58 protein-coding genes (1 of these 58 running past the window's edge) are annotated in these 57,671 nt (G+C 43.0%); 14 read left to right on the top strand and 44 right to left on the bottom strand.

What is annotated here, in order from left to right:
- The 17 genes from BLS16_RS24435 to BLS16_RS19385 all read right to left on the bottom strand — a co-directional run.
- Positions 1-1,508 carry the 5' portion of a beta-propeller fold lactonase family protein gene (locus BLS16_RS24435; protein ID WP_092335320.1) on the bottom strand. The gene continues 88 nt to the left of window position 1, outside the view, so the window shows 1,508 of its 1,596 coding nt (coding positions 1-1,508); its start codon is at positions 1,506-1,508; the stop codon falls past the left edge of the window.
- Positions 1,509-2,087: 579 nt separating this feature from the next.
- The gene (locus BLS16_RS19450) at positions 2,088-4,505 is read right to left on the bottom strand and encodes a DUF5301 domain-containing protein (protein ID WP_092335319.1); all 2,418 of its coding nucleotides are present in this window, start codon (positions 4,503-4,505) and stop codon (positions 2,088-2,090) included.
- A gap of 3 nt (positions 4,506-4,508) precedes the next feature.
- Entirely contained in the window at positions 4,509-4,871 is a 363-nt protein-coding gene (locus BLS16_RS19445; RefSeq protein WP_092335318.1) for a BlaI/MecI/CopY family transcriptional regulator, read from the bottom strand.
- A gap of 93 nt (positions 4,872-4,964) precedes the next feature.
- Complete coding sequence (locus BLS16_RS19440) at positions 4,965-5,651, bottom strand: hypothetical protein (protein WP_092335317.1); 687 nt, start codon at positions 5,649-5,651, stop codon at positions 4,965-4,967.
- 131 nt (positions 5,652-5,782) lie between these two features.
- The gene (gene dapF, locus BLS16_RS19435; RefSeq protein ID WP_092335316.1) at positions 5,783-6,634 is read right to left on the bottom strand and encodes a diaminopimelate epimerase; all 852 of its coding nucleotides are present in this window, start codon (positions 6,632-6,634) and stop codon (positions 5,783-5,785) included.
- Between the two features lie 87 nt (positions 6,635-6,721).
- Complete coding sequence (locus tag BLS16_RS19430) at positions 6,722-7,261, bottom strand: nitroreductase family protein (protein WP_092335315.1); 540 nt, start codon at positions 7,259-7,261, stop codon at positions 6,722-6,724.
- Between the two features lie 35 nt (positions 7,262-7,296).
- Complete coding sequence (locus tag BLS16_RS19425) at positions 7,297-8,196, bottom strand: DUF3658 domain-containing protein (RefSeq protein WP_092335314.1); 900 nt, start codon at positions 8,194-8,196, stop codon at positions 7,297-7,299.
- Positions 8,197-8,318: 122 nt separating this feature from the next.
- Positions 8,319-8,621, bottom strand: a complete 303-nt coding sequence (locus BLS16_RS19420) for a DUF2442 domain-containing protein (RefSeq protein ID WP_092335313.1) — start codon at positions 8,619-8,621, stop codon at positions 8,319-8,321.
- A gap of 15 nt (positions 8,622-8,636) precedes the next feature.
- Positions 8,637-8,897 carry a DUF4160 domain-containing protein gene (locus tag BLS16_RS19415; RefSeq protein WP_092335312.1) on the bottom strand — a complete coding sequence of 87 codons (261 nt, stop codon included), beginning with the start codon at positions 8,895-8,897 and terminating at the stop codon, positions 8,637-8,639.
- Positions 8,898-9,380: 483 nt separating this feature from the next.
- Positions 9,381-10,178 carry a lipid II flippase Amj family protein gene (locus BLS16_RS19410; protein WP_092335311.1) on the bottom strand — a complete coding sequence of 266 codons (798 nt, stop codon included), beginning with the start codon at positions 10,176-10,178 and terminating at the stop codon, positions 9,381-9,383.
- 295 nt (positions 10,179-10,473) lie between these two features.
- Positions 10,474-10,818 carry a HepT-like ribonuclease domain-containing protein gene (locus tag BLS16_RS19405; protein ID WP_092335310.1) on the bottom strand — a complete coding sequence of 115 codons (345 nt, stop codon included), beginning with the start codon at positions 10,816-10,818 and terminating at the stop codon, positions 10,474-10,476.
- Complete coding sequence (locus tag BLS16_RS19400) at positions 10,815-11,105, bottom strand: nucleotidyltransferase family protein (protein ID WP_092335309.1); 291 nt, start codon at positions 11,103-11,105, stop codon at positions 10,815-10,817. The genes BLS16_RS19405 and BLS16_RS19400 overlap by 4 nt, the downstream gene beginning before the upstream one ends.
- Before the next feature lie 134 nt (positions 11,106-11,239).
- On the bottom strand, positions 11,240-11,671 hold the full coding sequence (locus BLS16_RS19395) for a DUF4085 family protein (protein ID WP_242876375.1): 432 nt from the start codon (positions 11,669-11,671) through the stop codon (positions 11,240-11,242).
- A gap of 34 nt (positions 11,672-11,705) precedes the next feature.
- Positions 11,706-11,864 (bottom strand): hypothetical protein, encoded by a 159-nt coding sequence (locus BLS16_RS23850; protein ID WP_176786238.1) that lies wholly within the window; start codon positions 11,862-11,864, stop codon positions 11,706-11,708.
- Positions 11,865-11,897: 33 nt separating this feature from the next.
- Positions 11,898-12,242, bottom strand: coding sequence for a PaaI family thioesterase (locus BLS16_RS19390; protein WP_242876379.1), 345 nt, complete (start codon positions 12,240-12,242; stop codon positions 11,898-11,900).
- A gap of 11 nt (positions 12,243-12,253) precedes the next feature.
- Positions 12,254-12,394, bottom strand: a complete 141-nt coding sequence (locus BLS16_RS24430) for a hypothetical protein (protein ID WP_242876374.1) — start codon at positions 12,392-12,394, stop codon at positions 12,254-12,256.
- A gap of 263 nt (positions 12,395-12,657) precedes the next feature.
- Positions 12,658-13,449, bottom strand: a complete 792-nt coding sequence (locus tag BLS16_RS19385) for a DUF3102 domain-containing protein (RefSeq protein WP_092335307.1) — start codon at positions 13,447-13,449, stop codon at positions 12,658-12,660.
- Positions 13,450-13,644: 195 nt separating this feature from the next.
- Here BLS16_RS19385 and BLS16_RS19380 point away from each other — a divergent pair, with 195 nt between their 5' ends.
- Positions 13,645-13,869 carry a DUF1659 domain-containing protein gene (locus BLS16_RS19380; RefSeq protein WP_092335306.1) on the top strand — a complete coding sequence of 75 codons (225 nt, stop codon included), beginning with the start codon at positions 13,645-13,647 and terminating at the stop codon, positions 13,867-13,869.
- A 122-nt stretch (positions 13,870-13,991) separates the two neighbouring features.
- Here BLS16_RS19380 and BLS16_RS19375 read toward each other — a convergent pair whose 3' ends face one another.
- The 5 genes from BLS16_RS19375 to BLS16_RS19355 form a co-directional block, all read right to left on the bottom strand.
- A complete protein-coding gene (locus tag BLS16_RS19375; RefSeq protein WP_092335305.1) occupies positions 13,992-14,771 on the bottom strand; it encodes a formate dehydrogenase accessory protein FdhE domain-containing protein in 780 nt (259 codons plus the stop codon).
- 23 nt (positions 14,772-14,794) lie between these two features.
- Positions 14,795-15,496: a formate dehydrogenase subunit gamma gene (locus tag BLS16_RS19370; RefSeq protein WP_092335304.1), complete on the bottom strand. Its 702-nt coding sequence runs from the start codon at positions 15,494-15,496 to the stop codon at positions 14,795-14,797.
- On the bottom strand, positions 15,496-16,278 hold the full coding sequence (locus tag BLS16_RS19365) for a 4Fe-4S dicluster domain-containing protein (protein ID WP_092335303.1): 783 nt from the start codon (positions 16,276-16,278) through the stop codon (positions 15,496-15,498). The genes BLS16_RS19370 and BLS16_RS19365 overlap by 1 nt, the downstream gene beginning before the upstream one ends.
- 2 nt (positions 16,279-16,280) lie before the next feature.
- On the bottom strand, positions 16,281-19,316 hold the full coding sequence (fdnG, locus tag BLS16_RS19360) for a formate dehydrogenase-N subunit alpha (protein ID WP_092335302.1): 3,036 nt from the start codon (positions 19,314-19,316) through the stop codon (positions 16,281-16,283).
- 262 nt (positions 19,317-19,578) lie between these two features.
- On the bottom strand, positions 19,579-20,727 hold the full coding sequence (locus BLS16_RS19355) for a cache domain-containing protein (protein ID WP_092335301.1): 1,149 nt from the start codon (positions 20,725-20,727) through the stop codon (positions 19,579-19,581).
- A 165-nt stretch (positions 20,728-20,892) separates the two neighbouring features.
- On the opposite strand from BLS16_RS19355, the gene BLS16_RS19350 reads away from it, so the two are divergent.
- Positions 20,893-21,348 (top strand): YbjN domain-containing protein, encoded by a 456-nt coding sequence (locus BLS16_RS19350; protein ID WP_092335300.1) that lies wholly within the window; start codon positions 20,893-20,895, stop codon positions 21,346-21,348.
- Between the two features lie 75 nt (positions 21,349-21,423).
- Here BLS16_RS19350 and trhA read toward each other — a convergent pair whose 3' ends face one another.
- A complete protein-coding gene (gene trhA / locus BLS16_RS19345) occupies positions 21,424-22,074 on the bottom strand; it encodes a PAQR family membrane homeostasis protein TrhA (RefSeq protein WP_176786236.1) in 651 nt (216 codons plus the stop codon).
- Between the two features lie 195 nt (positions 22,075-22,269).
- Here trhA and BLS16_RS19340 point away from each other — a divergent pair, with 195 nt between their 5' ends.
- A complete protein-coding gene (locus BLS16_RS19340; RefSeq protein ID WP_092335299.1) occupies positions 22,270-22,476 on the top strand; it encodes an alpha/beta-type small acid-soluble spore protein in 207 nt (68 codons plus the stop codon).
- A gap of 185 nt (positions 22,477-22,661) precedes the next feature.
- Here the strand turns inward: BLS16_RS19340 and BLS16_RS19335 are convergent, their stop codons facing one another.
- From BLS16_RS19335 to BLS16_RS19280, 12 genes are all read right to left on the bottom strand, one after another.
- Complete coding sequence (locus BLS16_RS19335; protein ID WP_014902443.1) at positions 22,662-22,859, bottom strand: hypothetical protein; 198 nt, start codon at positions 22,857-22,859, stop codon at positions 22,662-22,664.
- A 305-nt stretch (positions 22,860-23,164) separates the two neighbouring features.
- Positions 23,165-23,365, bottom strand: a complete 201-nt coding sequence (locus BLS16_RS19330; RefSeq protein ID WP_092335298.1) for a CopZ family metallochaperone — start codon at positions 23,363-23,365, stop codon at positions 23,165-23,167.
- Between the two features lie 156 nt (positions 23,366-23,521).
- Positions 23,522-26,263, bottom strand: a complete 2,742-nt coding sequence (locus BLS16_RS19325) for a heavy metal translocating P-type ATPase (RefSeq protein ID WP_092335297.1) — start codon at positions 26,261-26,263, stop codon at positions 23,522-23,524.
- Between the two features lie 25 nt (positions 26,264-26,288).
- A complete protein-coding gene (locus BLS16_RS19320) occupies positions 26,289-26,633 on the bottom strand; it encodes a metal-sensitive transcriptional regulator (RefSeq protein WP_092335296.1) in 345 nt (114 codons plus the stop codon).
- 224 nt (positions 26,634-26,857) lie between these two features.
- Complete coding sequence (gene hutH / locus BLS16_RS19315; RefSeq protein ID WP_092335295.1) at positions 26,858-28,426, bottom strand: histidine ammonia-lyase; 1,569 nt, start codon at positions 28,424-28,426, stop codon at positions 26,858-26,860.
- A gap of 278 nt (positions 28,427-28,704) precedes the next feature.
- Complete coding sequence (gene hutP / locus BLS16_RS19310; protein WP_034597985.1) at positions 28,705-29,145, bottom strand: histidine utilization transcription antiterminator HutP; 441 nt, start codon at positions 29,143-29,145, stop codon at positions 28,705-28,707.
- 275 nt (positions 29,146-29,420) lie between these two features.
- Positions 29,421-30,029: a methyltransferase family protein gene (locus tag BLS16_RS19305; protein ID WP_092335294.1), complete on the bottom strand. Its 609-nt coding sequence runs from the start codon at positions 30,027-30,029 to the stop codon at positions 29,421-29,423.
- Between the two features lie 98 nt (positions 30,030-30,127).
- Positions 30,128-32,260 carry a heavy metal translocating P-type ATPase gene (locus BLS16_RS19300; protein ID WP_092335293.1) on the bottom strand — a complete coding sequence of 711 codons (2,133 nt, stop codon included), beginning with the start codon at positions 32,258-32,260 and terminating at the stop codon, positions 30,128-30,130.
- A gap of 94 nt (positions 32,261-32,354) precedes the next feature.
- The gene (locus tag BLS16_RS19295; protein ID WP_092335292.1) at positions 32,355-32,768 is read right to left on the bottom strand and encodes an ArsR/SmtB family transcription factor; all 414 of its coding nucleotides are present in this window, start codon (positions 32,766-32,768) and stop codon (positions 32,355-32,357) included.
- A gap of 278 nt (positions 32,769-33,046) precedes the next feature.
- Positions 33,047-33,544, bottom strand: coding sequence for a spore coat protein (locus BLS16_RS19290; RefSeq protein ID WP_092335291.1), 498 nt, complete (start codon positions 33,542-33,544; stop codon positions 33,047-33,049).
- 127 nt (positions 33,545-33,671) lie between these two features.
- On the bottom strand, positions 33,672-34,964 hold the full coding sequence (locus BLS16_RS19285) for a methyl-accepting chemotaxis protein (protein ID WP_092335290.1): 1,293 nt from the start codon (positions 34,962-34,964) through the stop codon (positions 33,672-33,674).
- Positions 34,965-35,114: 150 nt separating this feature from the next.
- Complete coding sequence (locus tag BLS16_RS19280) at positions 35,115-36,017, bottom strand: MBL fold metallo-hydrolase (RefSeq protein WP_092335289.1); 903 nt, start codon at positions 36,015-36,017, stop codon at positions 35,115-35,117.
- Between the two features lie 159 nt (positions 36,018-36,176).
- Here BLS16_RS19280 and BLS16_RS23840 point away from each other — a divergent pair, with 159 nt between their 5' ends.
- Positions 36,177-36,341, top strand: coding sequence for a hypothetical protein (locus tag BLS16_RS23840; protein ID WP_176786235.1), 165 nt, complete (start codon positions 36,177-36,179; stop codon positions 36,339-36,341).
- A gap of 143 nt (positions 36,342-36,484) precedes the next feature.
- Here the strand turns inward: BLS16_RS23840 and BLS16_RS19275 are convergent, their stop codons facing one another.
- The 4 genes from BLS16_RS19275 to fadR all read right to left on the bottom strand — a co-directional run bounded on the left by BLS16_RS19275 (position 36,485) and on the right by fadR (position 43,126).
- The gene (locus BLS16_RS19275) at positions 36,485-38,257 is read right to left on the bottom strand and encodes an acyl-CoA dehydrogenase family protein (protein ID WP_092335288.1); all 1,773 of its coding nucleotides are present in this window, start codon (positions 38,255-38,257) and stop codon (positions 36,485-36,487) included.
- Between the two features lie 675 nt (positions 38,258-38,932).
- Positions 38,933-40,090: a thiolase family protein gene (locus BLS16_RS19270; protein WP_092335287.1), complete on the bottom strand. Its 1,158-nt coding sequence runs from the start codon at positions 40,088-40,090 to the stop codon at positions 38,933-38,935.
- A gap of 12 nt (positions 40,091-40,102) precedes the next feature.
- The gene (locus BLS16_RS19265) at positions 40,103-42,490 is read right to left on the bottom strand and encodes a 3-hydroxyacyl-CoA dehydrogenase/enoyl-CoA hydratase family protein (protein ID WP_092335286.1); all 2,388 of its coding nucleotides are present in this window, start codon (positions 42,488-42,490) and stop codon (positions 40,103-40,105) included.
- Between the two features lie 36 nt (positions 42,491-42,526).
- Entirely contained in the window at positions 42,527-43,126 is a 600-nt protein-coding gene (gene fadR, locus BLS16_RS19260; protein ID WP_092335285.1) for a fatty acid metabolism transcriptional regulator FadR, read from the bottom strand.
- A 235-nt stretch (positions 43,127-43,361) separates the two neighbouring features.
- Between fadR and BLS16_RS23835 the strand changes: the two genes are divergently transcribed.
- The 5 genes from BLS16_RS23835 (at position 43,362) to BLS16_RS19240 (ending at position 46,925) form a co-directional block, all read left to right on the top strand.
- Entirely contained in the window at positions 43,362-43,532 is a 171-nt protein-coding gene (locus BLS16_RS23835) for a hypothetical protein (protein ID WP_176786234.1), read from the top strand.
- A 160-nt stretch (positions 43,533-43,692) separates the two neighbouring features.
- Positions 43,693-43,896 carry a hypothetical protein gene (locus BLS16_RS19255; protein ID WP_092335284.1) on the top strand — a complete coding sequence of 68 codons (204 nt, stop codon included), beginning with the start codon at positions 43,693-43,695 and terminating at the stop codon, positions 43,894-43,896.
- A gap of 193 nt (positions 43,897-44,089) precedes the next feature.
- Positions 44,090-44,818, top strand: a complete 729-nt coding sequence (locus BLS16_RS19250) for a (Fe-S)-binding protein (protein WP_092335283.1) — start codon at positions 44,090-44,092, stop codon at positions 44,816-44,818.
- A complete protein-coding gene (locus BLS16_RS19245; RefSeq protein ID WP_092335282.1) occupies positions 44,815-46,230 on the top strand; it encodes a LutB/LldF family L-lactate oxidation iron-sulfur protein in 1,416 nt (471 codons plus the stop codon). Before BLS16_RS19250 ends, BLS16_RS19245 begins: the two co-directional genes overlap by 4 nt.
- Positions 46,231-46,235: 5 nt before the next feature.
- Entirely contained in the window at positions 46,236-46,925 is a 690-nt protein-coding gene (locus BLS16_RS19240) for a LutC/YkgG family protein (protein WP_092335281.1), read from the top strand.
- Here the strand turns inward: BLS16_RS19240 and splB are convergent.
- From splB to BLS16_RS19225, 3 genes are all read right to left on the bottom strand, one after another.
- Positions 46,922-47,965 carry a spore photoproduct lyase gene (splB, locus tag BLS16_RS19235; RefSeq protein WP_092335280.1) on the bottom strand — a complete coding sequence of 348 codons (1,044 nt, stop codon included), beginning with the start codon at positions 47,963-47,965 and terminating at the stop codon, positions 46,922-46,924. The two genes, BLS16_RS19240 and splB, sit on opposite strands and share 4 nt — an antisense overlap.
- A gap of 41 nt (positions 47,966-48,006) precedes the next feature.
- Positions 48,007-49,686: an ABC1 kinase family protein gene (locus BLS16_RS19230; RefSeq protein WP_092335279.1), complete on the bottom strand. Its 1,680-nt coding sequence runs from the start codon at positions 49,684-49,686 to the stop codon at positions 48,007-48,009.
- Between the two features lie 123 nt (positions 49,687-49,809).
- Entirely contained in the window at positions 49,810-50,100 is a 291-nt protein-coding gene (locus BLS16_RS19225) for a phasin family protein (protein WP_092335278.1), read from the bottom strand.
- 409 nt (positions 50,101-50,509) lie between these two features.
- Here BLS16_RS19225 and BLS16_RS19220 point away from each other — a divergent pair, with 409 nt between their 5' ends.
- Positions 50,510-51,241, top strand: coding sequence for a C40 family peptidase (locus BLS16_RS19220; RefSeq protein WP_092335277.1), 732 nt, complete (start codon positions 50,510-50,512; stop codon positions 51,239-51,241).
- 113 nt (positions 51,242-51,354) lie between these two features.
- Here the strand turns inward: BLS16_RS19220 and hprK are convergent, their stop codons facing one another.
- The gene (gene hprK, locus BLS16_RS19215; protein ID WP_092335276.1) at positions 51,355-52,245 is read right to left on the bottom strand and encodes an HPr(Ser) kinase/phosphatase; all 891 of its coding nucleotides are present in this window, start codon (positions 52,243-52,245) and stop codon (positions 51,355-51,357) included.
- Positions 52,246-52,450: 205 nt separating this feature from the next.
- Between hprK and BLS16_RS19210 the strand changes: the two genes are divergently transcribed.
- Positions 52,451-52,738: a UxaA family hydrolase gene (locus BLS16_RS19210; protein WP_092335275.1), complete on the top strand. Its 288-nt coding sequence runs from the start codon at positions 52,451-52,453 to the stop codon at positions 52,736-52,738.
- A 58-nt stretch (positions 52,739-52,796) separates the two neighbouring features.
- On the top strand, positions 52,797-53,954 hold the full coding sequence (locus BLS16_RS19205) for a UxaA family hydrolase (RefSeq protein WP_092335274.1): 1,158 nt from the start codon (positions 52,797-52,799) through the stop codon (positions 53,952-53,954).
- A gap of 251 nt (positions 53,955-54,205) precedes the next feature.
- Here the strand turns inward: BLS16_RS19205 and BLS16_RS19200 are convergent, their stop codons facing one another.
- Positions 54,206-55,417, bottom strand: a complete 1,212-nt coding sequence (locus tag BLS16_RS19200) for an NADP-dependent isocitrate dehydrogenase (RefSeq protein ID WP_092335273.1) — start codon at positions 55,415-55,417, stop codon at positions 54,206-54,208.
- 437 nt (positions 55,418-55,854) lie between these two features.
- Here BLS16_RS19200 and BLS16_RS19195 point away from each other — a divergent pair, with 437 nt between their 5' ends.
- Together BLS16_RS19195 and BLS16_RS19190 are read left to right on the top strand one after the other, a co-directional pair.
- Positions 55,855-56,427: a xanthine phosphoribosyltransferase gene (locus tag BLS16_RS19195; RefSeq protein WP_092335272.1), complete on the top strand. Its 573-nt coding sequence runs from the start codon at positions 55,855-55,857 to the stop codon at positions 56,425-56,427.
- A 299-nt stretch (positions 56,428-56,726) separates the two neighbouring features.
- Positions 56,727-57,530: a CAP domain-containing protein gene (locus BLS16_RS19190; RefSeq protein ID WP_092335271.1), complete on the top strand. Its 804-nt coding sequence runs from the start codon at positions 56,727-56,729 to the stop codon at positions 57,528-57,530.
- The last annotated feature ends 141 nt before the right edge of the window (positions 57,531-57,671 follow it).

Below are 57,671 nucleotides of genomic sequence, written 5' to 3'. Positions count from 1 at the left end.
TTGTCACTGCCAGTATTTTCCACGTAAATCTCGTTCGTTAAAGGATTTACACCTACGCCTTGTGGGATAGATCCTACCGTTATGGTGGCTATGACGGTATTGGAAAGCCCGCTAATGACTGAGACATCTTCACTAGAAGCATTTACCACATAAATCTTATTCGTTAAAGAATTTACACCTATGCCTAGTGGGCCAGATCCTACCGCAACCGTGGCTATGACGGTGTTGGACGGTCCATCAATAATCGAGACATTATTGCTGATTTGGTTTACCACATAAATTCCGTTAGTTAAAGGATTTACGCCTACGCCGAATGGGTTAGTACCCACTGGAACAGTTGCTATGACGGTATTGGTAAGCCCATCAATGACCGAGACATTGCTACTGCTACGGTTTGAAACGTATATTCGGTTCGTGATGGGACTCACACCCACACCTTCTGGGTTAGAACCTACTGTAACAGTGGCTATGACGGTATTATTGCCCCCATCAATGACCGAGACATCGCCACTAGAAGTATTTGCTACGTAAATTCTGTTCGTTATAGGGTTTGCATTAATGCCTTGTACGCCTTGTGGGTCAGTACCTACTGGAACAGTCGCTATGACGGTATTGGTTAGCCCATTAATGACTGAAACATTGTCCGAACCTGAGTTTGCTACATAAATTCTGTTCGTTATCCGATTCGCGCTTACACCTATTGGGGCAGCACCTACCATCACGGTAGCTATGACGCCATTGGTGTTTCCGTCAATGACCGAGACATTGTTACTAAATTGGTTTGCCACGTAAATTCGATTAACTGAAGTAGGAAACAGAGAACCAGTAGCCCCGGTTGCCCCAGCAGTTCCCGTTGCGCCAGTAGAGCCGGTTGCGCCGGTTGCCCCAGTAGTTCCTGTTGCGCCACTAGCGCCGGTTGCGCCGGTTGCCCCAGTAGTTCCTGTTGCGCCACTAGCGCCGGTTGCGCCGGTTGCCCCAGCAGTTCCTGTTGCGCTACTAGCGCCGGTTGCACCGGTTGCCCCAGCAGTTCCTGTTGCGCCACTAGAGCCGGTTGTGCCGGTTGCCCCAGCAGTTCCTGTTGCGCCACTAGAGCCGGTTGTGCCGGTTGCCCCGGTTTCACCAGTAGCGCCAGTCGTTCCTGTTGCTCCGGTTATTCCTTGAGAACCAATTGGATTAAGTTCTGCCGGTAACACGCGGTGAGCTGCGGTCAAAACCCCAGCAGCATTTTTCCCCCAAGCGGAGATCTCTACAGCATCCGAGCTGGTTGCAAACTGGAATTCAAACTCATCAAATTGCGCGAAATAGGTTCTTGCTGCTACCTCCCCAGGCACCATGTTTAACGTCTCCAAGACATAAAGTGTCTTCGTAGTCACTGTTACGTAAAACCCTTGAATTTGAATAGAAGCAGCAATAGAGTCATCATTGGTAATTTTCACTGTAAGCGTTATAGTGGGCCTTACCCCGGCAACCGGTGTGTTTTCAATTAATCCGGTAGTTGATGAAGTCATAGACCTGTCTCCTTATATATAATTTTTGTATAGTCTGCTGTTATTTGGCTGACCTTTTACTACATCTCCATGAGCTATATAGAGATTATTACAGCAAGCTTTGAACTAGGAGCAAACACCTCATAGTTATATGCTGCTATATGATACGGAACTAGTACACATCGTGTTACCTTGTTCTTGTAATAATTAGGGAAGTCTAAGGCCTATAGACAAAAAAGGGAGGATGTCTCAAACTATTTTGAGACATCCTCGGATGGGCTTCGCTACTATATACCCCAGCGTTCTTTGGACAGCTGGCGATTCTGTCACTACAGTAATTGCAGGACTCAAAGTTAACTAAGTAAATTATTAATTAAATGAGCTTCCCATTATCCACTTTTATCTTTACCCTCGGTTTATCGATGCTTCCAATTATACTTGTAATCTCTTAGATCAGCTCCACCCTAACATCTTCGCATCTTTTTCCATGAAACACCGTGCGCCATTCATATCCGCCGTCAATATCATAAATTTCATCATAGAGCCACCATGTATGTTCTAATGAAGCATTTTACCCGGAACATTCATCCGTCGTTTCTCTTAAGTGATAGGAATTAATTCCGCCGGTTTTTGATAACGGGACTGATGGAGAAAAACGCCGGAACGGTTATGCCTTTGCAAATGCTCCGTTAAGTTTTCCCGCTGCAGCTTAATGATATCGCTGTAATCCCCGTAGTGAGTGAGTATCTGTTCCGCCAGCCCTTCAATGGGTTTTCCTGAGACGGGCATGACACAATATTCTCTAATGGAAGAGCTATAGTAAGCCCCGTCTTTTGCCTGTTCATAGCTTTCCAGAGTATACCTCCCGTCAGAGCCTTCTCGATAGGTGATGGCCGCCGGAATAATCCCTCCTCCTTCTTCGCTCAGAACATTGTCATACAAGCGATAGCTTTGCGCAAAGGTTGTCACAAAAACCTTGAGTTTGCCGTCTTCCCGATAGCTGGCAAAGATATGGGGGGCCACAACGCAAAATCCGCCTTCTCGTCCCCTATGCTTTTGGACTTCCGTCTGATAGACGAGCTGGGCCACGGGATCATTCCCTTGATAGGCAAAGTCGGGCAAGCTGACTTCCCGACGAACCTGAAGCCGACTGTACCATTCCTGAGGGGATAAGGTTTCATCGCTGACATTATTTCTCACCCCCAACAATTCCTTACCAAGCCTCATCAGGATTTGCCCCCGCAGTCCCTCGGCATTTCCTGCTTCAAACTGGGCTAAAACATAGGGCAAGGCATCCTCACCCCCATATTTGAGGATACTCTCATAAGCCAGATCGTGAGCTTTGATATAATCGTCAGGATTAGAGGACTGCCGGGGGGAGGACATGATAGTCTGCAGATTGTCTTCAATAAGTTGGGCGATTTTCTGAGTCTGGGCTTCTGACGTAGACTCTTTTGCTGATTCCTGACTGCTGCCAGTGGGCTTATGGGCAAAAGTTAGGGCTCCCCTATAGGATTCTTCCGAAATCTCCCTGATAAACAGGTAAGGCTGCTCACAATAAGACTTGCCGTCTTTTTGGTAGAGATAATATACTTCCTTGCCTAGCTCAATAACCCGGTAATCCTTTTCCTCAGGGAAATCCTGAACACTCTGTCGGTTGATTTTCTTTCCTTCCAGCAGGGCTTGGGCAACCACCTCCGGGATTTGGTAGCTGCGGGAAGCCCACAGGCCATAGACCTGCTCGTATTGCTCCGGAGGAATTGTGTAGACGCGATAATCCCCGTCACCGGCCAGCATCGCCAGTCCTTTTTCCGAATCATAAAAATTGAGCAGCTGCGGTTCAGGGCCATCGTTCAGATAGATGGTTAAAGTCGGGCTCAGTTCGTAGGAAGAGCTGACCTGCTTTTCCGTCCAGCTGTGAGAGGCGCCGGTCAGCCATTCTCCAAACTCTTCCCCCGTTATCAGAGAGGCTCCCCGGCCATGAACTCTGATGATGAGCTGCTCCTGTGCCACCGAAAGCTTGGCCGCATTGTTAATAGTTAAATTTGCCATAGCGGATTGAGAATTTTCCGGATTGGAGATTAAACCCAGAGAAAGGATTAAAATCCCTGCCGCCCCGGCGAGGATTCCCCAAAAAGTGGGCCGCTTATAGTTCAGGACATTTTTGATCCGGCTTTTAGCACTGCTTTCGCCAAAGGCCAGAGGGCTGCCAACCGTCATCTTGTGACTGAGAGCCAGGGCTAAAAGGGAGCGGCTGTAGTCCTGCTTGATTCCCTGGCCCATTTCCTTAAGAACCTGCTCGTCACAAGACATTTCCATATCTTTGGTCATCAGGATAAAACTCAGCCAGACCAGGGGATTGAACCAGTGAAGACAGAGCACAAAATAAGCCAAGGGCTTAAGCAGATAATCATAACGTCGAATATGTATTTCCTCATGCTTAAGGATATAGCTTTTTTCCCCTTCGGAAAAGCCCGGTGGCAAATAGATCATAGGCTTAAGAAAGCCTAACACAAACGGAGACCGGATGGAGTGACACTCCCAAATATTATCTCTAACAAGTATCGCCTGGCTGACCTTTCCTTTCAGCAGTCCATAGGAAATCAGGCTATAGGCAAATAAGCTGAGAAAGCCCAACACCCAGACCAGGGAAGCCACAAAAATAATAATCTGCAGAGGGTTGGCACCGGTCATGGGGGTTGCCCCAAGCAGAGAGGATGTAACGACCTGGCTGACATAACCGACTCCTAAATCGACTTGAGGCTGTGCCATCATGCCAATACCGGCCGGAATATGTTCCATGGTATCCTTTTTCATAAAGCTAAAAAAACTCCAGGCAAAGGAGAAGGAAACGGGACTGATTAAGCGAAACAGCACCACTCCCCACAAGCAATAGGAGAAAATTTTGGAGGTTTTCTGTAACAATAACCGGGCCAGCAAAACAAAGAGGATGGCATAGCCGGCGGTAATGCTCATGTTTAGAACAGCCAAGAATGCATCCTGCAGGAATTGCTCCATAGCCTACTCCTCCTTATAGCTGTCGATGAGCTTCTTGAGCTGCTCAGCCTCTTGCCGGCTTAATTTTTTATCATTCATGAATGCTGTGATAAAGCCGGGCAAAGAGCCGCCAAAGGTGCGGTTAATCAACTGTTCGCTTTCAAACTTCTGTACTTGGGCTTGGGGGACAAGGGCGGTCACCAGGGCATTTTCGTTTTTTAGAATCCTCCGCTCACAGAGCTTTTTCAGGACAGTATAGGTGGTGGACTTTTTCCAGCCCAGCTGTTGTTCGCAGAGAGTTACCAACTCGCCGGAGCCAAGGGGTTCATTTTGCCAAACAATGGCAGCAAAACGATATTCACTTTCACAGAGTTTAAGCTGGTTCAAGGTAAACGCCTCCTTCGGGTCTATAGTTATAGACTTTTTAATTAGTCTATAACTATAGACCCGAATTGTCAATGAGAAGGTACTGGTTGAAGGTTAATGTGATTCAAATAGTGAATATCCTTCAATCTTATTATTAGCTTTTATTGTCACACTTAAATCAGACCTCCCCCCAATTTTAGGCGAATTTATAGGTTGAGCAACGGATTCATCATATTTAGTAACGTTAATATATTCATTGTATTTTTTTTCGATATCCTTAATAAATTCCTTGGAGTAGCTGGTTTTTATCCCCCAACCATAATAATCAGCAGCTTCTCCATTTGTATTATAATCTTTTCCAAGTGTTGTAGGTTCTCCAAGAAGGCTGATTATCTTTTCAAGAGAATTACATTCAAACACAGAGTATAATTCTTCTTCACTAAGTTCAAGCGTGTATGGAGACTCGAAACTAACAAGTTTATTCAATACTCTCGATCCCTTGTTTCTATCATGGAAAATGCTTACATAACCGTAAGTATAAGACCATGTTTCAAAAAAATCACCAATATTTTTGCTTTTCTTATTAAGAAGATTGTCTATTTCCTCTACTGTTGTATCATTTTCTATATGGTTATAGGCTTTATAAATGCTCGATCTTTTCATTTCTTCCAAGGAAAGTTTCTGTCTTAACAGTGCTTTTGTACTAATCTTAATTTCAAACAAATCATAATTTAGACCTTTTAAAACCGTTAATAGATATACCATCACTAAACAAACAATTAAGATATCTCTTTTTTTCAAGACTACCTCCCCTTTTAATCACATTAGAATGTCTTGCAACAGGAAGAATGCCCAATATCATTTTATAATCAACTAACCTTTGCAATAGGAATTAAAAATTGATGCTAGCTCTTTTTACAAACGTAACACCTTTACTCCAAACGCTGCCACATTCCGTCTGAAAATGTACCGCTTGCGACACTCGAAACCGTACCGGTCATGTGAACGTGTCCGTCAGTATTAATGTCTATGTCAATGACTCCGCCAGGCATATGTACCTTCACTTGATTATCAACTAAACCTAACTTATAGGCAGCGCTTGCTGCCGCACAGCTACTACTGCCAGATGCCAAAGTATAACCTGCTCCCCGTTCCCAAATCTCAATTCGAATATTATTTCTATCAAGAACCTTTAGAAACTGTACATTTATCCTATTTGGGAACATGGGATGGTTCTCAATAACTGGCCCCCATTGTTTTGCTAGCTCCTCAGAAATTATATCCATGGGTAACACGCAGTGTGGGTTACCTATCGAGAGACAGGTAATTCTGAACGAACCCTTTTCCAAATCTAAGACTTCATCAATAACCTGGCAGGATAGTCCTGCCACAGGGATGGATTCACTCAAAAATGTTACAGTCCCCATGTCAACTCTAATTAATTCACCTTTTCGGTCTAGTATGGTAACAAGCACTTCCCCTCCCAAGGTGTCCAAAGTGAAACTACTCGTATTGATATAACCCTGATCAAAAAGATAACTTGAAAAGATCCGAATTCCGTTTCCGCTTTTCTCGGCTTCACTACCGTCAGGATTTAAAATTCTTAGCTTTATGCAACCGCCATCAAGGATTGGTCCATACAAAATCCCGTCCGATCCTATTCCAAAATTCCGATGACAAATTAATTGGATATTTTCCATTGTTAGATTAAGCCTTGTTTTATTAGGGTCGATAACTATATAGTCGTTACCTAACGCATGATATTTTACATAATCTACTTTCATCTATTAACCCTCCTCAATAGGCTACAATATCTTCTTTTTATTGGGTGCACGTTATAGTTAACACCTGCATAAAACCGTTATTTAAATTCACCAAACCTCCAGGTGTATTATCTCCTCGAGCTTTTTTCTGGGACGTGCCTTGGGAATTTCATTTGCATAACCAAGAGTAACGATACTCACAACGTATTTGTCGGGGGGAATATTTAAAATCGGCCTTATTTCTTCTTGTGTAAACCAGGCAACCCAACATGTACCTAATCCTAAATTTTCAGCTTCGAGCACCATATGCTCTATGGCAATTGAGGTATCCCTTATTATCTGTTTAACTTCCTCCTGTGGACTGGCTTCATCTATTGAAATTGTCACATTATCTTTTATCCTAGAACGAATATCTGCAACACATACGATAAAAACTGGGGCCGAGAGCATCCAGCTCTGATGATGGGAAACTTCAGCTAGTTTTTGTCTGTTATGTTTCGACTTTACTATAACAAAATGCACCGGCTGTGTATTATCTCCGGATGGAGCAAGCCTAGCGCTCTCAAGTATTAGAATTATTTTATCATCTTCAACTGTCTTATCCTTATAGCTTCTTATACTTCTGCGCGTTTTGATCGGCTCAATCATATTTTTTCTCCTTTAAATCTTCTCTCTGGCTTCACCTAAATTGGCGTTGATTTCTCTACTTTTCTTAAAATTTTTCCGTATGGATGAGATGCATCGTTATCTGCAACAATTTCTAATTGATTATTAGCAATCATCATTTCAATGCGCAATGCATACCAACCGTCTCCAACTCCTAACTGATATTTCCCCAAAATAGTCCCAATAAGGTGACCCATAACAAAATTACGATCCGGAACATTTTTTATAATGATATGGTCGTAAAAATCTTCCGGAACAGAAATCAACCTACCGTTGACTAAAGCCCTCAATGGTGTATTTTCAGCTTTTAGATCATTCCAAAGACTGCTTTGCCATTGTTTTTCAATATTGGTCATTTCACGCGCCAAAGGCAAGAAACTATAAAACTGCTCTGGTGAAACTTCTGCCCAATCAGTACAAGACTGTATCGTGTCGTCTGAAACCTCCCAATAATCAGGTAGTGAAATTATACTCATTTTGCATTCTATGTTTCGTAAAGCATCACAGATAAAAGCAAAAGCACAAGCCGAAAATGGTGTATTGCTTTTCCAAACTCGTATGGTTTCTCCGTTTTTTGCGGTGATAATTAATTTCTCAAAATCTTCACGCTGCGAGCTGAAGAATCGTGCTATTTGTTTATTTCCAATTTTTACAGACCCAAACACTCTGATAAATTCATTTTTTCGTTCTTCACTGTCAATTTCGCTGGCAATATCCCCTATATCTAGGTTAAAGCCAATGTAGACGACATCCCTGCCAATGGCTTTACCTTCAAAATATTTCGGGTTTTCTAACTCTTTTTTGGATGGGCTCTTACCTATATATCCCATAGCATTGCTATGCACATTTTCTTGGTTGTAGTGTTTTGCCATTTTCATAGCACCTTTGGCGCTATCGCTAAATACAACTTCGAGCATATATTGACCACCTTGTCTGATAATTTTCCGGGGGAAAGTAGAAGTGATACTTTACTCTTGAACATTTAAATATTTCTCTTACACATGTGCTATGCTAAAAAGAAAGGCTGACAAAAACCTTGTCAACCTTTTACTTGTATCGAGTCGTCTAAATTAGGTTCCATAACTTCGGGACATGTATTATAAAGTTCTTCCGGATCAAGATCTAGGCATTCAGTTGGATCAAACTTCCCCACAAGATCCCAGGCTAATGTATGGTTCAAAACTGTACATGTGCCTTTAAAAACGCTTACATCTTGGAGTTTCTGAAATACTCCCTTGGTTATTAAATTGGATGCATTAAATAGTTTTATCTTCCCATCTTCAAAATAGACATATACTCTAAAATCGTTAGTTGGTACAACCTGTACAACTCTAAGGAACATAATAAAACCTCCTTATTATATAAGAGGATTAATCTTTTGAATGTTTTGATGTTCTTTTGCTGCTTCCCAATTTCTTATCAATTCATCTTTATGAATCTCACACCATGCAAGAACCAGTTTTAGCTGCTTTGATGGGAATATCCCCTTTAATACAGAACCATTGACTATATCTACAAGTATCTTATGATCACCATATTCGGCATGGAAATGTGAAGGCATGTGGTCATTCCAATACATCAATATCTTTATTCCGTAAAATTCTGAAACTATAGGCATTACCGATCACCTCTTCTTAGACTTTCACTATTCATTATAAACGCTCAAAACTCCTTTGCAAATATTTCCACAAAATCAGCCCCGAAAATCCGATTTGATTTAACGTCCCGAGGGTTTGCGACGTCGGGTTACTACCTTCATATTCTCTCCGATGTTGCAAACCCTCGGGTGTACTAAACCGCTGCGCGGTGGCTTTTCTTAAACACCAACTACCTATCTATGATATCATCATTTCTGGATAATTCTACTAAATTCAGGAAGAATGATTTTTTATGTCTCACAACGCCCGACCTCTGTCAACTCATCTACAATAGATGAAATTCAAATGGAACTCCGAGGGTATTCTCCTTAAACTCAGCAGCACTATCTCTCGCAATTGAGAGTTCTCGAAAAGTTCACTTGCAAGTCTGCCCCTCAGATTACCCCTGGCGAGCTTAAACAGTTCCTTCATTTCCGTATTAAATGGCATCAGTTACAGCAATGTCAATATTTCCCGTAAAAACTAGCTATAACTTTTGCAGCTGGCAAAAACATTATCTGTCCAAGTAACGTGCCAATTAGTTTGGTTGCAATGAGTAAAACTACTAGGGCCTTTACATCCTCGTAGGGTCTGTTTCCTCTTAACGCCTGGTCAGTGATCATAGCGGATTTGGGGTCAATGAACAAGGTTAATAAAATTGTAGCTAGTCCATTGATCATTCCCGATGAACCAACAGCTGCTATCCTCTGGTGCTCAGTAACCAATATTGCAGAATAGTTCGCAGCAAGAACCCCTACTGTATAAATTCCTGTAACCAATGCATTGATGATAAGCAGTCTCTTAGGAATTTCGCGATACCTAAGTCGCTGCAACATCGTTTTCGTTGGTCTGGTTGCACTTTTCATCATTCGCTTGATGTTACTTACATGCAATGCTTCGACCACTAAAGACGGAATGGATCCAGTGGTTTCCAGCCGTTTTACTGCAACATCAAATACTCTGAGAAATGTTGGAATCAGAAGAATACCAAATAATGAACCTATTGTTGAAGCTAATATCACCTTACGCATGTCATTAATTGGGTCAATACCATGGAAAATACTTACACCGATAATGCTGCCAATTAATGGGGCCTGAAACGTATTGGCAGTACGTGAGACAAGTACAAATAGGTTGAACAAAGAAAATGACAAGGCAAATTGTCCGTTTTTTACCGAGTTCAGCCTAACCGAGTAAGAAAGGGTATCTATAAGGTGGATTACAAAAGTTAAGACCATTAATTCTAGTAGAACTTTTTCCACTGAACACTTCCCTTCTCCGAAAGGACGATTTCATCGTCACCTCCCGTGAATTTCCCGAAGTCTGGTTATTACTTGCATTTACTCTCAGATTTTAGGAACACTCTGTAAGCGATGAACCATCTCCCATATTCAAAGACAAAGAAATACTTTAAATTCTTTTCGTCCGCGCCAAGGATGGCTCGTCCTTTGCGCGATATGTCGTAGAACGTCCCGAGGGTTTGCGACGTCGGGCAAATACATGCATATTCTCCCCAATGTCGCAAACCCTCTAGAAGTTATGTGAAGTCCCCGTTTCCTATTTTAGCTCATTTAACATCTTGATTATCATTGGCTTTGTTGTAGGCAAATCAGTCTTAATTATCTCCCATACTATCTCTGAATCGACTCCAAAATACTCGTGTATTAAAATGTTCCTCAATCCTATCATGCTCTTCCAAGATACATCTGGATAGTAGCCAGCTATCTCTTCCGGAATACTCTTTGAAGCCTCCCCGATAACCTCCAAATTACGAATAACCGCATCAAAAACTAAGCTATTCTTCGTAAACTCTTGATACGATAATTTCCCAACATATTGTTCAATCTTCCCCATACAATCAATTATATCTTCTAAATACATAACATAATTTCTCTTGTTCATTGGTACGATACCTCTTTAAGGATCTGCTCCTTAATTTGTGGTTTAAGTGCATTTGGAGTAACTAGATCTACTTTTCTGTTAAGGATTTCTTCTAAATAAAGTTTCAGATCAATAAACTTAAGCCCTACTGGTTCAGAGAACTCAACGATTAGATCAATATCACTATCTTCTTTCTGCTCGTTGCGCCCATACGAACCGAACACCCCTATCTTCTTAACAGAATATCGCTCTTCAAGTATAGGCTTATATTCTCTTAGCCTTGCTTCAAGCACATTCTTATCAAACATAGATATCACATCCTTTATAAAGGAATTCTTCACGAAACTAGCTTTTCCTTCAAGCTATAAACCATTCACTAAAATTATATACATAAAATGGGATTTAGCATAACGTCCCCTCAAACCTCTAAGGACATAGATGCTTAACATTTCTTTATTAATACATCCTCGGCCACAACTCTCAATTCGTGTAAAGTTAGAAATCCTTTAGATGACTGCAGCAATACTCGAAAATCAAATGCACCTTTTTCAGATAGATGTACTTCGTTATTAATCCAACAATCACCAATAATTTCATCTGGCTTTTCATGTAACTTAACCCCGACAAATGTTAAAGAATAACTATCTATATACTCAAGTTCTAGATCTAAACTATCATTATTTAACCTTAATGCTGAAATTTTAGCATCGTGAAAATTATAGTTCTCAAGCATATTTACAACATTTCGGGGTAATTCTTTCTTTATTGTTTCATAATATTTCTGATACTCTTTGAAAGCATATTCAGATCCAATCCTTACACACTCGCGCCATTCTTTAATTTCTTTTAACAAATTAGGATGAGATAATTTCAAGAATGGTTTGATAGTCTCATCATAGATACTCCCTCTAATCGATTCGGGTAAGTATTTTCAGCATTAATGGATTTCTTCTTAAGAATCTTTGCCAGTATTCTTTAATAATTTGATAATCTTTTTCGTCTTCTGGATATACAAGGTTAGCCATTACCTGAAGTTTTTCATAACTTTCTTTTGTGAAGAATTTCATTGTTTATCCCCTCTTCAATCTTGAAGACAAATTTCATCCCACTTTAAAAATCAGGCAGGTGCTCACCCCATGAGCATATAAATCATCATTTCCGCCCTTAATGCGGCCTTCTACAGTGGCTAGTTTTCGTCCTATATGGATGATCCTAGCCTCACAGCGTATTAGTTTGCTTTCAACACTAACCGGTTTGATAAAATTCACTTTAATCTCAACTGTCGAGCAGGTTATGTTCTGTGGGAGGGTTGTAAGCACCGCGGCAGTCATTGTGGTATCCAGCAGCGTGGAAAGAATTCCCCCATGAACTGTGGCAAAAGGATTATAGTGGTACTCTCCAGGATGAAGTTCAAATGCCGCAAAGCCATGGTCGACGTCTTTGATCTGGTACCCGATCAGTTCTCAACCGGAGGCGGGCTGATTTTACCGTCCCTTATCGCCCTCAGATAATCCAGTCCAGAAAGGGATGACACCGCATCCCTTTTGTTTATTTGTGGATCCTCCCAGACGATGGTCCGCTTTCTTTCCATATCCATAAAAACCTCTTTCATGGACAAAATCAAAAATCAGTTTTCTCATTTTGTCGATTTGCTATGGTTTTTTTTGGACAACTAAATGAGTCAACGATTATTTCTTTCCCATTTAAGGAAAATTGAGTTAATTTAGTATACTCCATAATGTCATTCCAGTCATTAAAGTTATGTGCAGCACAAAAAGGAGTCGGCCCTATATTCTAGACACTCAAGTCCGTCCAATACAGAACCCGCCTCCTAAGAAACTCTTTTCAAGTGAGGATAATTTACCACCTTTCATGGGTGGCATAGGTTTCAACCGTCTTCATATTCGTCGTGGGAACTGGCGGCCACTCTTTAAGCCTTTCCACCATATATTCTGCCAGCCCACTCGCATCTTTACTGCATTTCTCCTTCACCGCCGGATCAAGTCTGGCCAGCTGGCCAAGGGCTTCCAACAGTTCCTGGAATTTATCGGCGATAGTTTGGCAGCAAGCGGTGCATCTTTCTTCATACTTCGTAGTAAAGCTTGGGGAGGCTGCAGTTTTTGGCCTGCTTGTTGGCTTTTCAGTTTTTTTGACGGTTTGATATTCTATTTTTAAATCCCCGGGATGATTGGACAGGGGCGAGACTTGAGCCTGCTCTTTCTCCGGAGGGGTTGGGTTCTGTTTTTTGAGAGCCCGATCCAAATCCCGGGTAGTCATATTCTTAACATCATGCTCCAGGATAAATTTCTCCCGCTCATCTTCCGGGATTCCCAGCAGGATGATGGCCTGGTAGTAGGTCAAATTCGTCTGCGCCGACGAATTTGACCTGTCGCTCTCATTGGCGGCTGCAAATAGTTTATCTCCATATTCTTCAAAGAGCTGCATCAGCCTGTTGGCTGTGCGCTGGGAATAGCTCACTGATTCCACCAGCCATTTTCCCCATTCTCCATGGGGGAGCAAGTCTTTGGCCTCCTTCAGGCGCTTGCCGATCTCCAGGGCATTGGTAAGCATGATTTTACAAGTCTCTTGTTTGATCTTATTAATTTCAGCCGCGATTACCAGCGGATTACGTTCTGTGCTGAGTTCGTTCATTTTGATTCCCGCCTTTTTAATAGCTTTAATACAGCATACGTAGACGGGTCTCGTATGGTGAAGGCTTGGCAATGTCTACAGCCGAGACTTTAAGAGTTCTGACTGAGATTGTAACCCCCCGGGGTACAACCTCATAGAATATAGGGACATGCCGGGACAGCCGGTTTGTCAAAAAGATCAGAAAGGAAGATAAAAATGCCCATTATATCCGAATCTTTGAATTCCGCACTGATAGCAATTTATCAAACCGGATCGACTCCCACCGGAACCCCGGTAACCAGGCAAAAAAGCCTGAGCTATGTGCGATCCGATGCCACCGAAGCAGCCCTTTACGATGTGGCTCAGGCCTTATTCAGCCTGTCACAGCAGTCATTGCTGGACGTACAGTTAAGAAAAAATTTCCGGCTGATAGAGGAGTAACCGTTTATAATTGCCGGTCAAGTCTTACTTGGCCGGCAATTCCGGGCTGAGTCTCAGTTCAACTACTGCTGAAAGGTAAATTTGTTTTCCTGCTCAAGACTAAGTCGGAAATTTTCTTTAACTTACTGGACCTTACCCATTAATTGAGCATGGTCAGCCAACCATTTTTCTGCCGCGTAATCCAGAGGGAGAGTTCTGATGTTTTCCCAATCCAGATCCTCTACATTCTTTACGCGTAAATCATATTCTTTAAAATACTGCCCACAAGCTTGGCAGATAACCACCTCCAGCCTAGGGTACTCCTCAGACTTAAGATAGTTCAATTTTGAAGCTTCCTGAATTCCACAGCGAATGCAACCAACGCGCTTTGCTAACCATTCATGTCCGCAGGTCGAACAATGTAAGAATCGTTTACCAATCGGTGAAGAAAGAACTGATACGGCGGTTAACTCTCCACAGATCGGACAACCCATACTTTGATTGGCAGCCAGTCCAACATAATCATTGACTTGGTTATCCCCCAAATTATTTTTGGTAATGACTATCGTCTCGCGGAACAGCTGTGCTACACCAGATAAGGCAAGCTGAAGACGGCTTAAAAGCTCTGTGTTTGGGACAAGTTGAAAGGTTTTGAACCTGTGCCAAGCTTCTAATAACTCAGGCTCTGTGAGCATAATATTACTGGCTCGATTTAACCTTTGACATAATTCTAGAATTGCTTCCTCAGGTAGTTCATTAATCGGGTAGTACGGAGGTGCCTGAGCTGGGCTGAGCTTTTCGATCCAGAAAGAACCTCGCTCGGCTTGCCATTGCTTGACTTCTTGCTTAAGGAGGGTATAGGTCTGAAAGGCGTTGTCCATCGTACTTTCTCCTGACGGTTTCATAGTAATGTTGTTGTTCATAATGGATCTCTCCTCCTCATCTATCAGAGATTCTGCTGCTCATTTTTTAGTCGTTCATACCACTGAGCATGATGTGCCTTAGCAAACTTTTTGGATACATAACCATTGAGCATGCCAGACATAGCGACTCTGGAATCCGGATGTAAGAGGCCTAAGTATATATGTCCGATGACAGCGGCGGTCATGACAAACACTGAAAGATCATGCACCGGATAAGCCCACCGAACTAAGCTGGGCGGAAAATGTGGTGCCCACCACATGACAACCCCACTAAGAGTCACGAATATGGTACCAAAGATGGTGATCAAGGAATTAATTTTTTCTCCCCCATTGTACTTGTCTTGAGCCGGATAGTTGCCATGCCCGCCGAAGAATTCCTTAGGGAAGGCACTAACATGCTTCAAATCTGATTTTGTAAAGTTAAAGGTGAATTTTAACCATCGCCAATGAAATCTTGGGTTTCCGACAAAGAAAAGCAATCCTACTACCACCACAAAGAAAACAGCTGATATTCGGTGAATCACCTGAGCAACATGAATTCCCCCGACAATAGCCATGGCAGGCTGAAATAAAGAACTGTAAACTCCCAGTCCGGTAAAAAGCAAAACAAAGAAAGAAACGGCATGAACCCAATGACTCAGGCGTTCACCTTTACTAAATCGCAAAACCTGGTCTCCAACAATTCTTGGGGGTGCTTGATTTCCTGCTTCAGCTTTAGGAGCCATTAGTCTTTCCCTCCTTCTTTATAATTTCCCCTCCAGAGGTTAGCAAAAACTCCGAGGACTACTGCCGCTGCCGCGCCACCCACTGCCACACTCCCTACCGGACGCACCACATCTTTCCAGAGGGTTAGCGACAGAGGAACCGTTGGGTTAGCTGGGAGACCGTAAACCTCAGGACTGTCCAGCAACAAATAGAGATAGGTCAGGCCCCCCATTTCCTTTTCCCCATAGAGCTGGGCCTTAGGATGGGTCTTTTGAACCTCGGCAAGTCGCTTCTTTGCTTGGGCAAGGATTGCATCACGTTCTCCAAAAGCCAAGGCACCCGGTTGACAGGTCTGCACACAAGCCGGCAACAAATTATTTTCAACCCGATCAATACACCCCGTACATTTGGAGGATTTTTTCTTGATCGGGTCGACCTTCGGTACCCCAAAGGGACAGTTCTCCACACAATAACCACAGCCGATACATTTATCCTGATTAATCACCACATACCCGGATTCCGTCTGAGTAATCGCAGCGGAAGAACAGGCCTTCAGACAAGCAGGGTCTGCGCAGTGGAAGCATTGGGCCTTGCGCATTAACCAATTCATTGTTTGGTTTTCATACTTTTCAATAAAGGTCATGTACGTCCAGGTATTCGTAGTAAAATTCTTTTGAGTTTGATAACTGGTGAGCAGCTGGGTTTTCTCCGCCGGAAGCTCGTTCCATTCCTTACAAGCCACAGAGCAAGCTTTGCACCCAGTACATTTAGAAGTGTCGACAAAAACCATTTTTTTCGTCATGGCTATGCCCTCCTTATGTTGACTAGGCAAACCTTATACTCCGGAGTACCGGCCCCGGGATCCAGGGCAGCAATGGTTAAATCATTAGTACTCGGACCGGGACTTAAGGAGGCAAACCCCCAGCTCCAGGGCATTCCGATGGTCTCAGTGTCTTTTCCGTTGACTTTGTAGGTTTGTAGGCGATCCGTTACTAAGGCCCGCACAGTGATTTTGCCCCGAGCTGAAGCAACTTCGACCATATCCCCTTCTTTAACTCCAATCTTTTCCCCTAGGTTTTTACTGATCTCAGCAAAGGGTTCCGGCATGATTTCATTCAACCAGGGAATATTGCGGGTAATCCCTCCTGCACAGAAATGTTCCACCACTCCATAAGTGGTCAGCACATGGGGATACTCTTCCGACTTACCCAGCTGAGTCGAGACAACCAGAGCCACTGGGCTGATGGAAACCTTGGGATGTAAGATGTTTGTCGAAGGACTTTCCGTGGGTTCGTAGTATTCCGGCAACGGTCCGTCTACGCAGAGACCTCCGGGACGAATCCCAATGGGTGGCAAACCGTCTGTAGGGGGGGCTACGGGTAAACCGCTCATATAAGTGGCAGCAAATAGCCGGCCTACCCCCTCGGGATTCATGCGGAAACTTTGCTTCCCTTCAGGTGTATCCGGGCCCTTGGTTTTATCGACAACATCCGCTCCATCGTTTCCTGCCCAGACCTTAGCTGCGCTATCCCACCAAATAAGCTGACGTTTAGCGTCAACCGGCCGACCCGCTTCATCACATGAAGCACGATTATAGAGAATCCGAACATTTCCCGGCCAAGCAAAACTCCACTCTCTGAACAGTCCTAATCCTGTGGGGTCATCATTTTTACGACGGGCGGCCAGATTTCCATTCCCTGTCACGCCGGCATAAATCCAACACCCTGTAGAAGCAGTGCCTATTGGTGCTTTAAGATAATCCCCAATTGTGGGCAGCAGCTTACCTGTGGTCTCGTCATAGCCACTCAATTCTTGAAGCACTTTCAAAGCGCTGGGTTCTCCCTCCCCATAGTCCCAACGGGCCTTGAGTATTGGGGCATCCTTGACATCCGTGCTGCCTTCATATAACTTTCTGATTTTCTTGAAAAGATGATCCAGCAGATCGAGATCCGGTTTTGATTCCCCCAAAGGCTTAATCGCCGCCTCTTTCCACTGAATCCAGCGGGAAGAATTGGACATACTTCCTGCCTTCTCATAGACAAAGGCTGCCGGGAACATGATGACTTCAGTCTTAATATCCGCCGGGTTCACCCCCGGTTCACGCCAAAACTGGGCCGTCTCAATCTCGAAGAGGTCTGATACAACGAGCATATCTAGTTTAGCTAAGCCAGACCGGACTAGTTTTCGATCCGGAATAGAAACGAGAGAGTTTGAGCCAACGTTAAAGAGAAGCTTAAACTGCCCTTTATTCATCATCTCAAAAATTTTAACCATGGTTGCATTCACTGAGGGGTTGGTCTTGGGTAAATAGTTAAATCCATAATCATTTTCTTTGGTGGCGTTGGCACCATACCAGGCTTTTAGCAGGGCAACGAGATGTTTCTCATAAAATGACCCATTACGCACCAGATAATCCTGCAAGGTCTTATCTGTATTAATCGGGTAGGGCAAATAACCCGGCAAGTTACTGACCAGATTGGCCATATCCGTCGAGCCCTGAACATTTGGCTCTCCCCGTAAAGCATTGATGCCGCCGCCGGCTTTTCCGATGTTGCCCAATAACAGCTGGATAATAGCATAAGCTCGAATTCCTTGCACACCCGTGGTATGTTGCGTCATTCCCAGAGCATAGAGAATACTTCCTGGTTTTCCTTGACAGAAGACCTCAGCAATTTCCTTAATTTTGGCTGCAGGAATTCCGGAAATGTTTTCCGCTGTTGCAAAGGTATATCTTGAATAGTGAACCTTAAGCTTGGCAAATACGCAATCAGGATCCTCCAGACTTTCTGCCTTCAGAGGCTTATTATCTGGCCCAAGTTGATAGGCCCAGCTGGTAGTCGCATATTTTCTGGTTTTCTCGTTATAACCGGAGAAGATACCATCATCTAATTTGTAATCTTTGCTGATCTTCAAAAGAGCGTTGGTGTAATTTAAGACATACTTCTCATCGTACAATTTCTGATTAAGAATATAATTAATAATTGCGCCGAGATAGGCGATATCCGTTCCCGGACGGATTTGGGCGAAGATATCTGCTTTAGCAGCTGTCCGGGTAAAGCGGGGATCGACGACGATGATTTTCGCCCCCTTTTCTTTAGCCCGATTTATCCACTTCATGGCAATAGGATGGTTTTCGGCACAGTTACTGCCGGCAATTAAAAAGACCTCAGAATTTTTCAGATCTGACCAGGAATTCGTCATGGCACCACGACCAAATGAGGGTGACAAACTTGCCACCGTGGGAGCGTGTCAGATCCGGGCCTGATGTTCATTATATGGTGTGCCGATTAAGCGACTAAATTTCGAAATTAGATAAGACTCTTCATTATCAACTTCCGCAGAACCTAAGAAGGCAATTCCTTCTGCACGGTTTACTAAGAAGCTCTCCGGTAGTCCAGTTTTGGCATTCACAATCTCATCGGCAGCTTTCCAACTGGCATCCCTGACTTCTTTAGTTTTCTTGGCCACAATGTCCAAGGCTTCTTCCCAGGAAATGTCTTCCCAATGATTAGCTCCGGGAGCCCGCCGTCTTGGCCTGATTACACGATCCGGCGAATTGGCAACACTAAGTAAACTTGCCGCCTTTGGGCACAGCGTCCCTTCATTGGTGGGATGATCCGGATCACCTTCAAGATGAATTAGTTTACCATCTTTGACATACAAGAGCATCCCACAGCCACCGGAGCAGAAGTGACAAATACTAGGAATCTTTTTACTCCCCTCCAGCTTCAAAACATATCCCTTGGCCTCAGCTACTGCGGGGTCAAACCCCAAACCAGCCGCCAAAGCAGCGATGGAAAGCCCAGAAAGTTTTAAGAAATTCCGACGCGAAACATCCATCTTTTTTCCTCCCTCTTTAAATGTTCATAACATGCCTATGTGTTGGTATCAGTTTTACATCTAACAAGTAAGGTATGAATGACACAAATTGGACGAGGACTTAATTGAGTAATTAGAAAGAATTTTCTGAATCAACACATTATAAGCTTACAACCCTTTGTCGCTTTAGTCATCATCAAAATAATTAAGTAAATAAAGAAAATATTCTGTAAATATAAAGTACATTGGCTCCTTACTATTCTGAGTTGTTATAGGTAACCCATTAATCAATATCAGTAACACTTAGATTAGGTACCGGTTGAAATAATTTTACAGGTCTTCCCACTGTTCCGTATTTTAACTCTGTTGTCAAAGCTCCATGTTGTTCTAGAAACTCTAAGTATCTTCGAACAGTTACTCTTGTTAGGTTTACCCCTTCGGCGACGTTTTCAGCCGATACCAGTTCCCTTGTCTCGCACATAAATGAAAGGATTTGCATTAAAGTAAGTTGATTTAGTCCTTTAGGTAAACTTTGTTGATCAAATTTCCAGCTATTCTTTGGATCTTCAGTCATATTTAATTCTGGCTCTTCAGCCTTATTTAGCGCAGAAGAAGCTTTATCAACTTGTAAGTCTCTAGACATGGTGGCTTTACTCATTTCATCTGCGATATCCCCTAGTCTTTCAACCATTTGGTTAAAGGCAACTGCCAGATCTCCAATCTCTTTGGGACCGGTGATATCAACTTTCTCGGCAGCGTGTCCGGTAGCCACATCACGTGTGGCCAGGGTTATGTCACGGAGTGGATTAATAATTACTCTTTGAATAAAGAACCAAGTCGCTAAGGCAACAATGAAAGTAATTCCTAAGCCAAACTCTGCTAACAGAATTAGCGAATTAACAATAAAAGCCTGAGTATAGCTTTTTGAAATACCTACATAAAAGATCCCAATAATATCTTCATTGCTATCACGAATAGGTTCATAAGCTGTCTGATAAAGCTGACCAACAACATTCGCTTCACCCAGGTAGATCTGCCCATTTTTCAAGACAGTCTGGGCCACTGCATCCGAGACTTTCGTCCCTATCGCTCTCTCCCCATTGGTACTGCGCACAGTTGTAGCGACTCGAGTATCGCCGAGAAATAAAGTCACGGTGTCGCCGGTTAGTTCTGCTAAATAATCGACAAGTTCTGTTTGATGGGATATTTGAGTGTCTCCTTTGTACAGAAGTCCCTCTTTTACTTGCCAAGAACCTGGGGTCTTCAAATCGATAATTTCCATGCATGTTGTTAAATCAGTTTTAGCTTTGACAATAGCCGCATCCACTGCCCGATGCTTCAAATGCCAACCTAATCCAAAAATCAAGCTCGTCGAGAGGACAATTAGCGACCCCAGCAGAAGTATAAGAATTTGATGTTTCAGTGAGTGCAAAGAAACTCCTCCTCGGAGATAATTTATACTTTCATTCAATTCGGGATCTATCCAATAAAAACCTCTCTACCTATTAACTAATTTATTTTTATTCCATAATTGGAAGGATTTTACCTTTATCGCGTTGAACTTATTTGAAAATCAGTCCGGTTTAGGAGGGATAACATGTCCTTATTCAAGGTGCTCTATGAGATTCTGAGTCAAAACGGTTGGGAGTTTGATTTTGACAATAAAAACGAAATCATTCGGCTGGAGATTCGAGGCATAAATACAGATTTTAACTCTTTTCTTTTTGTAGACGAAGATCAAGAATCACTGCTTTGCAATACCCATATTAATCAAAAAATCCCTCCTTCTAAGCGACTTGAAGTGTGTGATTTCATGAGTCGGGTTAATTACGAGTTAGTCAATGGCAACTTTGAAATGGACATGGATAACGGTGAGATAAGGTACCGTACATACCTAGATCTTGCAGACGCCAAACCCTCTCAGGATCAAATACTAAATATTGTCTGGAACGGGGTATTAGGATTTGATACTTATTACCCAGGCTTAATGAAGCTGGTATATGGGGATTACAGTGCCGAAGAAGCCGCGGCTTTTTGCACTGAGGATAGTTGACATTATTAAAAGGGTTGTCTCATAATGAATGTTTTCATTCATTATGAGACAACCCTTTTAATGTTTAAACCTAAGCTACTCTGCCATAGGCATAATATAGATCAAAATCATTATGTAATGCACAATACTTCCCGCCCCAATGAATATATGAAATATCTCATGGAAACCAAATCTTTTCGGAAAGAAATCAAAAATCTTAGTTGCATATATAATGGCCCCAACGGTATAGGTGACACCACCTAACGCCATGAGAATAATTGCACCCACAGGCAAATTCTTAACAAGCTGCAGGAAAGGAACTAAAGCTATCCAGCCCAGTGACACATAAAAAGCTGAAGATACATAACGGGGCGCATGAATAAACCAAATTTTTAATAACATCCCTATGAACGCCAGAGCCCAAACCACACTTAGCATCGCCCAACGCCATGCCCCTTCTAATCCATAATAAAATACGGGAGTATAGGAACCGGCAATTAATAAATAAATAGCAATATGATCCACCTTTTTAAGGAGAAGTTCTTTCTGGGGAGTTGTTCTTACCCAATGGTAAAGTGAACTGGCACCATAAAGCAAGATCATACTAACTCCATATATCGTCATTGTAATGAGCTTTGAGATATTATTTTTACTTAGGATAATAAGAAACACCAGTCCCACGATTGCAGCCATAAACAAGACAAAATGTGTCCAAGTGTTTACCGGTTCTTTCATCTTCAAAAACATCTGAAAGCCTCCCATAACTCTAAGTAATTTAATTCTAAACCTTACAATCGATAAAATCAATAACAATCCGGCTCCTGAATAAAAAGGAAAGCCTTTTATATTGTAGCAATAATTACCTGAGTAAGAAAATCGATTAAACACATAATAAGAATGTTCCAGTACACAAACACAAATTTTTAAAGGAGGGTACCTATCATGGCAGGAGAAAGAAACAGTAATCAACCAGCAGCTATGGGCGCTTCACAACAATTGGATCAGTTCAAATATGAAGTGGCAAATGAAATGGGCCTTCAATTAGGCGGTGACCGTACCAGCCGCGAAAACGGTTCTGTAGGCGGTATGATGACCAAACGGATGATTCAATTTGCTGAAGAACATCTTAAAGGCGGAAGCAAAATCTAACTTCAAATAATGATGTTAGTACTTAAGAAGGATATCGAAAGATATCCTTCTTACTATTTATTTAATGCCTAGTATTGGCTTCATCAGGCTAAAAAATTCTTTCTAAATCTTTAACATACTAACTTTCACATACCAAACTAATAGCTTAACAATTAAATCTAAATATAAAAGGAGCTTTAAAGCTCCTATTTAATCGTTCCATCTGTTTCCTCAAGGAATTTTTTCTTTGAAGCCAAGTGCTCTTTCACATCTTTAATTTGATGAGCACTTAATTCTTCAGCATTCTCTAATAGAAACTCTTCATTCTTATGAATGTTGCGGAGAGTTAATTCGATCTTCTTTAATTCCTCATTCTTATACTTGTTGCCATCATTTCTTGGCATTGTTTCATCACCTCAGTAAATAGTTTATCCAAAGATAAGGTATTCATCCGAGATAATAATTTCCGAAGTTAAGGAATTAGCTATTCTTCGTTTTTTTTGGATTTTGTAAAGCGAGCAGACAAGCGCTCCTTCAGTTAGTTTGTTGGAAAGTGTATGCAGAACTTTAGGGGTGCTCAGGTTAGGTTTGCGGAAATCTTATGCGTGTTAGGCATTTTTCATCATCTGATGGTGCCGCCTTAACAGCGGCATGAATGGCTATCCTGCAGAAAAAATGCCTAAGGGGCCGCAAAGCGGCCCCTTTCACCTTATTCAACGACAGTATACCCAGCATCTACGATTGCTTTAACCAGATTCTCGCGCTTAGCCTCACCAGTTACAACCGCTTCCTTAGCTGCAAGATCAACTTTTACGCTTTCTACACCACTCACTGCCTGTAAAGCTTTTTCTGCTCTCATTTTACAGTGGTTGCAGGTCATCCCTTCAACCCTCAGAATAGTTTGACTCATCCTTATCACCTCGCTTATTCAGAAGTCAGAGATCAAAGTCAGAGCTCAGATGAAATCTGACTCGGACAGAATTATGGGAAATCTCCTTTTAAGGCCCGCAAATGTCTCGTTCGGCAACTCACAAGCCAAAAGGGAAACTTAAACATGTCTTTCTATCTAGCCCTCCAGTTGACGATCAAATCGTCTCAAAAGAATAGAACTTGTCACTACTGAAACCGAGGAAAAGGCCATTGCCAGTCCAGCCCATTCAGGAGGCAGAAGCTCACCGGTAATCGGATAAAGGACACCTGCGGCAATGGGAATACCGATGACATTGTAGATTAAAGCCCAGAAAAGGTTTTGCTTTATCTTACCCAGAGTTTTTCGACCTAAACGAATTGCTCTCTCCACATCCAGCAGGTCATTGCGGACTAAGACTACATCCCCGGTTTCCTTGGCAACATCAGTTCCTGAGCCAATGGCAATCCCGATATCGGCTTGGGCAAGGGCTGGAGCGTCATTAATCCCATCCCCCACCATGGCCACTTTATAACCCTGATCCTGATATTTCTTAATAAGACTAATCTTATCTTGGGGCAAAATTTCAGCAATAACTTCATCGATCCCCACCTGTTCACCAACCACATTAGCCACTTTTTTATTGTCCCCGGTAATCATAAAGGTCTTTAAACCTAAGTTGTGCAAACGCTTAATAGCTTCAATAGTGCTTTCTTTAATGACATCGGCTAAAGCTATAAGACCTATAACTTTGCCATCAAGGGCAATAAAGCTTGTGGTTCGGCCGGCTTCCGCCAGACGCTTAAAGTCTCCCTCTGATTCACCAATATCCACAGCTTGTAAATTCATCAATTTAATATTGCCAATCAATAAGGTTTTTCCTTGATAAGAACAAGTTACTCCATAGCCAGCCTCTTCCCGATAGTCCTCGACATTTTCAATCTCCAATTCCTCCAGCTTACTCTTGGCCACAACCGCCTGAGCCAAGGGATGAATGGAAGGATTTTCACCGGCAGCTGCGATTCCCAGGATATCTTGCACTGTGAAAGCGCCATAAGGCACAATATCTGTCACTTCCGGAGTACCTTTAGTTAAGGTTCCTGTTTTATCAAAACCAATAACCTGCAGTTTGGCGATTCCTTCGAGAACTGCCGCTGTTTTGAACAAGATACCTCGGTTTAGTCCTACTCCGCTCCCAACCATAATGGCCGTAGGAGTTGCCAAACCTAAAGCGCAGGGGCAGGCAATAACTAAGACAGCTATGGCAGCGGTAAAGGCAAAGACAAAGGTACTCTGGAAAACTATATACCAGATAATAAAGGTAAGGAGTGATAAGCCAACCACAGCCGGAACAAAGTAGTTGGAAATAATATCAGCAAGCCTCTGAATCGGTGGCTTAACCCCCTGGGCATCTTCGACCATTCTAATAATTCCGGAAAGAACCGTGTCCTTACCTGTTTTAGTTGTTCTAACCTTAATACTTCCCGAACGGTTAATTGTCGCCCCAATCACCTGGTCTCCAACACTTTTGTCAATGGGAATAGATTCCCCGGTCAGCATTGACTCATCAATACTTGCTTGGCCCTCAATTATTTCACCATCTAGGGGTATTCTTTCTCCGGATTTCACTAAAGTGATATCTCCGATTTTTAAATCCGAAGCCGACACATCTTTAACCAGGCCATCCACCCACAAATGGGCTTTATCTGCCTGGAGCTCCAGAAGTTTCTTCAGAGCCTGCCCAGCCCTCCCCTTAGCTTTCGCTTCAAGATATTTTCCAAAGCGAACAAAGGTAATCAACAAGGCCGAAGTATCAAAAAAGTTGGGGCCTTCGAAAAAAACAGCCGGGATAAACATATGAATGGTGGTCATCAAACTATATCCGTAGGCCGCTGTAATTCCAAGCGCCACCAAGACATCCATATTAGCTGAGCGATTCTTTAAGGCATGGTATGCCCCCCGATAAAACGTCCAACCGGCAGTAAACTGAACTATTGTCGCCAAGATGAGCATGGTATACATGATTGGTCTGGACATAGGCAGAAACATCAGCGGCATGATGGGCAAGGAGAGGATGGCACTAAAGATTAGCCAATTCCGCTGTTTGAGGGCAGTGCGATCATCTTGATTCTCATCCACATTCTCAATAGGTGTATATCCGGCATCCTGTACCTGGGCAAAAATTTCTTGCATAGTTACTACACTGGAATCGAACTCTACCGTCACTGTTTCACTTGCCAAGTTGACAGCCACACTGTGGACACCACCGATACCCTTGAGTTTTTTTTCGATTGCCAAGGCGCAGTTGGCACAGGTCATTCCACTTACTTTAAATTGTTGTTTTCCTTCATCTGCACTTTGAGCACTATACCCCAGATCTTTGATCTTTGCTAGAAGATCATCGTCTTTAAACACCTTAGGATCCATTTCTAGAGTGAGCTTTTCCGAGGCAAAATTGACAGCTGCTGATTTTACTCCCGGCAAAGAACGCAGACCCTTTTCAATGGTTAAAGCACAATTTGCACAAGTCATCCCCGTTATTCTAAACTGCAGCTTTGGCTCTATAATGGATGACTCACCCTTAGTCTCCTCAGACTCCTTCTGTTCATCATCCCTCACAGAGTTGTCTGGCTTTACTTGCTCTAAATCCTCTGGGTCTGTCGGTTCAACTGCAAGGGGTTCTAAGGAATAACCACCTTCCTCAATCTCCTTTCGAACATCCTCTAGGTTGACCTGACTGGGCTCCCAGGTAAAAGTGGCCTTGGAATCAGCTAAAGAGACCTGAACCTGTTCCACACTTGGGAATTTTTCCAGAATCTTGGTGACATGGTTGACACAATGCTGACAGCTCATGCCATATATCTTAATTTCTTTACGTTCGCGGTTTGCTTGTTCCATCATATATCCCCCCAAACATAGTCCACTTCTAACGCATCATGCGAAAGATCGTCTTTAGGACTTCATCAACAACTTGATCATCATTCCCTTGCAGTCTTTCTTTGACACATGATTTCATATGCTTTTCCAGAAGCAAACGAGAGGCTCCATCAAGAGCGGATTGAGCTGAGGAAATTTGATTTAAGATATCATCACAATAAACCTGACGTTCTATCATCCCTTTAATACCACGAATTTGCCCTTCGATGCGGTTCATTCGCGTTACAAGTTCTTTTATTGTCTTATCATCATGATGACTCTTCCGCTCTCCTTCTCCTTGTGAATCACCACCGCAAACTGAACAGGTCTGGGTCTGCTTGTCATCAAAATCCATGTAAATCACCTCTAATCAATATAGTATACCCCCCTACCCCTTATGTCAAGTTCATTCTTACTGCTTAACAATTATCCCTTAGTATTCCTAAACTGTCCTCTGCTATCCTGAGCCATCATTTGAACTGACTGGGTTCAATTCAAATGATGGCTCACAGATAACAAGCAATCAGACACCCACTTCAGCAATTGAAGTAGGTGCCTGATATTTTCTCGGAAGCTATTTTAAGCTAATGGAATTCCCTTACGATCCAATTCAAATTTAACAGCATTAGCAAGTTTACCGGATATCACCAGTTCTTTGGCCAGATTAATATCCATATACATAACCCGATCTTCTTTGAGGGTGGCTACCTTGGAACGCACCAGCCGATAAGCACTCTCACTTCCCTTGCCAAGAGTTAAGTTTTCTTTGCCGGATCTCAGATCCAGGCCTTGACAGGCTGCTAATAGCTCCATTCCCAGGACATGGCCTGTGTTTTCAATGATACTTCGGGCCTTGCGGGCGGCAATTGTCCCCATACTCACATGGTCTTCTTGATTAGCTGAGGAAGGGATGGAGTCTACACTTGCAGGATGAGCTAAGACCTTATTCTCTGAAACCAAAGACGCTGCAGAATACTGCACAATCATAAAGCCTGAATTCAACCCTCCATTAGGGGTCAGAAATGCCGGCAACCCGCTTAGGTTTGGATTAACTAAACGCTCTAACCGCCGTTCCGAAATATTAGCCAACTCTGCCATGGCAATTCCCAGAAAATCCATGGCTAAGGCTATGGGCTGACCGTGGAAATTCCCCCCGGACAGCACGGAATCTTGATCAGGGAAAATTAAAGGGTTATCCGTCGCGGAGTTAATTTCTGTTTCTACAACCTTTTTAACGTAGGCAACCGCATCCCCCGAGGGACCATGGACTTGGGAAATGCAGCGCAGAGCATATGCATCTTGCACTCGGGGATGATGTTCATCCGCAAGGAATGTACTACCTTCCGTAAGCTGGCGTATTTTTTTCGCTGTCTCAATTTGCCCAGGATGAGGACGGACGGCATGGATTTTGGGATCAAAGGCAGCCAAAATCCCTTCTAAGGCTTCCAGAGTCAAAGCTGAGGTAATATTTGCCGATTCACATAAGATCTCAGCATCCCAGACCGCTAAAGCCGCTATGGCTGTCATTACCTGAGTGCCGTTAATCAGGGCTAAACCTTCTTTGCCTTCCAAAACCACAGGTTCTATACCCGCTTGAGCCAAGGCATCCCGCCCACTCATCCGACGATCTTTATAAAAGGCTTCTCCCTCACCGAGCAAAACCAAAACCATATGGGACAACGGTGCCAAATCCCCACTTGCCCCAAGGGATCCTTTCTCAGGGACGACAGGAACGATTCCTGCATTTAGCACATTAATTAAGGTCTGAAGAGTGGAGAGACGAATCCCCGAAAATCCTTTGGCTAAAGCATTGGCCCGCAGGAGTAAAATTCCTCTTACTACTTCCGAGGCTAGAGGTTCTCCAACACCTGTTGCATGACTCATAATAAGGTTACGTTGCAATGTCTTGGCATCCTCTTTGGAAATAAAAACATCACTAAACTTGCCGAAACCGGTAGTAATGCCATAGACGGTTTTATTACCTGCAATTAATTGATCCACGTATTCTCTGGATTTTACGACTTTTTCCTTAGCTGAGGGGTGTAATTCTACTTTAGCACCATAGCGTGCCACGGCAACCACTTGCTCTAAGGTCAGGTTTTCTCCATCCAAAGTAACTTTAGACTTTTCTGCTAATACTACGCTCATGTTTTTGTCCTCCTTTTAGAGTAAAGAAAACTTGGCTGGCGCTGAAGACACTGTCTTCGCACGAATTAACCATCTTGCAGCCGCAGGCGCTGCGGCCTTAGTTGCCCTTATGCTTAGATAGTATAATAACAAAGTTTTATACTTTCTGGATTGTACAAAAAAGAGGATTAAGCCATAAACTTTCGTCTATAGCTTAGCCCTCTAACATCTAATAACTCTGAGCATACCCTATTTTATTGCAACTTTCGAAAATACATACACTTTATTAATTCAAATCTTTAGAGATGGTTGATTCCTAAACCACAAACCTCATGCTCATGTCCTTTAATTGGTGCACCTATCATTCCATACATGCTGACAGCAATCCAAAGATCATCTGAATCTTCCAGAGTTCGCGGCCCTTTGACGACTGCAAAGCGAAGTCCCACTGTGCGCAAAATATTCCCCAGTTGAAGGGGCCCTCGCCCCAAACCCTGCAAGGCATCAAGAATGGCGTGATAAAGAGCATGCTGGGAACGATAACTCTCATCAGTGAGTCCCGCCCGTTTGGCTGCCGTTTCCACTGCTGCAATAATTTTTTGGACATCCATGGAACCGACCTTACCCGTCACAACCTCAAAGCCCTTTAATCGAGCCCGAGAAACGTAGTCGTCAGTCTCAGATCCTTCGGCCATTGCAATCAGTAAGGCCGTTTTTCCTAACGATGAAAAATGTAACATGATAGCCCCCTGATTCAACCTGAGCATTCTATTATCTATGTCAGCTGGTGTACTCATTATTAATAGCTGACCCTACTCTTATCATAGACGAGAAACAACTATCCTTCAAGAGAAAATTCTTAAATAGCTTAGTTAGATGGCTAATAATCTTGATTGAAATTATATTTAGCCCTATGACCGTTTGCAATCCCCTTGCAAACGGTCATTCCTGCGGCACAGCTGCCCTGGAAGACCCTGGCACGCCAAATTTACTGTCATCAGATTAACTACCGGCACTATAGGATGAAATAGCGCCCTGTATTTCTGAAATACTTTAGATAGTCCTCCTGAAAAGTTGCCTTGAGATGGACTTCTTCTTGCAGGATTAATAAATGGATGGCCAAGATATTGGTGAAGGCTAGTACTAAGGTTAGAAGACTAGGGTAAGTAAGGAAAAGCCCCATAAACATTAAGTCAAAGCCAACAAAAGCAGGATTTCTGGAAAATTGATAGATCCCGTCAGTAACCAGGGAGGTTTTGACACTTTTATCAATACCTACCCGCCAGGAGGTTTTCATGGCAATCATGGCTACAATAAATATTCCTAACCCCACCGTATTGATGAGAAGGCCTAAACCGCTGAGATAACTATTACTAACGAAAGGAACACTCCACTGGGAAATTAGCGGTTCGAATAAGGAAAGCATCAACCAAACAACACCCCAAAGAAATGTCGTGAATTTAACAAATGCTTCCACCACTCTTATAGGAGATTCCTTCCTGCCTTTACTGAGGACATTGGCGTCAATTCTATACCTTTTCTTTAGAAGTAATAGTTTAGACAAATACGAGAACAGAAACACCAGAAATAAGAAAAGTGAAAGACTATTTTTTAGATTCAACATAAACATATCCCCTATTACTAAAATACCGGCCACAAATATTTAATAGCTTCTTTTATTGTCGTTGTGCTACAGCGACCACGTTAAGGTTTAGGGATGATTTAGATCTCTAAACTTGTGTGCCTACTTACGCGAGTCGCATTTAAAACTGCTAAAAGGGCTACACCTACATCAGCGAATACCGCTTCCCACATGGTGGCAATGCCAATTGCCCCCAAGAAGACAAAGCCCAGTTTTATTCCTAAGGCAAAGAAGATATTCTGCCAGATGATTTTCTTAGTAAAAGCTGCAATCCCAATAGCTGTTAAAAGTTTAGCCGGCTGATCTTCCATCAGTACTACATCAGCGGCTTCAATAGCTGCATCTGATCCCAGCCCCCCCATAGCTATCCCTACATCCGCTCGCATCAGGACGGGAGCATCATTAATCCCATCCCCAACAAAGACAACCTTCCCTTGGCTATTCCCACTCATCAGTTTTTCTACCCAAGCAACCTTGTCCTGAGGCAATAAATCAGCATGGAATTCCCCTACCCCTAAGTCTTTGGCCACACTTTCGGCTACAGTTTGATGATCTCCTGTTAACATCACTGTTTTAATCCCCGAGTTTTCTAAAGCCCTAATGGTTTCTTTAGCACCGACTTTTAGGCGATCTGAAATCAAAATCTGCCCCGCATACTTGCCCGAAACTGCTACATATACTAAAGTTCCCTTAAGCCCATGCTCCTCGTCAGGAATAAGAATTCCTGAATCTTTTAAGAGTACTGCCTTGCCAACCAGAACTTCGTACCCTTTAATTCTAGCTCGAATCCCCTTACCACTGACTTCTTCGTAGTCCTCAATGTCCCCCTGGTCAATGGCGGATCCGTAACTCTCACGAATCGACTTAGCTATCGGGTGACTGGAATGGGCTTCCGCAGCGGCTGTTATCTCCATAAGAAATTTCGATTCAAAACCCTTTGCCGGGTTTATTTCTACTACATCAAATACCCCTTGAGTTAAGGTTCCGGTTTTATCAAAAACAACGGTCTTAACTTTAGTCAGGGCTTCAAGATAGTTGGCTCCTTTGACTAAAATTCCCTGCCGAGATGCTCCGCCAATTCCGCCAAAATACCCCAAGGGAACTGAAATCACTAAGGCGCAGGGGCAGGAAATTACTAGGATTGTCAGGGCACGATAAACCCATTCACTGTAAGTTCCCATTCCGATAAGCGGTGGAATTATCGCAATTCCTAAGGCGATGAACACTACCGCCGGGGTATAGTAGCGAGAAAAAGTAGTGATAAACTTTTCTGTGGGTGCTTTTCGCGAACTGGCGTTTTCCACAAGATCGAGGATTTTTTGAATTGAAGACTCTGCAAAAGGCCGAGTAACCCGAACAGTGAGCACACCGCTGGAATTGACCATCCCAGCCAAAATGGTATCCCCTTTTTCCATATTTCTCGGGACTGATTCTCCAGTCAAGGCAGAAGTATCTACAAAGGAAGAACCGTTTACCACTTCTCCATCTAAGGGAACTTTTTCACCGGGCCGTACTAAGATTAATTGTCCTACCTGAACATCTTCAGGGGCAACTTTCTGAACATCTAATTGATGAACCAAGTTCGCATAGTCTGGCCTGATATCCATTAAAGCTTGAATAGAGCGTCGTGAACGATTAACCGCTAAGTCCTGGATATATTCTCCAACTGTATAAAATAACATTACCCCAACCGCTTCGGGAAGTTGCTTGATGGCTATAGCTCCAATGGTACCTAAGGCCATTAGAAAATTCTCGTCAAACAAAGCCCCTTTAGTTATATTTCTCAGGGCAGTATAAAGCACCTCATAACCAACGAGAAAATAAGCGGTTAAAAATACCGTGTATTCCAGAGCCAAGGGCAAATTAATATTCAGCAGAGGCAATATTAGGCCTATTGCAAGCAACATCCCTGCCCCTAACATTCTTATTTTTTTCCATTTTATATCTGAGGAATTCTCTTCTTGTTCCAGGCTTTTACTTAGTTGATTAATTGGTCTTAAGATTACCCCTGGCTCAATCCGATCAATGATACGTTGGGCTAGTTCCAAAGCAGCAGGAGGCAAATAAACAGTTTGGGTTGCAAAGTTAAGGCTGGTTTCTCCAATCGTTTCCTCCGAACTGAATGCTTTTTCGATTTTCAGGGCACAGTTGGCACAACTCAATCCTTCTAAACGGTATTTAAGCTTCTCTTGGCTTTGATTTTCTATACTCATCTTTTTTTCCTCCAACCTACTATCAATAATAATCCAATGCTGTCTAGGTCCGAGGCGCCTAGTCAAATTATTACTGAGATACTTTTTATTGTCTCTATTTATGACCTTCGGAAATATGCTCCAGACCCTCACGATAAAGTGCCATTACATGGTGATCATCTAAGGAGTAATAAACCATCTTTCCCTCTCTGCGATATTTCACCAGATGATTACTTCGAAGTACCCGTAATTGATGTGATGTAGCGGATTGACTTAACTCTAATAGCTCAGCTAAATCGCACACACAGAACTCATTTTTGGCTAAAACATCCATAATTCTCACTCGGGTAGGATCTCCAAGGGTTTTAAATAACTCAGCCAATTGATGGATCTGTCCCCCAGGTATGAGAGTTTGGCGAACGGATTCAATTATATCGGTGTGAATACATAAAGTATCACATACAGGGCTATCCGTGGACTGGGTTATCGATTCTGAAGAATTCTTAGGTTCATTTATATTGGTAGCTATAACAGTACCCTCCTTACATATGATTATATGTTCATATGTAATTATAACAGAAATCGATTATTTATCAATACTTTCTAAAGACCTTATAGGGTTAAAACCACAAAATAAATACCGTATCCCGGCAATCCAAAATACAGTTTTATTAGCTAAAATTAATATGAAGCTATGGTCTTTTTCACTTAAAACAAAATTGGAACACCGACCTTTAAAGTCGGCATTCCAATTATTTAAGAAGCTATGCTTTATTCAGTATAATGAATAGTGAATAGTGAATAAAACTATTGAACCTGATACATACCTTTGCTTTGCATGTATTGGAATATTCCTTCGCCATGTTCCTGCTCTTCCTTTTGAATATGGTTCAGCACTTGTCGGACATTAGTATCTCTAAATTCAAAAATTGCTGTATTATAGACACTAGATACATACTTTTCTGTCATCAGCATATCTTTACAAAGTTTTGCATCTTCTTGATTGTAATTTCCTTGCACCGTTGGGGACATTTGGCCTTGGTTGCCACCAGCGGTTTGTTGTTGGTTCTGAGCCTGTTGCCCTTGCTTCTGTTGCCCTCCCATAGCAGGTATCTGCCCAGCTAGCATCTGATTAATAGAGTTTAGATGTTCTTGTTCCTGAGCTGAGTATGAAGTAAATAACTGCTTTAACTCAGCGTCTTGTGCTTGATTAGCATATTTCGCATATTTGTCTACGCAGCCTTCCTCGTGTTCTTTTTGATCCATTAAAAGTGATTTCTCTTTTTGTGAAAATTGAATTGTCATATAAAGCACCTCCTTATTTATGCTTTATATTGTTGTCGATAACTTTGATTCTATGCATGGATCGGGCTTTTTCTTAATAATCGTTTTTCTTTACTAATACCTTCGGTTTGATTATTCTTGTATTCGGTTAAACCCTAAATTTCTCAACGGCACTTTGCAACTGATTAGCATTTTGCGCTAGAGATTGGGCAGTTGTGGCAACAATATGCATAGATGCTGAAACTTCCTTTGTTGAAGCCTCAATAGTTTCGGCTTTTTTGACCGACTCTTCAGAGACTTCCTTGACTCTATCAACATAGCGATTCATTTCCTCCATACTGCCCAGCATTTCCTCGCTGGAAGCAGCAATATCTGAAATATTGCCGGAAACATCTTTAGTCGCCTCGGCAATCACCCTTAAAGCCTCCTGAGCCTCGCGTATTGATATTACACTATCTTTTACTTGTGAATCTGTAAGCATCATCCCTTTAACTGCCTGGTTGATACTTTTTTGAATTAGGGTTGTGATCTCTGTTACATCCCGAGTTGATGAGGCTACATCCTCGGCAAGTTTGTGGATTTCATCAGCTACCACAGCAAAGCCCTTGCCATGTTCACCGGCCCGGGCAGCCTCAATAGCGGCATTAAGTGCTAAGAGATTAGTTTGTCGGGCTACTTGAGCAATGGTTTCAGTGATCAAACCGATGCGATTTGATTGTTCGGCCAGCTCTTCAATGATCTGTACAGATTTGTTGACCGTTTGGTTGGTTTCTGCCATTGTCGTTACTATCTGGGAAAGCTTAACTAAGCCCTCTTCTGAATGCTGTTCAGATTTTACCGCTTCAAAAGAAACGGATGTAGCCTTTTCAGCAATCATCTGAGCGGCTTTTTCAAGTTCGATAACCATAACTTTCATCTGGTTTTGAGTTTGGGCTTGTTCTCGAGCCTCGCTGGCCATGCGTGTCGTATAATCGGCAACACCACTATTGGTAGCTGTTACTTCCTCCGAACTGGCTGATAATTCCTCCGCCGAAACTACCCAAGCTTTAGCCATCTCACGGATATCCTGAATCATCGTTCCAAAGTTAAGCATCATGTGGTTGAAAGCCTTGCCTAACTCAGCCACTTCACTCTTGGGGGAAAAACTAATTCTTTGGCTTAAATCCCCCTGAGCTACCTGAATAATTTTTTGCTGCATAAAATAGATAGGTTTCAGAAAGCGAATATAGTTTTTCAATGAGGCGAATATCCCGATTAGCATACCAGATACTAAAAAACTCGAAAACAAAATTATAGAATTTGACCGATTAAGATTCATAATATAAGTAATTATAAGACCCATAGCGGATACCATAGGAACCACTGTAACTAAAGTTTGACTTATATACTTCACCAAACTAATTGTCTGTTTGCGTTCAATCGTCTCACTAACGGCTTCCATATCAGAATACCTCCTTAGTTATAGACTCAATTCGCTGACAATTCATAATATCATAATTATGAATATTTTGTATATTTAATCGCCGTTAACACCTCTTTGTCTATGGGAATAGATAAGGAACTCAACATTTTTGCCTTGTCGTCCGCTACATTAGCCCACCTTTTTCTTAAGTTGCTCCCAACCATAGACATAATGCAATTGTATGAAGAGTAAACCCGGATGTATTGCTTCACCACCCAGACTTGAAGCACTGGCATATACAGACTCAGCTGGGCTATGTCTCAGCATTTGCTTATTCAATTTGCCTCTAATCTCTTGACACCGGGCTTTCAAGTTATCGCTGGGTAAACCATGTCCCGGCAAATACCCCCTACTTGGTAAGTTTTCTATCCTATTAAGGCTTTCCAGATAACTAGGCATCCCGCTTACTACAATCCCTTCTTGTTCCCATATTCCTGGGTAGGGAATCTCATCGGGAAGAAGCATATCCCCAGAAAATAAAACAGAGTCTTTAGCAGCGTAGAATGAAAGATGTCCTGCTGTGTGACCTGGTGTAGGTATTACTTGCAAGAGACTATCCCCGGCCTGGATTATTTGATAGGGTTCGAGCAAATTCACTTGCTCAGGCAAGGCAGTAAAAGTTTGTAATCTTTTGGATATCTTAAGCATTCCGGGTAACACATTTTCCGGTACTCCCCACTCTCGAGTTGCCCATTCATTAAGTCGGGTAAAGGCCTCCCCCTGAACGAAACTAGTCCACTCTTGGTAATCTCTAGAACCGGCAAATACTCTTGCTCCTTCCTGGGCCAAGGAGTTTGCTGCTCCGGCATGATCAACATGCCAATGGGAAATCAGGACTTGTTCTAGCTTTTTTATCCCAACCTTCTTCATTCCTGCATGAACCGCTTCAAGAACCTCGGGAGTATTAGTTCCGGCATCTAATAATGTAGGAATTTCTCCGGCAAATAAATACAAGTTAACAGCATCCACATTGATCGGAACAGGAATTCTCAACATAAACACATTATCCGCAACTTCTTTAATATCGATCATAACAAAAACCTCCAAAAAGTGAATGAACATTCATTGTTATTAATTTAATTCTGGAGTACAATTGAATAAGTAACCAGTAAAGGATTCATAATCTAAGTGTATCCAGACGCTATCTCTAAGTTTTAAAAAACCGAAGAACTGTTAGGAGGATTTAATTCAATGAATACAACTTTAACTTCCCTACAAGAAAACCCTTATCAGTATCGGGTAATCTGTGAACGTTGCCACAGAACCTTATTTTATCAAGGTGAGGAAAAGGGAGAGACTATATCCGTCCTTTGCGATAAATGTACGGAAGAAACCATTGAGCCCTATTCCAACTGAACCAAGCAAAACGAAATATTTACATTAAAAGGCCATGTCCTACAGACGATGGCCTTTTGTGTTGGAACAACACCCGAGAGTACTCCCACTTCTTTGTTAAAAAGTGAGAGTACTCTTCTAAGGTTAAACTACATTTTTTAAAATTAGTAGTTAACAGGATAGCCCTCTTTTTCAATAATATATTTAGCAATCTCTTGGCGCATGCCAATCATATCAACGTTCGGCCGTTTAACAAGCTTACGCATTCCTGCCAAAACTGTGCTCAGAGAATCCCCCTTCTCCACGGCACAAAGAACTTCTTTAGCTTGCACTTCAAGAATATTAAAGGCGGCATAGGCTCCTAAAGTAGCGGCCTTCTCAACAAATACTTTGTGCTCATTGGAAACATCAAGAGTTTGAACTTTCTGAGCACGCAGAACGGCACTTTCCATTGCGTAAACTTGGTTGACCATCTCTGCCATACCAGTTAAGACAAATTGATTATCTTTTAAAGCCATACCTAAGTTTTGTGCTGCTAATCCTGCAGCCATTAAGCAAAGTTTCTTAGCTTTCTGAGTCATTTGGTTGAGAGCTTCTAATCCTTCTGCGTTTCCGCCCATTCCGACAGAAACCAAATCTTTACTGACAGCTTGAGCTGCTTGCAGCAAAGGAAGTTCACCGGTCATAGCTCTCTTCAAAAGGGTGCCGGGTACAAGCAGGCGGTTGATTTCATTGGTTCCTTCAAATAGGCGATTAATACGAGAATCACGATACATACGTTCAATGGGATATTCCTTAATGAATCCGTATCCACCATGAATCTGAACCCCTTCATCGACTGCGAAATCCAGCACTTCAGAGGCATACACCTTGTTCAAAGAACACTCGATAGCGTACTCTTCTAAGGCCTTGCCGGCTTCCTTACGGCAGTCACCTGTCAGATCAAGATCATGGAATCCGCTCTCCATCAAACCAGCTGTTCTGTAAACAACACTTTCTGCCATATATGCTCGGGTAGCAATTTCAGCAATCTTGTTTTGAATTGCCCCAAAAGTATTAAGGGCTACCCCAAATTGTTTACGCTCAGAAGCATATTTTAAAGCAGTCTCTAAAACCACTTGGACACTTCCGATAGCTCCGGCAGCCAGCTTAAAGCGGCCAACATTCAAGATATTAAAAGCTACGACATGACCACGTCCCAGTTCACCAACGATATTTTCCACCGGAACCATCACATCTTCTAAGATGACTTGACGGGTAGAAGATCCTTTAATACCCATTTTTTGCTCTTCTGGTCCCAGAGAAAAACCAGGATAGTCACGTTCGACAATGAAGTTGGTCATTTTCCCATCTACTTTAGCGTAGACCAAGAATACATCTGCAAAACCGGCATTGGTAATAAATTGTTTTGTACCATTAAGGATATAGTGGGTTCCCTCTGGATTAAGAACAGCCGTAGCTTTGGCACCTAGGGCATCTGATCCAGAACCAGGTTCAGTTAAACAATAGGCAGCGACCTTAGAACCATTAGCAAGCCCGGGAAGATATTTAGCCTTTTGCTCAGGTGTACCAAAATAAACGATTGGTAAAGTTCCAATTCCCGTATGGGCCGCATAAGCAACGGCAAAGGCCCCGCCACGAGGAACTTCTTCGCCAACTACAACAGTCGCATATTTATCTAAGGATAATCCTTCAAATTCCTCAGGAATTTCTAACCCCAGTAATCCCAATTCCCCTGCTTGACGCATAAACTCTCGAACAACGCCATCTTTTTGTTCTTCCATATCCTCTATCATAGGAGCAACTTCTTTGGTCATAAAATTATGAGCCATTCTCTTAAGTTGTTTATGGTCTTCGTTGATCTCCTCACGTACAAATATTTGATCAGGAGCGACTTCAGTCAGTAAAAATCCGCCTCCGCGTAATGCTAATTCCATATAACATCCTCCTCATTATCGGGGTTCGAAGTTCGAGTCTCGAGGTTCGTATGTTTTATGTTTAGACGTTTAATTTAACGCCTCAACATCTAACTGAATTTCCCGACTCCGCACCACGTATCCTATCTTTAAGCTTTAATAAAAATGGACTTCCCTTACCTGCTCCCAATTCCCCGAAGTCAGCCAGACCGTCCTTCCCAGGTTCCCAGCCCACTCGCCCCTTACTTTCACACCCTCACGTTCCCAGCCCCGTCGCCAGAAACTAAGGGGCCAATTGCACAGTGAACACTTTAGTGGAGTTCACGTTAAAGCGAGTGCCGATGCTGAAGGCCCAATTGCGCCCAGGTTCACTCCATTGAGCGACCCAGAGGTTGGGCGCAATTCCTTCAGCATCCAACGAGCCAGTGAAACGCAACGTGTGTGAACAGGGCAATTTGCACCTTACTTTCACACTCCCACATTCCCAGCCCCGTCGCCAGAAACTAAGGGGCCAATTGCACAGTGAACACTTCAGTGAAGTTCACGCTAAAGCGAGTGCCGATGCTGAAGGCCCAATTGCGCCCAGGTTCACTCCATTGAGCGACCCAGAGGTTGGCGCAATTCCTTCAGCATCCAACGAGCCAGTGAACGCAACGTGTGTGAACAGGGCAATTTGCACCTTACTTTCACAGACCCCTATAGCAACTCGAAAATCCCGGCCGCTCCCATACCGCCACCGATACACATGGTCACCATGCCATACTTCAACTTCCGCTTAGTCATTTCGCTTAAGAGTGTTGCCGTAAGCTTAGCACCGGTACAACCCAGTGGGTGTCCGAAAGCAATAGCTCCACCATTAACATTCACTTTTGCAGGATCTATCTCCAGCGTCTTAAGGATCGCCAGGGATTGGGAAGCAAAAGCCTCATTGAGCTCAAATAAATCGATTTGATCCAAGGTCAATCCCACTTGTTTTAAAACTTTAGGAATAGCCTTGATCGGGCCGATACCCATCAATTCCGGTTCGACGCCGGCAACTGCATAGCCCCGCCAAACCGCAACAGGTTTTAGATCAAGAGCCTTAACTTTTTGTTCAGACATAAGCAGAGTCATTGCAGCACCATCACTGGTCTGAGACGAGTTCCCAGCCGTAACCGTACCTCCTGCTTTAAAGGCTGTTCTTAATTTAGCAAGGGACTCCGGAGTGGTCTCCGGACGAATTCCTTCATCTTTTGCGAACCACTTTTCACCGGGTTTTCCATACATGGGAAGTGGAACCGGTACTATCTCATCCTCAAAACGCCCGCTGCTTTGAGCTGCCCAAGCTTTTTGATGACTTGAAGCAGCAAAGGTATCTTGTTGCTCACGAGTTATCTCATATTTCATAGCCACATTCTCAGCGGTGATGCCCATTGACACATAGGCCTGCGGAGCATGCTGAACCAAGTATGGGTTCGGTGCCGGTTTAGCCCCACCCATTGGAACCATCGACATGCTTTCCGCTCCTCCAGCGATCATCGCCTCTGCCTCGCCTAAGCGAATTCGATCGGCGGCCATGGAAATTGCCTGCAATCCGGAAGAGCAAAAACGATTGATAGTTACTCCAGCCACGTCAATCGGCAGGCCGGCGCGCAGTGTCATGATTCTGGCCATATTCATTCCCTGCTCTGCCTCAGGAAAGGAGCAACCTATAACGCAATCATCAATCTCTGCAGGATTAAGTGATGGAACTCTTTTAAGAATATCCTGTATAACATAAGCACCTAAGTCATCCGGACGCACCTGAGCCAAGCCACCTTTGCCTGATTTGCCAATAGCAGTCCGCTTAGACTGGATAATAAAGGCTTCTTGCATGCTTTTCCCCCCCTAATTCCGTAATGGCTTGCCTTTGGCGAGCATATGGCGGATACGATCCTGAGTTTTCGGTTCGCCCACTAAACTCATAAAGGCTTCACGTTCAATATCTAAGAGATATTGTTCATCTACGAGCATTCCCGCCGGACGATCTCCGCCGGTTATGGCATAAGCTACTTTCTTACCAATGTGCTGATCATATTCCGAGATATAATTTCCCTCACGCATTCCATACAGAGCCAATTCTAAAGTTGCTCGAACTCCGGGCCCACCAACTTTATATTTCTTGGGCAAATTAGGTCTGAAGCTGCGGGCTAAGTCAATGACTCTGGCCTTAGCATCCAATATTACATGCTCCGGATTCATGCTGTAACGATCATCCGCCCGTAAGAAACCGAGCTGACGAGCCTTTTCCGCACTTGTTGAAACCTGAGCCATAGCCACTATCTCAAAACGTTTGGCAAAGAAATAATCCGGAGCTGCCTGGATACCCGGAAGAATACCTTCCATAGCTCGTATAGCCATTTCCTTAGTTCCGCCGCCGCCGGGGATTAAGCCAACCCCAACTTCAACTAAGCCCATGTAAGTTTCTGATGAAGCTTGAATAGCATGAGAATGCAAGCAAACTTCACATCCTCCGCCCAAGGTCATGCCAAAGGGAGCTGCAACGACAGGTTTTTTAGCATATTTCAAAGCCATGGTGCCATTTTGGAATTGACGAACCATGTAATCGAGATCATCCCAGTTCTCTTCTTCTGCCTCCAGAAGAATCTGCATCAAGTTAGCACCTACGCAGAAATTCTTGCCTTGATTCCCGATAACCATGCCCAGATAGTTTTTATCGACTTCTTCTAATGACTTATGAATCATGGTCAAAATATCCGCACCTATGGAATTGCTTGGAGAGTGGAATTCCAGGCAAGCTACCCCATCTCCCAGGTCAATCAGGCTTGCTCCGGCATTGCCTAAGATTTTCTTGCCATCTTTATGTGCTTGCTTCAGAGAAATCGCATAAGGACTTGAGGCTTTTTTGTGATACTCTCCAGCTTGGAAATAGGAGACTTCTCCGGATTCACTCTTTTGATAGAAACGTTCATTCCCTTTTGCCAGCAACTCTTCTACCAGAGGCGGCAAGGTTCCACCTTCGGCAATTACACGATCAGCAATTGTTTTGACTCCCAAGGCATCCCAGATTTCAAAAGGACCCATTTGCCAGTTAAAGCCCCAGCGCATGCCTTCGTCGATTCCGGAAATATTATCCGCAATGTCATTGGAGATGGTTGCTGCGTAAAGCAGAACCGGCTTTAAGACATTCCAAGCGAACTCTGCTCCTGCATCTTTGCCATTCACTAAGGTACGAATTTTTTCCGTTAAACCACCTGCAGCTTTGGCTTTTTCCAAAGAAGCAAATTTAACACTTTTCTTGGGAACATAGGTCATGGTATGAGGATCAAGAACTTCAACCACTTTACCTTGAGGCCCTTTAGACTTTTTGTAAAAGCCTTGTTTAGTTTTATCTCCAAGCCAACCATTGGCCAGCATTGTTTGCATAAATTCCGGTAAGGTGAAATTATCTTTTTCGGCAGGCACCCCAACTGCTACAGTGTTAGCAGTATGGATAAAGGTATCTAAGCCGACGAGGTCAACTGTTCTAAAGGAAGCACTCTTGGGACGTCCCATTACAGGGCCGGTGAGAGCATCAACTTCATCCACGGATAAGCCGGAACGCAACATTTCCTGAAGCGTAACAGCGAGACCAAAAACACCAATACGATTGGCAATAAAATTCGGAGTATCTTTTGCTATGACAACTCCCTTGCCTAGAACCCTTTCTCCGAACTCGGAAATAAAGGTCATTATTTCCGGATCCGTATTTGGTCCGGGAATGATTTCTAAGAGTTTCATATAACGGGGTGGGTTAAAGAAGTGGGTTCCTAAGAAATTGCGAGTAAAGCTTTCGGGCAAATCACTTACCATAGCCTGTAAAGAAATTCCCGAAGTATTTGAGCTAACGATTGTTCCCGGGCGTACTATAGCAGCAATTTTCTTGAATAAATCCACCTTAATATCTAAACGTTCAACAACAACCTCGATCACCCAATCTACTTCGCTTAAGCGACCTAAATCGTCACTTAGGTTACCAACTTCAATGCGTTCTGCAAATTCTGGGACTAATAGTGGAGCGGGATTCATTTTTAATAACTTTGTCTTATTACCTTCTGCGATACTATTTCGTACCTTGGGATCCTCCAATGTCAATCCGGCTGCTTCTTCTTTAGCCGATAGTTTGGAAGGAACAATATCCAACAACAGGCTCGGGATTCCGGCATTGGCCAAGTGCGCTGCGATGGTGCTTCCCATCACCCCTGATCCTATTACCGCTACTTTATGAATCTGCATTTCCATCCTCCTCTCGTTTCGGTTCAACAGCACTTCTTATTTGATCTCACTTTTTCTTACCTGAAGTGCGCCCTCAAATAAAGCTAGCATTGGCTCTATTCCACTGGTTAAAGTCCGTGGACTTCGAGCCATAACCCAATCGGTTGTGGCCTCATCTAAGGATCCGAAGATCATTTGACGAGCTACGCGTGTATCCATTTTAGGAACCTCTCCACTTTCTATCCCTTGCTGGATCACCCCCTCAATAAGGTTGAAATAATCTGATACAGTACTATTAATGGGTAACCGCACCCGCGGATCGGATTGCCTAAGCTCAAGTTGGGTCACGATTGCAACTGATCTGTTCTGCTCCATATAAGTAAAATGGGTTTTAACAATTGTCCTTAAGCGTGCTTCCGTCGTCTTACACTGGGAGAGTTCACGGCTTACACCGGCAATGAAATCTCCCATTCGTTCCTGAAAAACTCGAATGAGAACGTCTTCTTTACTTTTAAAGTATAAGTAGATCGTACCATCGGCGACTCCTGCTAAGCGGGCAATCTTGTTTACCTGACAATGGTGAAAGCCGGATTCTGCAAAAGCTTCAATGGCAGCATCGAGAATCCTTTGAAACTTACCCTCGCGCTGCGCGTCCATAGGATCTGCACCTCACCTCTTACTATTAGTAATTGAGAATGAATGAATCACCATTCAGTTAGTTCATCATACCATAGCATCCTCAAAAAATAAATAGATTTTTCAGAACCTTGTATAATTTTTTTTGTATTTCTAGATTCTTGACAAACATACATGCTGTCGTATGATGACTATATGAACCCCGTAGACTTGATTTTGAGATCTTATAACACTCCCCAATGAAAGGATGAATAGGTTGAAAGTAAGGATTTTCAGTTCCCCGGATTCTCGTCTCTTAGAAAAGGAAGTCAACCAATGGTTAGAGGCTAATAATTGGATCAAGGTGCTTAATATTACCCAGAGCACCGGAGCATCCACGGTTCTCTCGATTTGGTATGATGAACCCAATGTGCCGATTCTCGGCTAAGAGTTGTTTCTTACGACTAAAAGGGATCGTCGCCTAACTACTTTAAGTGGTTAGCGACGATCCCTTTTAGTTAGAAAGATAGGAAACTATTCATGATTATCGGCTAGCGTGAGATACTAATCAACAGTAAATCTGAACTAAGATGAAAGAGGTACAAACAATGGGCGACCGCATCATAATTGATTATCAGTTATTATTATTCCTTGCTTTCACCCTTGGAAGTTTTACTTTCGTTGGGTTCATTGTTCACATGATGGTGAAAGCCAGTCAGTTTCTCAAGAGTAAAGCGCTAAATGACAAAGAAGTCTTGCAAAAGATGGATGAACTGATCAAGCTACTGCAGCAATCTCAGAAAAGAGTCTAAACCCCATAAAAGCTAATTCTGAGGAACTCATACAGCTCAAGCCACTACACTTGGTATACAAGTAGAGGCATTGCTAAAACACCTTAAAGATAAGTAATTAGCCACGTCCCCTATCCCGCATCAAAATCTAGTGTATTAGGAAATACTAAGACAATTAAGCAAGGATTCTTGCATTTCCAAAAGGATGGTGTTTATGAAGGTTTCACTTTTTGCAACCTGTCTTACTAATGCCTTGTACCCTGATGTGGATCTAACCATGGCCAAAATACTAAAGCACTTAGGCCATTCCGTTGACGTCCCTGAAGGACAAGTCTGTTGCGGACAAATAGCCTTTAATTCCGGCTATGTTGATGATGCCAGGGAAGTTGCCCGAACTCTGATCGATGCATTTGAACGCAGCGAAGTAGTAGTAGGCCCCAGCGGTTCCTGTATCGCCATGATTCATCACTATTACCCTACCTTATTTGAGAAGGAACCTGCTTACCTGAAAAAGGCGGAAGACTTGATCCATAAAAGTTATGAATTTACCCAGTTTGTAGTCGACGTCTTGAAGCAGCCGGATCTGGGAGCACACTACAAAGCTAAAGCTACTTACCATCCCTCTTGCCATGCCACAAGGCTCTTAGGAATTGGCGAGGCACCTCTAAAATTGCTTCAACACGTAAAAGGGCTGGAACTTCTCCCTTTACCTGAAGCTCAGCTTTGCTGCGGATTTGGAGGTACTTTCTCTGTTAAAATGCCCAAAATCTCAGAAGCGATGGTTGCTGAAAAGGCCCAGCATGTTCTGGATTCCGGAGCAGATATTCTCCTGGGGCTTGATATGGGCTGTCTGATGAATATTTCCGGTTACTTGGAAAAGATTAATAAGCCCGTCAAAACTATGCACATCATTCAGTTACTCGGGGAGGGAATGAAATCATGACCATGTACAACCAAACCACCGATGAACGGGTGGATAAGGCCCTGGCCAATAGCTTTTTACGCCAAGCCACTCGCCGAGCAACTGATCGTTTAAGAAACAATAAGTATAAGGCAGCCGACGAACTAGGTAACTGGGAAGAATGGCGTGCAGCCGGTGAAGCAATTCGCAAAAACGTCATTTCCAATCTTGATTATTATTTGAATCAACTCATCGAACAAATGGAAAAACGGGGAGTTCATGTGCATTTGGCGAAAACTCCGGCAGATGCTGTGACAGTCGTACGTAATATAGTGCGTGAGCATAATGCTAAAAATGTCCTTAAATCAAAATCCATGATCTCAGAAGAAATCCACCTTAATCATGCTTTAGAGGAGGATGGGGTCGAGGTTGTCGAAACAGATTTAGGGGAGTACATTATCCAAATTGCCAGCGAACCCCCTTCCCATATCATTGTGCCGGCAATGCATAAAACCCGCCAACAAGTTGCTGATTTATTCGAACCTATCGCCGGTCACGCCTTAAGCTCTGACACCCCTACCCTCACTCGGTTCGTACGTACGCAAATGAGGGAAAAGTTTCTCCGAGGAGATATAGGAATCACCGGCTGTAACTTTGCCGTAGCCAGTACAGGAAGCATTGTGATGGTGACTAACGAAGGAAATGGCCGCATGGTCAGTACCCTGCCCCGAGTTCAGATTACCCTCATGGGCATGGAGCGCATTGTGCCTTCCTTTCGGGAGTTAGACATCTTACTGAATCTACTGGCTCGCAGTGCCACAGGACAGCGTCTCTCAAGTTATACAACCATCCTTACTCCCCCCAAGAATACTGCTGACCCAGATGGCCCGGAAGAATACCACCTGGTTATCTTGGATCATAACCGTTCAGAGATTTTGGGGGATAAACTCTTCCGCTCATCCTTAAACTGTATACGCTGCGGAGCATGCTTTAATGTTTGTCCAGTTTACCGGCAACTTGGCGGACATGCTTACGGTTCAGTATATTCCGGGCCAATCGGCTCAGTGATCACGCCTTTATTGGAGAAAGACTGGAAGAAGTGGGGGCATCTGCCCTATTTCTCCTCCTTATGCGGAGCTTGTTCAGAGGCCTGTCCTGTCCGCATCCCTCTCCACGATCTCTTAGTCAAGCTAAGAATGCGCAAAACTCAGAGCGGACACACTCCTCAAGTCGAGCGCCAAATTTTTAAAGCATATCGTTATTTCTTCACTCGTGAGAAAACCCTGCGTCGAGCACTTCGGCTGGGAGCGCGTCTGCAGTGGCCCTTTGTCCGAAATCAACGGATTACCGGCGGTCCTCCACCACTTTCCAACTGGACCAATAGCCGCACCCTGCCAATGGTGGCACCTAAACCCTTTATGCAACTATGGGCTGATTTAAAGAATAAGAGGTGAGCACAATGAGCAATACCAGTGATTTTATCAGTAACCTGGCGTCCAAACTGGGGCGGCCTACCCCTACAGAGCCTCCTCCGCAAGTTGAACTTTCTGTACCTCAGTATCGGTTATCCAACACAGAAGAACGAGTCTCAATTTTTATGCAAAATTGGCAAGCCCTTGGGGGTAAAGGTGCCATTGTTAGATCTGCCGACGAAACTCTTCAATGCCTCAAAGCATGGTTCGGTGAGCAGCCTATTACTTGGTTTAAAGAGAATTCTCAGGCTCTACTTGCTTGGGATACACTCCCCACCATCGCTGAGTCAGCCTTTTCTTCCTTGAATTGGCCTCTTACCCGTTATAGTCAATCAGCCTTTGATCCTCGCGACCGCTACTCCATCGCAGCCAATGCCGAACTTGGTATTACCGGTTCTGATTGGGGAATCTCACTTTCCGGCACAGTTGTCGTGAAAAGTGATCCCCTCAGAGGCCGAGCCATAAGTTTGCTTCCCCCCAGGCATCTTTCCTTCATAGAAAGTACCCAGATACAGGACAACCTCTTCAATGTCCTCGAAGAGGTTGCCGCTTTAGGAAGTCCGCCTGCCGCTATTGAAATGATTTCAGGCCCCAGCCGCACCTCAGATATTGAGATGGATCTATCCATTGGTGTACACGGACCGATTGAAGTTTATGTCATAGTTATCGACCATTAGATGAAATACTCTACCTGAGCTAAGGGGAAATAGTTCTTGACCTGCTCCAGAAAAAATTCTTTCATCTCGATCATTTCTTCCGGTTGGTAGATATACTTTCCGTAACCAAACTGACCATATTTAAACTTGCGTTCCTCCTCCTTCATAGGTAAGGATGACTTCGGGAAGATATCTAAAATATTTGTCTTAGCTCTCGCTGTAAAGCGATGAGAAATAAACTCCAGGGATAATTGTTGAGAAGACCAACCGGAGGGAGCCCTTTTGACCAGTTCTTCAGCTGACCGTTCCATAAGCTTTTGATACGCTTCCTGCCAGCCCGGAAATCGGAAAATCGGAGCGATAATAAAGCCTAAGGGATAGTCAGCTTTTAAAACTTTACCTGCGGCAATAATCCGCTGCTCCGGAGCAGGCGTTCCATGTTCATACTTCTCCACAACCTCATCGCAATTCAAACTAAAGCGAAAACGGGTATGTCCCTCATGTTTAGCATCAAGCAAGCTTTGAATATCTGTGTACTTTGTGACAAAGCGAAAACGACCGTTAGTCTCCCGTCCGAAGAATTCAATGGCTCCCTTTAAAGACCCGGTATAACGCTCCACCGGAACCGGATCAGAGGTTGCCGCTCCTTCAAACTGAGTAATCTCCGGAAGTCGCTCCTCAATCAGTTTGGCGGCAATATCTAAAATTTCATCTAAATTCACATAGATTCTGATATAAGGCTTTTTCCCCAGGGTAGTAGCCAGATAGCAGTATTCACACATGCCGGGACAGCTTGTGACCAGGGGCAGTTGATAATGAGCAGAGGGTTTACAGGATTGAAACTTCTCGCTGCGACGGACGCCGATCACTAACGTCCTCTTGGCCTCGCCATATTGGGCAGCCGGAGTATCCCCGGGAATCCCGGTAATACGATTATGAGAGGAAGTAGGTTGGATCGGCATTCCTTGGCTCCGAAACTGTTCTACTAAGGACTTTCCTAAGGGATAATCCAGGGCACTTGGCTCATAAAAGACGCGGGCAGGTCTGAATTCAAGCGACATTTTTCTTCACCTCAGGCTTAGGTTACCCTAAGAGCGCCCAACTAAAACTTACCGGACTTAAAAATTGAAACAAAAAGCCAAAGTAACATCAGCCCGGCCATAGCTGCACCAATCTCAATCACAGAGATCTGCCAAAACATAATCGGCTCCTGACCCAAAGCAGATGCCACAATAATCCCTGCCATGACTATACTAAAGGACAACAATACAATACTAAAAGATATTTGATTCGTAATTCGATCGAGCTTCCGCAAAAAAACATCCAATTCAGGGACACTGACTTCCAGGCGAATACGCCCTCGCACTAGATTTCCCATCAAATCCTTCATTTGTTTAGGCAGCTCAACCAGTAGATCACCATAATCTGAGACATTATGCCATAGCCTGCCTGCAATAGTACTTGGCCGGTATCGTTCCTTTAAGAGTTGAATCCCAAAAGGTTCTGCCATGTCCATAATACTCAGCTGAGGATCTAACTTCTCCACGATTCCTTCAAGTATAAGCAGGCATTTGGCAACCATGGTAAAATCCGAAGGAATGCGAATCCGATGGCGGAAAGCAACCTCAAAAAGATCGCTGATCGCTTCTCCCAGGCTGATCCGACTCATGGGGACATCCATATACTTTTCGCGCAATTCATCCACATCATTACTAAGCAAAAGTAAATTAACATCCTCCGGAACGATCCCGATGCGCAAGACTGCCTTAATCATAGCCTCTGTGTTCTGACGCATCATCGCGATAATTAAGGAAGCAAAATTGTGTTTCATGTCTAAAGTGAGTCTTCCAACCATCCCAAAATCAATGAAGGAAATAACTCCCCCCTTCAGGAGAAATATATTCCCGGGATGAGGGTCGGCATGAAAAAACCCTGCAATTAAAATCTGATGAAAGAGCGCCTGGACAAGCTTTTCTGCCAAAATTTTATGATCATACCCATTCTTCTTAAGAGATTCAAACTGATTCAGCCTTAAGCCCTCTACAAATTCCAAGGTAAGTACTTTTCGAGTGCTATAATCCCAATAAATCGAAGGGATGTGAACACTTTTATCATTTTTAAACTGCTTAGCTATCTTCTCCGCATTTCTGCCTTCAATGGAATAATCCAACTCGTTGCGCAATGACTTAGCAAATTCTTCTACCACATCTCGCAGTTGAAGACGTTCCATTCGTTTCATACGGTGTTCTGCCAATGTGGCCAGGTCAAGAAGAATCTCCAGATCAGTTTCAATCATTGTTTTAATGCGAGGCCGCTGTACCTTAACCGCCACCAGCTCTCCGGTAGATCTGAGACGAGCGCAATGTACCTGCCCAATTGACGCCGCAGCAATTACTGTCTTATCAAAGGATAAGAAGATATCAGATAGAGGTGAGCCTAATTCTTCCTCGATAATAGTTTCTACTTCCTCGAAGGAGAAGGATGGAACATTTTCTTGCAGCTTTTCCAGTTCACAAAGTATTTCCTGGGGGAAGATATCCGCCCGGGTACTGGCAATCTGACCGATTTTTATGTATGTAGGACCTAATTCTTCTATAACTAAGCGTATCCTCTCTCCTATTGACAGCGGATCTATCTCTTCTGTGTCTGTGAAAAGTCGCTTAGGTAAAGAAAGCATATGTAAAAGCCCCATCTCCTCCACAAAAAAACCAAAACCGTGGCGAGCTAAGACTTTAGCAACATCTCGATAGCGCTTGATATGGCGTATTCTTTTCCCAATCATAAGAATTCGTCCCCTTTATTCTTAGTGCGGGATTCATAGGTGAAGAATATATAGAGGGCCTGAATTATTCAGGCCCTAAATTTTCCCGACTGAGTCCCACTCTCCGGGTATTACCGGTTCTAGTTACTGTTTATTTTCCAGCTCTTGAATTCGCTTTTCCAAACGCTCTAGATCAGCTTTGTTAGGGATATTGAGATCTTTAAGCACTTTTTCTAATTGATCATGAATCCGAGCATTCAGTTGCTTATGCTCGGCTTCCCCCTTCTCCAACAGCTCATTGATTAGTTCCTTGGATTCAGCAGTTGAAACTTCACCTTTTTTAACTAATTCGTCCACTAGCTTTTCAATTTGTTCTTTACTTACTACCGCTAGTCCTAAGCCCAAAGACAAGCCCTTTTTGATAAGGTCTTTCACAAGCACATCTCCTCCTTACTTTTTGAACCTTATTTGAATTATTATTCCTTTTATTATAACTCGTAATAACTCCATTACACTAATAATTGTTTACAAAAATGGGATAACTTATTTATTGATTCCGGAAAAAATGTTATTGCGATGGTCTATATCTCGATTTGTCATTTTTCACTCCAACATATACCAAAGACAAGCTGTGAATTATCAGTTATACTAGGAAACAACTTAAGTCAGCACGAACGGTTGTGAGTTAACTAATTGCATCTATCAAGTTAGGCCGGAGTGAAAGTACTGAAATAGGAATATACTCGGTACTCTCACCCCTGTAACGATATATAAAGTAGGCTTACACAAAGTGGGAGTCTCATGATTGGACAACTAATAAATTGAAATGGAAGGAATGAACTAAGTGAAAACTTTAAGAAATAATAAGTGGTGGTCCCTAATTTTAGTCCCGGTCTTTTCCACATCTTTGTTTGTGACAATTCTCACAGCTGCACCTTTGACAATCACTGAAAAAATGGATGCGGAAGAAATTCAGACCATAGCCGTCTCAACATCGGAAGTGCCAAAGAATGCAACTGAACCACAAACAACCTCAGAACCTCAAGCAACCGTTAATACCGCTACTAATCCAAATACCCCTACCTCGTCAAGTTCGACACCGGCACCGACAAGTACTCCAGCCAAGAAAACTCAGCCCCAGCCAACCCAATCGAACAGTACCGGTAGTACTACCACTAAAACTACTGCTGCCAAACCAACCACTCAACCCACAAAAGCCAGTGCCATTATTGCTACCGGCAAACAATACCTGGGGGTAAAATATGTCTACGGTGGAACAACACCGGCTGGATTTGACTGTTCAGGTTTCGTCCAATATGTTTTTGCTAAGCATGGCATAACTCTGCCCAGAGTTTCTAGGGATCAGTATAAAATTGGAACCTCCGTCTCCTATAGTAATCTACAGCCGGGAGACTTAGTATTCTTCTCCCTGGCTAAAAACGGAGTCGTAGACCATGAAGGTATTTATATTGGTAACGGTCAATTTATTAATGCCGCAAGTTCTAAAGGGGTTACGATCTATACTTTGGGAACCTATTGGCAATCCGCCTACGTCGGAGCAAAACGAGTATTGTAATGTTGGAGTAAGGTTATCCTTACCTTACAAAAGAATAATGTTAAAGCGGGTGTATAACTTTTAATATGTTATACACCCGCTTTCGTAATACGGTAATAAGTATTTTCCTGCTATTAGTCCCTTAACGGTGGGGAGACATGCACTCTAAAATTGTGATTCCAGTTTTGAATTACCGCTACTTCAATAAGAGTAGCTAGGTTTCGTCCCGGTCGCACAGGGATTAAAATTTCGGGAACCGAGATTCCTAAAATCTGTCTTGTTTTAGGTGGTTCAAGTCCAATTCGGTCATAAACCTTATCTTGCTGCCATTCTTCCAGATGCACAATAAAATTAATAACTTTTTCTTCTCTCACTGAACCCGCCCCAAAAAGAGTGGTTACATCAAGTATTCCTAAGCCCCGCACTTCAAGCTGATTCTGAATCCGTTTGGGAGCAGTACCCAACAATCTTTCTTCATCAACTCGGCGAACTTTGACAACATCAGCGGCCACTAATAAATGGCCTCTCTTTATAAGCTCTAAAGCTGCCTCGCTTTTTCCAATGCCTCTCTCCCCGGTGATCATTAATCCTACTCCATAAACATCAACTAACACTCCCTGAACATTGGTACTGGGAGCCAACTGATTAATTAGGTAACGAATTAACAGGTAGAATAGTTGAGTTGAAGAGCGAGGGGTTGTTAAAAGAGGAATCTTCCGTTCACTAGCTAACTCGATAAACTCTAGTGGAATTGTTAAACCGCGGGTAATAATAACACAAGGTACTTCCGAAAGCATAACTTGAGAAAGTTTTGAACGACGTACAGAATCATCAAACTGCTGGAGTAACCCTAATTCGGTTCTGCCGTATACTTGAATACGCTGAGGTGTCAAGTGTTCTAGATACCCGGCCAACTCAGCACTCGGACGTTTCAAGCTATATTCCGTAATTTCCTTGTCCAAGCCCACATGCCCAGCTAAGACCTCAAAATTAAATTTATCCACTAACTGGTTTACCGTAAGCAATATAAACCCTCTTTCCTAAAGGGAGACAGTCCCTCTATTTTTCTTATTGTTTGCTACTACAGTCATCTATTATAAACTATTTCCGTAAATCTCGCCTCTTTTTGGTGATATTGATTATTTACAATACCCCCTTGTTACCTTTATTCTAAGGTAAGATCATAATCATTACTTTCCCTTAAAACTGTCGTATATAGGAGGTAGAATTTTGAAGAAACAAGCTGTAGTGATAAACCCTAAGGATAATGTTGCCACAGTTGTAGCTGATTTATCAGCTAATTCAATTGTCCATTTTTTCATTGATCAAACTGAACACGAACTTACACTCCTTGAAGACATTCCTCTCGGGCACAAAATTGCTATTCAAGAAATTCAGGCCGGAGAAGATATCATCAAATATGCTGAAAGCATTGGGGCTGCCACTGAATTAATCCAGCCAGGCCGGCATGTTCATGTCCACAATATGGAGAGCCTTCGTGGACGCAAAGATAAGTAAACCAACAGTTAGATGATTTCCGAAAGTGAAGGATCATTGATCTTAGGAGGCAGTATATATGGAGATTCTAGGTTATCGACGTCCCGATGGCAAAGTAGGAATACGCAATCATATTTTAATAATCCCTACATCCGTCTGTGCAAGCACCGTTGCTGCAAATATCGCCCGCCAAATCCCCGATGCCGTTGCCCTTCCCAATCAACACGGCTGCTGTCAAATTGGCCCTGATCACCTGCAAACCCTTCGAACCCTGGTTGGGTTTGGCAAGAATCCAAATGTCGCAGCAGTTTTAGTAGTCGGCTTAGGATGTGAAGGAATCCCTATTCAGGAAACCGCCGCAGAAATAGCAGCCTCCGGAAAACCCGTTGAAGTGGTGATTATCCAGGATATTGGCGGCACTTTAAAAGCTGAAGCCGAAGGCTTACGCAAAGCCAGTGAATTAGTACGTCAAGTCGCTCATCAGCAACCGGCAAAAGTTGATATCAGTGAGTTAAGTTTAGCCATTGAATGCGGGGGGTCAGACTTCACTTCCGGCCTCGCCTCAAACCCTGCAGTCGGAATCGCTGCTGATCTCTTAGTTGCAGCCGGGGGCAATGTCATGCTGTCTGAAACCACCGAATTTATTGGTGCAGAACATGTTCTGGCCCGTCGCGCCAAGACTCCGGAAGTTGCGGATAAGCTATTCAAAATAGTCCACGACTGTGAAGAACGCGCCAAGTATTTAAATATCGACATTCGTGACGGTCAACCTACTCCCGGTAACATCGCAGGGGGTATTAGTTCAATAGAAGAAAAATCCCTAGGTTGTATCTATAAAGCCGGTCATGCTCCCATCCAAGACGTCCTTCAGTACGGAGAAATCCCCAAGGGAAAAGGTCTGTATGTTATGGATACCCCCGGTCAAGATATTGAATCTATAACGGGAATGCTGGCCGGAGGCGCTACCATTGTAATCTTTACCACAGGCCGAGGAACTCCCACGGGTTCCCCCATAGCCCCTGTTATTAAGATCACAGCGAATCCGCGGACATTTAAAATTATGGAAGACAACATTGATCTAGATGCATCTCCTATTATCTCTGGTGAAGAAACCATTGAGCAAGTCGGACATCGAATATTTGAAGAGATTATTTCTGTGTCAAATGGACGCCGAACCAAAGCGGAGAGCTTAGGCTATAAAGAATTTGGAATTTACAAGATTGCTCCGACCTATTAAACATTTTGCTCTTTATTAACCTCCTTACTTAAAGAATATTCTAACATCTTTAGGCTCTTTTTTGCAATGGCACTTTAAGTGAATTAAGTGATTCTTCGCTTCAGATGTATCTCATCCTCACAACCCTCACCAGGGTTTCGTCGCTGGATGCTTTAGCACTTGTAGAAGGTGGGAGTCTTACGGCCGGTAGTCAGCGGATAAAAAAATAAAGCCAGCTGAAAGTAGTATCTACTTCCTCAGCTGGCTCTTAATTAACCGCGAATACTATCCAAGGTCTGCTTAATCTCTACCAGGAATTGCTCCGTACTGACTGTTTTCTTATTAGGCAGTTCCGAGATCAGCGCCAAGTCCTTCGTCATAATCCCTGATTCAATAGTTTTTAAGGAAGCCTCCTCTAATTGATTCGCAAATTCAACCAGCTCATTCAAGCCGTCAAGTTCTCCCCGCTTTCTCAAGGCCCCGGACCAAGCAAAGATGGTTGCCATGGAGTTCGTCGAGGTTTCCTCACCTTTCAGATGCTTATAATAATGCCTGGTAACAGTGCCATGGGCTGCTTCATACTCAAAATTACCATCTGGGGAAACCAATACTGAGGTCATCATTGCCAAACTGCCAAAAGCCGTAGCTATCATGTCTGACATGACATCACCATCGTAGTTTTTGCAGGCCCATATGTACCCTCCCTCAGAACGAATCACGCGAGCAACTGCATCATCAATTAGGGTGTAGAAGTACTCTATCTGGGCCTCTTCGAATTTCTCCTTATACTCCCGGTCATAAATATCTTGAAAAATATCTTTAAAGGTGTGGTCATACTGCTTAGAAATCGTATCTTTCGTAGAAAACCATAAATCCTGCTTCAGATCCAGGGCATAATTAAAACAGGAGCGGGCAAAGCTTTCGATTGAACTATCAAGATTGTGCATTCCCATGAGAACACCCTTATCTTTATATTCAAAAATCGTTTGGCGAGACACTTCCCCTTTTTCATTGGTGAATACCAGCTCGGCCTTACCCGGCTCGCTTACTCTATACTCTACATTTCTATAGACATCTCCATAAGCATGACGTGCAATAATAATAGGTTTTTTCCAGGTAGGCACCAATGGTCGAATACCTTCGGCAACGATAGGCGCTCGAAACACTGTTCCATCAAGAATCGCTCTAATGGTGCCATTAGGGCTTTTCCACATTTCCTTAAGTTTATACTCCTCTACTCTTTGAGCATTCGGAGTAATTGTCGCACACTTTACAGCAACGCCATATTTCTGGGTAGCTTTCGCTGAATCAATAGTTATTTGATCCTCTGTGTCATCCCGTTTCTGTAAACCAAGATCAAAGTACTCTGTTTTCAAATCAATGTAGGGTTGTAATAAGATTTCTTTAATGGATTTCCAGATGATTCTAGTCATCTCATCTCCATCCATTTCTACTAACGGGGTCTTCATCTGAATTTTCTGCACGGTTCTGTTTCCTCCTTAGTATACCTCCTTGAATATCTAGGACTGATCCTAAAATCCAATGCTTTCATACTTCGACAATCAAAAGGTTTTCTCCTGTCCCTAAACCCCTTTTGGCAACAGTTATACAGCATACAACATTTGCTCGAAATTGCCTAGCTATGGGCAAGTGTTATCAACTAGCATTAGCAATGTACTCATTATTATTCCCTTCGTTGAATACTCTAAGAAGAGAACTCAACTGCTTTTTCCTAAACTTAAAGTAAGGTCCACCTATATTAATCGACTCAAACGATTAAATTCTACGATTATCTACATAATTCAATTGATTTTTCGAGCCTATCAAGATATTCTATACATTATATAAGTATGTCTTTATTTTGTTGTTACAAAATGACATATATTCATTCACCGCACTGAGAAGGGAGTATTATACCACTATGGAACTCTTAAAGAACAAGATTCGTGATACTGCAAGAATTAGCGAGGATCGAATAATTCAAGTAGATAATTTTTTAAATCATCAATTGGATATTTCCTTATTCAACGAAATAGGTAAGGAATTCAAACGGAGGTTTGCTGATAAAGAAATAACAAAAATCATCACAATCGAAACCTCTGGCATAGCTATTGCGTGCATAACCGCTCAATACTTCGACAATATACCTGTAGTTTTTGCCAAAAAACATGCCGGCCTCAATATGAACCCTGATGTATACGAGGCCCAGGTTTTCTCTTACACAAAGAATCAGGAATATACCATTAAAATATCCAAGGCCTTCCTGTCTGCTGATGATAAGGTCTTAATCATTGATGACTTTCTGGCAAGCGGCAGCGCACTCTTGGGATTGGTTAGTTTAGTAAATCAAAGCGGAGCGAAAATAGGTGGAGTAGGGATTGTCATTGAAAAAACCTTTCAAGGCGGTCGAAAAGTCGTTGAAGAAAAAGGGGTTCAGATTGAATCTTTAGCAATGATTGACTCATTGAAAGATGGTCAAGTTTTTTTCAAATAACCTTGGACAAGTTAACACTGGCCTAAAGCCTAAGGAAGCAAGTTAGAAATAGCTTTGCTTCCTTATATTTTTACACATGGGTTCTAATATTAGTTATTGCTTAAGTTCACGAGATAATAATGTTCCATGTTTGGCTTTATGAGGATGTCTCAAAGGCATCCTCTTTATCTTTCAATCTCCAAAAACAGTTAGGAAAAAATATCTTCTTTGGCATAGATTTTAGTAAACCTCAACATAAAAATAACATCTTTGTTAAGACTACTAATAGGTTTCTAGAGTAAAAATTCAGGAGGAAAATTATGAATTATAAACAGATTAAGTTTCTAATAGCACCTGTAATAAGCATAGTATTGATTATCACAGTCTTCACTACAAATCTTATTGCTCAAACGCCCTTCAGTAGAACAAATGTCCCAGCACAAGTTAAAGTAACTGCAGCCTCACTCAATGTAAGATCAGGACCCTCTGCTGACAAAGTCAAAGTAGGATTACTGTATAGAGATCAAATAGTAGATTGCATCGGCAAGATTGGTTCTTGGTGGGTTGTGCATTTAGAAAATGACACAGTAGGATTAATTTCTGCTAAATATGCTACCCCCTATTATCCGCCTACTCCGGCTCCCGAGCCGACTCCGACTCCAGCACCTACTCCTGCTCCAGCACCCACCCCTGCTCCAGCACCCACTCCTACGCCGGAGCCCACCCCTGAAAAGCCGACTATCGGAACAGAAGAACAACAAATGCTTGATTTAATCAACAAAGAGCGCTCAAAAGTAGGGGTCAAACCTTTAAGCGCCGATACTGAGCTAATGAAAGTTGCAAAGCTAAAAGCAGAAGACATGGTGGATAACAATTATTTTTCCCACACTTCTCCGACTTACGGTTCTCCCTTTGATATGTTAAATAAGTTTAAGATTACCTATAAGAGTGCTGCAGAAAATATCGCCGGCAATTCGTCTGTAGAAGCTGCTCATAATGCTCTAATGCAATCGGAAGGACACCGTAAGAATATCTTGAATGCCAACTTTAACTATATAGGTATCGGTATTGTGCCCAGCCCTGTCTATGGAAAGGTTTTTGTTCAAATGTTTGTCGGACGTTAAGAATGTATGTATCCCATAAACTAGGCGTAGACAACATGTCTACGCCTCAGTTTGTAGACAAAAGAGGAAACACCCTTGTCCAAATGGTATAATATACTAGAGGATAGGGGTGTTTTTTATCAATGTATGTAAAAAAAGATC

It is taken from the genome of Desulfosporosinus hippei DSM 8344 (genome assembly GCF_900100785.1).
In the GTDB taxonomy this organism is placed as follows: domain Bacteria; phylum Bacillota; class Desulfitobacteriia; order Desulfitobacteriales; family Desulfitobacteriaceae; genus Desulfosporosinus; species Desulfosporosinus hippei.
The sequence above is the reverse complement of the archived record's forward strand: the minus strand, read 5'-3'. Positions and strand labels throughout refer to the sequence as shown.

Bases quoted from the DNA above. Each gene is read 5' to 3' on its own strand.
- BLS16_RS19450 (WP_092335319.1), bottom strand. From the start codon at position 4,505: ATGGAGCAATTCCTGCAGGATGCATTCTTGGCTGTTCTAAACATGAGC.
- dapF (WP_092335316.1), bottom strand. From the start codon at position 6,634: ATGAAAGTAGATTATGTAAAATATCATGCGTTAGGTAACGACTATATA.
- BLS16_RS19430 (WP_092335315.1), bottom strand. From the start codon at position 7,261: ATGATTGAGCCGATCAAAACGCGCAGAAGTATAAGAAGCTATAAGGAT.
- BLS16_RS19425 (WP_092335314.1), bottom strand. From the start codon at position 8,196: ATGCTCGAAGTTGTATTTAGCGATAGCGCCAAAGGTGCTATGAAAATG.
- BLS16_RS19420 (WP_092335313.1), bottom strand. From the start codon at position 8,621: ATGTTCCTTAGAGTTGTACAGGTTGTACCAACTAACGATTTTAGAGTA.
- BLS16_RS19415 (WP_092335312.1), bottom strand. From the start codon at position 8,897: ATGCCTATAGTTTCAGAATTTTACGGAATAAAGATATTGATGTATTGG.
- BLS16_RS19405 (WP_092335310.1), bottom strand. From the start codon at position 10,818: ATGAACAAGAGAAATTATGTTATGTATTTAGAAGATATAATTGATTGT.
- BLS16_RS19400 (WP_092335309.1), bottom strand. From the start codon at position 11,105: ATGTTTGATAAGAATGTGCTTGAAGCAAGGCTAAGAGAATATAAGCCT.
- BLS16_RS23850 (WP_176786238.1), bottom strand. From the start codon at position 11,864: ATGAAATTCTTCACAAAAGAAAGTTATGAAAAACTTCAGGTAATGGCT.
- BLS16_RS24430 (WP_242876374.1), bottom strand. From the start codon at position 12,394: ATGGATATGGAAAGAAAGCGGACCATCGTCTGGGAGGATCCACAAATA.
- BLS16_RS19385 (WP_092335307.1), bottom strand. From the start codon at position 13,449: ATGAACGAACTCAGCACAGAACGTAATCCGCTGGTAATCGCGGCTGAA.
- BLS16_RS19380 (WP_092335306.1), top strand. From the start codon at position 13,645: ATGCCCATTATATCCGAATCTTTGAATTCCGCACTGATAGCAATTTAT.
- BLS16_RS19375 (WP_092335305.1), bottom strand. From the start codon at position 14,771: ATGAACAACAACATTACTATGAAACCGTCAGGAGAAAGTACGATGGAC.
- BLS16_RS19370 (WP_092335304.1), bottom strand. From the start codon at position 15,496: ATGGCTCCTAAAGCTGAAGCAGGAAATCAAGCACCCCCAAGAATTGTT.
- BLS16_RS19365 (WP_092335303.1), bottom strand. From the start codon at position 16,278: ATGACGAAAAAAATGGTTTTTGTCGACACTTCTAAATGTACTGGGTGC.
- BLS16_RS19350 (WP_092335300.1), top strand. From the start codon at position 20,893: ATGTCCTTATTCAAGGTGCTCTATGAGATTCTGAGTCAAAACGGTTGG.
- trhA (WP_176786236.1), bottom strand. From the start codon at position 22,074: ATGTTTTTGAAGATGAAAGAACCGGTAAACACTTGGACACATTTTGTC.
- BLS16_RS19340 (WP_092335299.1), top strand. From the start codon at position 22,270: ATGGCAGGAGAAAGAAACAGTAATCAACCAGCAGCTATGGGCGCTTCA.
- BLS16_RS19335 (WP_014902443.1), bottom strand. From the start codon at position 22,859: ATGCCAAGAAATGATGGCAACAAGTATAAGAATGAGGAATTAAAGAAG.
- BLS16_RS19330 (WP_092335298.1), bottom strand. From the start codon at position 23,365: ATGAGTCAAACTATTCTGAGGGTTGAAGGGATGACCTGCAACCACTGT.
- BLS16_RS19325 (WP_092335297.1), bottom strand. From the start codon at position 26,263: ATGATGGAACAAGCAAACCGCGAACGTAAAGAAATTAAGATATATGGC.
- BLS16_RS19320 (WP_092335296.1), bottom strand. From the start codon at position 26,633: ATGGATTTTGATGACAAGCAGACCCAGACCTGTTCAGTTTGCGGTGGT.
- hutH (WP_092335295.1), bottom strand. From the start codon at position 28,426: ATGAGCGTAGTATTAGCAGAAAAGTCTAAAGTTACTTTGGATGGAGAA.
- hutP (WP_034597985.1), bottom strand. From the start codon at position 29,145: ATGTTACATTTTTCATCGTTAGGAAAAACGGCCTTACTGATTGCAATG.
- BLS16_RS19305 (WP_092335294.1), bottom strand. From the start codon at position 30,029: ATGTTGAATCTAAAAAATAGTCTTTCACTTTTCTTATTTCTGGTGTTT.
- BLS16_RS19300 (WP_092335293.1), bottom strand. From the start codon at position 32,260: ATGAGTATAGAAAATCAAAGCCAAGAGAAGCTTAAATACCGTTTAGAA.
- BLS16_RS19290 (WP_092335291.1), bottom strand. From the start codon at position 33,544: ATGACAATTCAATTTTCACAAAAAGAGAAATCACTTTTAATGGATCAA.
- BLS16_RS19285 (WP_092335290.1), bottom strand. From the start codon at position 34,964: ATGGAAGCCGTTAGTGAGACGATTGAACGCAAACAGACAATTAGTTTG.
- BLS16_RS19280 (WP_092335289.1), bottom strand. From the start codon at position 36,017: ATGATCGATATTAAAGAAGTTGCGGATAATGTGTTTATGTTGAGAATT.
- BLS16_RS23840 (WP_176786235.1), top strand. From the start codon at position 36,177: ATGAATACAACTTTAACTTCCCTACAAGAAAACCCTTATCAGTATCGG.
- BLS16_RS19275 (WP_092335288.1), bottom strand. From the start codon at position 38,257: ATGGAATTAGCATTACGCGGAGGCGGATTTTTACTGACTGAAGTCGCT.
- BLS16_RS19270 (WP_092335287.1), bottom strand. From the start codon at position 40,090: ATGCAAGAAGCCTTTATTATCCAGTCTAAGCGGACTGCTATTGGCAAA.
- BLS16_RS19265 (WP_092335286.1), bottom strand. From the start codon at position 42,490: ATGCAGATTCATAAAGTAGCGGTAATAGGATCAGGGGTGATGGGAAGC.
- fadR (WP_092335285.1), bottom strand. From the start codon at position 43,126: ATGGACGCGCAGCGCGAGGGTAAGTTTCAAAGGATTCTCGATGCTGCC.
- BLS16_RS19255 (WP_092335284.1), top strand. From the start codon at position 43,693: ATGGGCGACCGCATCATAATTGATTATCAGTTATTATTATTCCTTGCT.
- BLS16_RS19250 (WP_092335283.1), top strand. From the start codon at position 44,090: ATGAAGGTTTCACTTTTTGCAACCTGTCTTACTAATGCCTTGTACCCT.
- BLS16_RS19245 (WP_092335282.1), top strand. From the start codon at position 44,815: ATGACCATGTACAACCAAACCACCGATGAACGGGTGGATAAGGCCCTG.
- BLS16_RS19240 (WP_092335281.1), top strand. From the start codon at position 46,236: ATGAGCAATACCAGTGATTTTATCAGTAACCTGGCGTCCAAACTGGGG.
- splB (WP_092335280.1), bottom strand. From the start codon at position 47,965: ATGTCGCTTGAATTCAGACCTGCCCGCGTCTTTTATGAGCCAAGTGCC.
- BLS16_RS19230 (WP_092335279.1), bottom strand. From the start codon at position 49,686: ATGATTGGGAAAAGAATACGCCATATCAAGCGCTATCGAGATGTTGCT.
- BLS16_RS19205 (WP_092335274.1), top strand. From the start codon at position 52,797: ATGGAGATTCTAGGTTATCGACGTCCCGATGGCAAAGTAGGAATACGC.
- BLS16_RS19195 (WP_092335272.1), top strand. From the start codon at position 55,855: ATGGAACTCTTAAAGAACAAGATTCGTGATACTGCAAGAATTAGCGAG.
- BLS16_RS19190 (WP_092335271.1), top strand. From the start codon at position 56,727: ATGAATTATAAACAGATTAAGTTTCTAATAGCACCTGTAATAAGCATA.